Source organism: Ensifer sp., from assembly GCF_035999135.1.
Classification (GTDB): Bacteria; Pseudomonadota; Alphaproteobacteria; order Rhizobiales; family Rhizobiaceae; genus Ensifer.
Window position 1 is genome coordinate 1 of sequence record NZ_DASYGZ010000200.1, and the last position, 56,858, is coordinate 56,858.

At 63.7% G+C, this 56,858-nt stretch carries 52 protein-coding genes (1 of these 52 running past the window's edge); 20 read left to right on the forward strand and 32 right to left on the reverse strand.

All coding sequences use genetic code 11. From position 1 onward, the window contains the following. Positions 1-521 precede the first annotated feature (521 nt). Entirely contained in the window at positions 522-719 is a 198-nt protein-coding gene (locus VGO12_RS26005; RefSeq protein ID WP_327515608.1) for a heavy-metal-associated domain-containing protein, read from the forward strand. An 85-nt stretch (positions 720-804) separates the two neighbouring features. Here the strand turns inward: VGO12_RS26005 and VGO12_RS26010 are convergent, their stop codons facing one another. From VGO12_RS26010 to VGO12_RS26040, 7 genes are all read right to left on the reverse strand, one after another. Beyond that, positions 805-2,475 carry a dihydroxyacetone kinase subunit DhaK gene (locus VGO12_RS26010; protein WP_327515609.1) on the reverse strand — a complete coding sequence of 557 codons (1,671 nt, stop codon included), beginning with the start codon at positions 2,473-2,475 and terminating at the stop codon, positions 805-807. 10 nt (positions 2,476-2,485) lie between these two features. Then, the gene (locus tag VGO12_RS26015) at positions 2,486-3,481 is read right to left on the reverse strand and encodes an ABC transporter ATP-binding protein (protein WP_327515610.1); all 996 of its coding nucleotides are present in this window, start codon (positions 3,479-3,481) and stop codon (positions 2,486-2,488) included. Beyond that, on the reverse strand, positions 3,474-4,571 hold the full coding sequence (locus VGO12_RS26020; protein WP_327515611.1) for an ABC transporter ATP-binding protein: 1,098 nt from the start codon (positions 4,569-4,571) through the stop codon (positions 3,474-3,476). Before VGO12_RS26020 ends, VGO12_RS26015 begins: the two co-directional genes overlap by 8 nt. Before the next feature lie 3 nt (positions 4,572-4,574). Beyond that, entirely contained in the window at positions 4,575-4,763 is a 189-nt protein-coding gene (locus VGO12_RS26025; RefSeq protein ID WP_327515612.1) for a hypothetical protein, read from the reverse strand. Then, entirely contained in the window at positions 4,760-5,701 is a 942-nt protein-coding gene (locus VGO12_RS26030; RefSeq protein ID WP_327515613.1) for a carbohydrate ABC transporter permease, read from the reverse strand. The genes VGO12_RS26025 and VGO12_RS26030 overlap by 4 nt, the downstream gene beginning before the upstream one ends. After that, positions 5,698-6,645, reverse strand: a complete 948-nt coding sequence (locus tag VGO12_RS26035; protein WP_327515614.1) for a sugar ABC transporter permease — start codon at positions 6,643-6,645, stop codon at positions 5,698-5,700. Before VGO12_RS26035 ends, VGO12_RS26030 begins: the two co-directional genes overlap by 4 nt. Before the next feature lie 103 nt (positions 6,646-6,748). Then, positions 6,749-8,083, reverse strand: a complete 1,335-nt coding sequence (locus tag VGO12_RS26040) for an ABC transporter substrate-binding protein (RefSeq protein ID WP_327515708.1) — start codon at positions 8,081-8,083, stop codon at positions 6,749-6,751. Between the two features lie 256 nt (positions 8,084-8,339). Between VGO12_RS26040 and VGO12_RS26045 the strand changes: the two genes are divergently transcribed. Then, the gene (locus tag VGO12_RS26045) at positions 8,340-9,362 is read left to right on the forward strand and encodes a LacI family DNA-binding transcriptional regulator (RefSeq protein ID WP_327515615.1); all 1,023 of its coding nucleotides are present in this window, start codon (positions 8,340-8,342) and stop codon (positions 9,360-9,362) included. 6 nt (positions 9,363-9,368) lie between these two features. Here the strand turns inward: VGO12_RS26045 and VGO12_RS26050 are convergent, their stop codons facing one another. The 3 genes from VGO12_RS26050 to VGO12_RS26060 are packed head-to-tail and all read right to left on the reverse strand — an operon-like array spanning position 9,369 to position 13,999. Continuing rightward, entirely contained in the window at positions 9,369-10,385 is a 1,017-nt protein-coding gene (locus VGO12_RS26050; protein ID WP_327515616.1) for an XdhC family protein, read from the reverse strand. Between the two features lie 30 nt (positions 10,386-10,415). Further along, the gene (locus tag VGO12_RS26055; protein ID WP_327515617.1) at positions 10,416-13,181 is read right to left on the reverse strand and encodes a molybdopterin-dependent oxidoreductase; all 2,766 of its coding nucleotides are present in this window, start codon (positions 13,179-13,181) and stop codon (positions 10,416-10,418) included. Then, positions 13,178-13,999: an FAD binding domain-containing protein gene (locus VGO12_RS26060; RefSeq protein ID WP_327515618.1), complete on the reverse strand. Its 822-nt coding sequence runs from the start codon at positions 13,997-13,999 to the stop codon at positions 13,178-13,180. Before VGO12_RS26060 ends, VGO12_RS26055 begins: the two co-directional genes overlap by 4 nt. A 147-nt stretch (positions 14,000-14,146) precedes the next feature. On the opposite strand from VGO12_RS26060, the gene VGO12_RS26065 reads away from it, so the two are divergent. From VGO12_RS26065 to VGO12_RS26110, 9 genes are all read left to right on the forward strand, one after another. Further along, positions 14,147-15,151 carry a LysR family transcriptional regulator gene (locus VGO12_RS26065; protein WP_327515619.1) on the forward strand — a complete coding sequence of 335 codons (1,005 nt, stop codon included), beginning with the start codon at positions 14,147-14,149 and terminating at the stop codon, positions 15,149-15,151. 211 nt (positions 15,152-15,362) lie between these two features. Then, on the forward strand, positions 15,363-17,795 hold the full coding sequence (locus tag VGO12_RS26070; RefSeq protein WP_414650781.1) for a heavy metal translocating P-type ATPase: 2,433 nt from the start codon (positions 15,363-15,365) through the stop codon (positions 17,793-17,795). Between the two features lie 99 nt (positions 17,796-17,894). Further along, the gene (gene cueR / locus VGO12_RS26075; protein ID WP_327515621.1) at positions 17,895-18,365 is read left to right on the forward strand and encodes a Cu(I)-responsive transcriptional regulator; all 471 of its coding nucleotides are present in this window, start codon (positions 17,895-17,897) and stop codon (positions 18,363-18,365) included. Between the two features lie 95 nt (positions 18,366-18,460). Continuing rightward, positions 18,461-18,853, forward strand: coding sequence for a hypothetical protein (locus tag VGO12_RS26080; protein ID WP_327515622.1), 393 nt, complete (start codon positions 18,461-18,463; stop codon positions 18,851-18,853). 419 nt (positions 18,854-19,272) lie between these two features. Continuing rightward, positions 19,273-20,742: a TolC family protein gene (locus VGO12_RS26090; protein WP_327515624.1), complete on the forward strand. Its 1,470-nt coding sequence runs from the start codon at positions 19,273-19,275 to the stop codon at positions 20,740-20,742. Positions 20,743-20,755: 13 nt separating this feature from the next. Further along, positions 20,756-22,093 (forward strand): copper oxidase, encoded by a 1,338-nt coding sequence (locus VGO12_RS26095; RefSeq protein ID WP_327515625.1) that lies wholly within the window; start codon positions 20,756-20,758, stop codon positions 22,091-22,093. A 50-nt stretch (positions 22,094-22,143) separates the two neighbouring features. Further along, the gene (locus tag VGO12_RS26100; protein ID WP_327515626.1) at positions 22,144-22,629 is read left to right on the forward strand and encodes a cupredoxin domain-containing protein; all 486 of its coding nucleotides are present in this window, start codon (positions 22,144-22,146) and stop codon (positions 22,627-22,629) included. A 28-nt stretch (positions 22,630-22,657) separates the two neighbouring features. Further along, complete coding sequence (locus tag VGO12_RS26105; protein ID WP_327515627.1) at positions 22,658-22,951, forward strand: copper-binding protein; 294 nt, start codon at positions 22,658-22,660, stop codon at positions 22,949-22,951. Between the two features lie 180 nt (positions 22,952-23,131). Continuing rightward, complete coding sequence (locus VGO12_RS26110; RefSeq protein WP_327515628.1) at positions 23,132-23,593, forward strand: DUF411 domain-containing protein; 462 nt, start codon at positions 23,132-23,134, stop codon at positions 23,591-23,593. A gap of 115 nt (positions 23,594-23,708) precedes the next feature. Here VGO12_RS26110 and VGO12_RS26115 read toward each other — a convergent pair whose 3' ends face one another. Both VGO12_RS26115 and VGO12_RS26120 read right to left on the reverse strand, forming a co-directional pair. After that, a complete protein-coding gene (locus tag VGO12_RS26115) occupies positions 23,709-24,113 on the reverse strand; it encodes a VOC family protein (protein WP_327515629.1) in 405 nt (134 codons plus the stop codon). Positions 24,114-24,262: 149 nt separating this feature from the next. After that, entirely contained in the window at positions 24,263-24,943 is a 681-nt protein-coding gene (locus VGO12_RS26120) for a phosphoribosyltransferase (RefSeq protein ID WP_327515630.1), read from the reverse strand. Positions 24,944-25,135: 192 nt separating this feature from the next. Here VGO12_RS26120 and VGO12_RS26125 point away from each other — a divergent pair, with 192 nt between their 5' ends. Continuing rightward, entirely contained in the window at positions 25,136-26,317 is a 1,182-nt protein-coding gene (locus VGO12_RS26125) for a M20 aminoacylase family protein (RefSeq protein WP_327515631.1), read from the forward strand. 125 nt (positions 26,318-26,442) lie between these two features. Here VGO12_RS26125 and VGO12_RS26130 read toward each other — a convergent pair whose 3' ends face one another. The 7 genes from VGO12_RS26130 to VGO12_RS26160 form a co-directional block, all read right to left on the reverse strand. Further along, positions 26,443-28,200: an adenine deaminase gene (locus VGO12_RS26130; RefSeq protein ID WP_414650782.1), complete on the reverse strand. Its 1,758-nt coding sequence runs from the start codon at positions 28,198-28,200 to the stop codon at positions 26,443-26,445. A gap of 26 nt (positions 28,201-28,226) precedes the next feature. Continuing rightward, positions 28,227-29,147, reverse strand: coding sequence for a nucleoside hydrolase (locus VGO12_RS26135; RefSeq protein ID WP_327515633.1), 921 nt, complete (start codon positions 29,145-29,147; stop codon positions 28,227-28,229). 7 nt (positions 29,148-29,154) lie between these two features. Continuing rightward, complete coding sequence (locus VGO12_RS26140) at positions 29,155-30,183, reverse strand: ABC transporter ATP-binding protein (protein WP_327515634.1); 1,029 nt, start codon at positions 30,181-30,183, stop codon at positions 29,155-29,157. Further along, a complete protein-coding gene (locus VGO12_RS26145; protein WP_327515635.1) occupies positions 30,176-30,955 on the reverse strand; it encodes an ABC transporter permease in 780 nt (259 codons plus the stop codon). Before VGO12_RS26145 ends, VGO12_RS26140 begins: the two co-directional genes overlap by 8 nt. After that, positions 30,952-31,779, reverse strand: coding sequence for an ABC transporter permease (locus VGO12_RS26150; protein WP_327515636.1), 828 nt, complete (start codon positions 31,777-31,779; stop codon positions 30,952-30,954). The genes VGO12_RS26145 and VGO12_RS26150 overlap by 4 nt, the downstream gene beginning before the upstream one ends. 107 nt (positions 31,780-31,886) lie before the next feature. Continuing rightward, positions 31,887-32,909, reverse strand: a complete 1,023-nt coding sequence (locus tag VGO12_RS26155) for an ABC transporter substrate-binding protein (protein ID WP_327515637.1) — start codon at positions 32,907-32,909, stop codon at positions 31,887-31,889. Further along, positions 32,906-33,979: a LacI family DNA-binding transcriptional regulator gene (locus tag VGO12_RS26160; protein WP_327515638.1), complete on the reverse strand. Its 1,074-nt coding sequence runs from the start codon at positions 33,977-33,979 to the stop codon at positions 32,906-32,908. The genes VGO12_RS26155 and VGO12_RS26160 overlap by 4 nt, the downstream gene beginning before the upstream one ends. Positions 33,980-34,419: 440 nt before the next feature. Between VGO12_RS26160 and VGO12_RS26165 the strand changes: the two genes are divergently transcribed. The 6 genes from VGO12_RS26165 (at position 34,420) to VGO12_RS26190 (ending at position 40,426) form a co-directional block, all read left to right on the forward strand. Beyond that, on the forward strand, positions 34,420-35,949 hold the full coding sequence (locus tag VGO12_RS26165; protein ID WP_414650783.1) for an ABC transporter substrate-binding protein: 1,530 nt from the start codon (positions 34,420-34,422) through the stop codon (positions 35,947-35,949). Between the two features lie 215 nt (positions 35,950-36,164). Further along, on the forward strand, positions 36,165-37,130 hold the full coding sequence (locus tag VGO12_RS26170) for an ABC transporter permease (RefSeq protein ID WP_327515709.1): 966 nt from the start codon (positions 36,165-36,167) through the stop codon (positions 37,128-37,130). Further along, positions 37,127-37,978, forward strand: a complete 852-nt coding sequence (locus VGO12_RS26175) for an ABC transporter permease (protein ID WP_327515640.1) — start codon at positions 37,127-37,129, stop codon at positions 37,976-37,978. The genes VGO12_RS26170 and VGO12_RS26175 overlap by 4 nt, the downstream gene beginning before the upstream one ends. Then, a complete protein-coding gene (locus tag VGO12_RS26180; protein ID WP_327515641.1) occupies positions 37,975-38,787 on the forward strand; it encodes an ABC transporter ATP-binding protein in 813 nt (270 codons plus the stop codon). The genes VGO12_RS26175 and VGO12_RS26180 overlap by 4 nt, the downstream gene beginning before the upstream one ends. Then, on the forward strand, positions 38,781-39,527 hold the full coding sequence (locus VGO12_RS26185; protein ID WP_327515710.1) for an ABC transporter ATP-binding protein: 747 nt from the start codon (positions 38,781-38,783) through the stop codon (positions 39,525-39,527). The genes VGO12_RS26180 and VGO12_RS26185 overlap by 7 nt, the downstream gene beginning before the upstream one ends. Before the next feature lie 191 nt (positions 39,528-39,718). Then, positions 39,719-40,426: an OmpW family protein gene (locus VGO12_RS26190; RefSeq protein ID WP_327515642.1), complete on the forward strand. Its 708-nt coding sequence runs from the start codon at positions 39,719-39,721 to the stop codon at positions 40,424-40,426. Positions 40,427-40,489: 63 nt separating this feature from the next. On the opposite strand, the gene VGO12_RS26195 is transcribed toward VGO12_RS26190, so the two are convergent. The 11 genes from VGO12_RS26195 to VGO12_RS26245 form a co-directional block, all read right to left on the reverse strand. Beyond that, positions 40,490-40,909, reverse strand: coding sequence for a CBS domain-containing protein (locus VGO12_RS26195; protein WP_327515643.1), 420 nt, complete (start codon positions 40,907-40,909; stop codon positions 40,490-40,492). Between the two features lie 87 nt (positions 40,910-40,996). Beyond that, complete coding sequence (locus VGO12_RS26200; RefSeq protein ID WP_414650784.1) at positions 40,997-43,153, reverse strand: glycoside hydrolase; 2,157 nt, start codon at positions 43,151-43,153, stop codon at positions 40,997-40,999. Positions 43,154-43,161: 8 nt separating this feature from the next. After that, complete coding sequence (locus VGO12_RS26205) at positions 43,162-44,160, reverse strand: glycosyltransferase (RefSeq protein WP_327515645.1); 999 nt, start codon at positions 44,158-44,160, stop codon at positions 43,162-43,164. Between the two features lie 54 nt (positions 44,161-44,214). Beyond that, on the reverse strand, positions 44,215-44,604 hold the full coding sequence (locus VGO12_RS26210; protein ID WP_327515711.1) for a VanZ family protein: 390 nt from the start codon (positions 44,602-44,604) through the stop codon (positions 44,215-44,217). 126 nt (positions 44,605-44,730) lie between these two features. Next, entirely contained in the window at positions 44,731-45,831 is a 1,101-nt protein-coding gene (locus tag VGO12_RS26215; protein WP_327515712.1) for a glycosyltransferase family 4 protein, read from the reverse strand. Positions 45,832-46,173: 342 nt separating this feature from the next. Further along, a complete protein-coding gene (locus VGO12_RS26220; RefSeq protein WP_327515646.1) occupies positions 46,174-47,415 on the reverse strand; it encodes a glycosyltransferase family 4 protein in 1,242 nt (413 codons plus the stop codon). 8 nt (positions 47,416-47,423) lie between these two features. Next, entirely contained in the window at positions 47,424-48,185 is a 762-nt protein-coding gene (locus tag VGO12_RS26225; protein WP_327515647.1) for a polysaccharide deacetylase family protein, read from the reverse strand. Next, positions 48,178-49,506: an O-antigen ligase gene (locus VGO12_RS26230; RefSeq protein ID WP_327515648.1), complete on the reverse strand. Its 1,329-nt coding sequence runs from the start codon at positions 49,504-49,506 to the stop codon at positions 48,178-48,180. Before VGO12_RS26230 ends, VGO12_RS26225 begins: the two co-directional genes overlap by 8 nt. A 12-nt stretch (positions 49,507-49,518) precedes the next feature. After that, on the reverse strand, positions 49,519-51,126 hold the full coding sequence (locus VGO12_RS26235; protein ID WP_414650778.1) for a GumC family protein: 1,608 nt from the start codon (positions 51,124-51,126) through the stop codon (positions 49,519-49,521). 136 nt (positions 51,127-51,262) lie between these two features. Then, complete coding sequence (locus VGO12_RS26240; protein ID WP_327515714.1) at positions 51,263-52,360, reverse strand: GNAT family N-acetyltransferase; 1,098 nt, start codon at positions 52,358-52,360, stop codon at positions 51,263-51,265. A 40-nt stretch (positions 52,361-52,400) separates the two neighbouring features. Next, positions 52,401-53,720, reverse strand: a complete 1,320-nt coding sequence (locus tag VGO12_RS26245; protein ID WP_327515649.1) for a lipopolysaccharide biosynthesis protein — start codon at positions 53,718-53,720, stop codon at positions 52,401-52,403. A gap of 266 nt (positions 53,721-53,986) precedes the next feature. On the opposite strand from VGO12_RS26245, the gene VGO12_RS26250 reads away from it, so the two are divergent. Beyond that, positions 53,987-54,640, forward strand: coding sequence for a class I SAM-dependent methyltransferase (locus tag VGO12_RS26250; RefSeq protein WP_327515715.1), 654 nt, complete (start codon positions 53,987-53,989; stop codon positions 54,638-54,640). Beyond that, the gene (locus VGO12_RS26255) at positions 54,637-55,749 is read left to right on the forward strand and encodes a hypothetical protein (protein ID WP_327515650.1); all 1,113 of its coding nucleotides are present in this window, start codon (positions 54,637-54,639) and stop codon (positions 55,747-55,749) included. The genes VGO12_RS26250 and VGO12_RS26255 overlap by 4 nt, the downstream gene beginning before the upstream one ends. A gap of 23 nt (positions 55,750-55,772) precedes the next feature. Here the strand turns inward: VGO12_RS26255 and nadE are convergent, their stop codons facing one another. After that, positions 55,773-56,780, reverse strand: a complete 1,008-nt coding sequence (gene nadE, locus VGO12_RS26260) for an NAD(+) synthase (RefSeq protein WP_327515651.1) — start codon at positions 56,778-56,780, stop codon at positions 55,773-55,775. After that, positions 56,777-56,858, reverse strand: the end of a protein-coding gene (locus VGO12_RS26265) for a class I adenylate-forming enzyme family protein (protein WP_327515652.1). It continues 1,466 nt past the right edge of the window; the window shows 82 of its 1,548 coding nt (coding positions 1,467-1,548); its start codon lies beyond the right edge, outside the window; it ends in the stop codon at positions 56,777-56,779. The genes nadE and VGO12_RS26265 overlap by 4 nt, the downstream gene beginning before the upstream one ends.

Below are 56,858 nucleotides of genomic sequence, written 5' to 3' on the forward strand. Positions count from 1 at the left end.
ATGATGTAGGACATCGTCAGGAATGTCGTGATACCGGCGATCACCTCGGTGCGCGCCGTCGTCTGATGCTCTTTCAGCTTGAATAGTCGTTCAAACATCTTTCCTCCCTTGGCGGCGTCACCACGACGCAGCCGAACGACAATGGGCGGGAAACCGTCTCCTCCAGTTCCCGACCAGTGCATTACGAACGCCCGGAACTATCCTGAGCGATCACTTGGCTTAAGGCTTCGTGCCGGCTGGCGATCGTCCGCCCTCTTTCGGACGATGCGAGTGCCTTTTGCACAGCCTTGGGATTGTGCGACGTCCGGAGCCGGACCGCTAGCCGTCCATTCCCGGGATCGACGATGAAAGACTTTCAAATTTTTCGAAGAATATCCGCGGGCCGAAACGGCGCGCTTCGATCGTTTTCCACCGGGAGCGAGGCCATGCGAAGCCGCGATAAAATATGTTGAAATGGCCTATTGACCTTCCAACGGTGGGAAACGCCATGTTTCTCTCACAACCAAACGAAGGAGACAAGCATGCAGAACCTGAAGATCGACAACATGACCTGCGGACATTGCGCCGGCTCGGTGCAGAAGGCGATCCTGAGCGTCGACCCGCAGGCGACGATCAAGGTCGATCTCGGCAACCGCGAAGTCAGCGTCGAGTCCATGGCGGGCGTAGGTCCGATCGCCGATGCCCTCAAGGCTGCCGGCTACGAGAGCCGTCCGCTCTGACCCTCGCGCCACCATCCGCAAACACAACCCAAGCAAAACGCCCCGGCCTGACCGGGGCGTTTCGTTTCCGGTCGACAATCCCGCGTCATCCGGCTGTCGCGGCCCTCGGTTGAGGCGCATCAAGGGCTGGATGCCGTGCGAGATGCTCGAACAGACGCGCGACGGCTTCTGCCCCCGGATCGATATGCCCCTCAAGCTGCTTGGCGTTGATATAGGCCGCGCGGCCCGCCTTTGCCCGCACCAGCGTTGCCGTCAGATCTGCACCTGCGCGGGCGGCATCTGCCGCCGCAGCCATGCTTGTGTCGAGCGCATCCAGCGCCGGTGACAGTGCGTCAACCATGGTGCGATCGCCGATCCGGGCGCCGCCGATTTCCTGCATCCGCGCCAGTCCAGCCTTCAGGGCCTCCCCGATCGACAGCCCGCTGGAGGCGCCATCTCCCGCCGCGGCGAAAAAGATGGCGAGGAGGACCCCGGAGGATCCACCCATGGTCTGGCTCAACTCCTGCCCGATGGCACGGAAGAGCTGCGTGTGATCGGAAAGCGGCAATCGGTCCAGAGCGTCGATCAGCGCCCGCGCGGCGCCTGCAAGCGTCGAGCCGGTGTCCCCGTCCCCGGATTTGGCGTCGAGCGCGTTCAGGTCCTGCTCCGCACTGATCAACAGGTGGCAGCAGGCCAGAAGGAACTCTCGCGTCGGCTCGTGCCGCGACGGCAGCGGCGCGATCGGGGTCAAGCCGTCAGGCAAGGCGACGACCGATACCGGCTTGACCGCCGTGATCCCCGGCCAGGCCGGAAGGGAGACGGGCGCCGCCAGAAGCTCGAGTTCAACCTTGTCGGCCGGAAGCACCGATATCGAGAAGCCGCGCATGTCGAGCGACGTCATCATCGCGGCAGGCCCGACCACATGGGCGATCCTGTCGCCGATCGCGGAACCGACAAGCGCATGCGCTAGAACCGACATTTCCAGGATCGACGTGCCGCCCAGATTGTTGACGAGCGCGACATGCGGCCTGTCTTCCATGGCGGCCTGCAGCCGTCCGACCATGGCGGCAACCGCATGGTTCGCGTCGGAATATTCGATCTGCTCGACGCCGGCCTCACCGTGGATTCCAAGCCCGAGCTCGGCGTGACCTTCCGGGATGCGGTGCTCCTTTGGAGAACCGGGGACAGTGCAGGTGTCGAGCGACATGCCGATGGTGCTGGTGCGCGATATGACCTTGCGCGCAGCGGCGGCAATCGTTTCGAGATCGGCGCCCCTTTGGGCGAGCGCGCCGGCAATCTTGTGGACGAACAGGGTGCCGGCAACGCCACGCGGCTGCGGAAGCTCGGGCAACGCGATGTCGTCATCGACGATGACCATGCCGACGTTGAGGCCATAGGCGCGGGCGCGCTCGGCTGCCAGCCCAAAGTTCAGCCTGTCACCGGTATAGTTCTTGACGATCAACAGGCAGCCGGCCGGTCCGGTGACCGCGAGAATGCCGGCAAGGATCGCATCGACGCTGGGGGACGCGAACACGTCGCCGCACACTGCGGCCGTCAGCATGCCCTTGCCGACAAAGCCGATATGGGCGGGCTCGTGTCCCGATCCCCCGCCGGAGACCAGCGCAACCTTGCCCTCGGCCTTGTCCCAATCGGAGCGGATCACGACGCGAATGTGCGGATATCCATCGAGGCGACTGAGCGCGCCGCCGGATGCGGCAAGAACCCCATCGATGGCCTCGGTCACCGCATTTTCCTTGCGGTTGATGAACTGGTTCATGCTCGCCTCCCTAAACGATACGCATTCCGGCCGCATCGAAAAAGAGCGGCTTGTTTGGCTGGATCTTGATGGTCTCGCCGCCGCGGAACCGCGTTTGCGGGTCCGTGACCGTCACGAGATCGTGGTGCCTGAACGACAGGTGAAGACGGGTCTGGTCGCCCAGATGCTCGACCCGCGTGACAAGCGCGTCTTCGCCTTCGCCCTGGACGATGTGCTCGGGGCGAAGGCCGATCGATTTTGCCTTCTGCGGCGCGCCTGGAAAAAGGCTCGCAGGCAGGACATTGATCCGCGGCTGGCCGAGACGACTTGCGGCATAGACGCTGACGGGCTGCTCGTAGATTTCGCGCGGCGAGCCGAACTGCACGAGCCGCCCCTCCTCGAGCACGCCGATATGGGTCGCCATCGTCATTGCCTCGATCTGGTCGTGCGTGACATAGAGCAGCGTCGCGCCCGACTTTGCCTGGATGTTCTTCAGCTCGACGCGCAGATCCGCCCGCAGCTTGGCGTCGAGCGAACTCAAGGGTTCGTCCATCAGGTAGATCTGCGGGTTGCGCACGAGCGCCCGCCCGATCGACACGCGCTGCATCTCGCCGCCGGACAGGGCGGTCGCCTTGTTGTCGAGCTTGTGCGAGATCTGCAGCACTTCGGCGATCGCGTTGACCTTCTCGTCAATCGCCTTCTGCGGCGTCTTCAAAAGCGGGGACTTCAGCGGAAATTCCAGGTTCTGGCGAACCGACAGATGCGGATAGAGCGAGTATTGCTGGAACACCATCGCCACGTTGCGCTGCGCCGGTGTCAGTCCCTGCATGGACATGCCGCCGATATAGATCTCGCCGCTATCGGGGCGATCCAGGCCCGACACCATGCGCAACGTCGTCGTTTTGCCAGCCCCGGTCGGACCGAGAAGGACGACGAACGACCCGTTCGGTATCGTCATCGAGACATCGTCGAGGGCCGGGTGACCGGCAAATGTCTTGGTCACATTTCGCAAGATGACTTCAGCCACGGCGCAGCACTCCTTCATTGGCTTCGGAGAGGAGAGCGCGGCCCGTTTCGGCATTGAAGAGCGTCAGCGTCCGGGCATCGAAATCAAGGCCGATGAGCTCGTCGGTGCGGGCAGCCTGGCTCGACGGCGTGCGGGCTTTCAGTTCGCCGTTCGGCGTATCGAGCGTGACGATCTGCGTCGTTCCGAGATATTCGACCGCGATGACGCGGCCGCGATAGGTGGAATCGTCGTTGAAACGGACGTGTTCGGGCCTTACCCCGAGCGTCAGCGTGCCGGCCCGGCCCTCACGGGATGCCGGCACCTTCACCGTCTTTCCCGAGAGATCGATGCTGTCGCCGCCAATGCCGATCATGCCGTCGAACTCCAGGAAGTTCATCGGCGGCGAGCCGATGAATCTCGCGACGAACTTGGTCGCCGGCCAGTCATAGATCTGCTGCGGACGGCCGAATTGTTCCGTCACGCCATGGTTCATGACGACGATCTTGTCGCCCATCTGCATCGCTTCCAGCTGGTCGTGGGTGACGTAGACAGTGGTCGCGCCCATGCGGTCGTGCAGCGCGCGCAGCTCTCCGGCCATGTGTTCGCGGAACTCCGCATCAAGCGCCCCAAGCGGTTCGTCCATGAAGAAGGCCTTCGGGTTGCGGACGATCGCGCGGCCAAGCGCGACACGCTGCCGGTCGCCGCCGGAGAGCCCGCCGACCGGCTTGTCGAGAATGTTCTCGATCCTCAGGATCTTCGCGACCTCCGCAACGCGCGTGGCGACCTCCGCCTTCTTCATCCCCTGGCTGACCAGCGGATAGGAGATGTTCTTGCGCACGTTCATATGCGGATAGAGCGCAAACATCTGGAAGACGAAGGCAATGTCGCGCTCACGCGCCCGCTTCATCCCGACTTCCTCGCCGCCGATGTAGATCCGGCCGCTTGTGGGCAGTTCAAGCCCGGCCATCATGCGCAGCGTCGTGGTCTTGCCGCATCCGGATGGACCGAGCAGCATGAAGAACTCGCCGTCCTCGACCGTGAACGTCGAGGACTGGACGGCGGTGAACGCCCCGAACTCCTTGCGCACGTTCTCTATTCTGATCTGTGCCATCGGCTACTCCGGAAAATGGCTGACGATGATGAACATCACGGTTCCGGTCAGCGTCACGAGGAAGGAGAAGGAATAGAGCGTGAGCGATAGCGGCTGCATCAGCATGACCACGCCGAGCGCGATCAGGACCGATGCGACCATTTCCCAAGCGCCGCGGCGAAGGCGAAGCAACTGGCTGAGGAAAGCTGTCATTTTCGAACCGCTCCAAAGGTAATGCCGCGCAACAGGTGCTTGCGAAGGAGGATGGTGAACACCATGACCGGCACGAGGAAGAGGGTGGCCCCGGCTGCGACCGCCGGCCAGTCCTGGCCACCGACGCCGATGATCGTCGGGATGAATGGCGGCGCAGTCTGGGCGGTTCCGGATGTCAGGAGCACGGCGAAGGCGTATTCGTTCCACGCGAAGATCAGGCAGAAGATCGCGGTCGATGCGATGCCGGTCGCCGCCTGCGGCAGCACTACCTTGTAGAAGGCCTGGAACCGCGTGTAGCCGTCGATCAGCGCCGCTTCTTCATATTCGATCGGGATCTCGTCGATGAAGCCTTTGAGCAACCACACCGACAGCGACAGGTTCACCGCCGTGTAAAGCAGGATCATGCCGGCATGGGTGTCGTTGAGCCCGAGCGAGCGGAACATCAGGAAGATCGGGATCGCGACTGCGATCGGCGGCATCATCCGGGTGGAGAGGATGAAAAACAGGAGATCGTCCTTGAGCGGCACCTTGAAGCGCGAGAACGCGTAGGCTGCCGCCGTCCCGAGCACGATGCACAGAACAGTCGATCCGAAGCCGATGATGACGGAATTGTAGAAGCGCTCGGAGAAGCGCGACGGGCCGGCAATGATCAGCCCGTCCTTGCGCACCAGCCTGTCGTACCAGGTGGTCGGCTCGCCCATTTCCTTCAATTGCTCGTCGGTGACGCGCGTGCGGGTCGTGAACAGGTTCACATAGCCCTCGAGCGTCGGCTGGAAGAAGGTCTTCGGCGGGTAGGCGATCGCATCCGAGGGAGACTTGAAGCTCGTCCCGATGATCCAGAGAAGCGGCAGAATGGTAATGACGGCATAGAGCACGACCAGGGCGCCGGCGAACCACTTCTGCCGGGCGGATGGCTCCGTAACAGAAAAGCTGCTCATCTCTGTTTCACCTTGTTCAGGGCTTTGACATAGATCGACGCAAGGCCGAAGACGGTGACAAAGAGGATCACCGCATAGGCGGAAGCATAGCCGGTCCGCCATTTCTCGAAGGCTTCACGCTTCAGGTTGATCGAGGTCAGCTCGGTGATCGAGCCAGGCCCGCCACCCGTCAGCTGCACGACCAGGTCGAACATCTTGAAGTTCTCGATGCCGCGGAAAAGGATGGCCAGCATCAGGAACGGCAGCACCATTGGGATGGTGATCGTCCAGAACTGCCGCCAGCTGCTGGCGCGGTCGCATTCGGCCGCCTCATAGATGCTGCTCGGAATGGAGCGCAGGCCGGCCAGGCAGATCAGCATCACGAACGGAGTCCACATCCAGGTATCGACGATGATGATGGCCCAGGGCGCAAGCGACGTATCGCCGATCATCGAGAAGCTCGAAGGGTCGGCACCCGTCAGGAAGCCGACGGCATAATTGAAGAGACCGATCTGTGGCTGGTAGAGGAAGGTCCAGAAATTGCCGACGACGGCGGGGCTCAACATCATCGGCAGGACGATGATCGTCGTCCAGAGGTCGTTGCCGCGAAACTTCTTGTTGATCAGGTAGGCCAGCGAGAAGCCGATCAGGACCTGAAGGATGATCGTCCAGATCAGAAAATGGGCCGTCGCCTGCATCGTCTGCCAGATGTCTGCGTCGGTCAGGATGCTGATGTAGTTCTTCAGTCCGACGAACGAGACTTCGGCATTGGGGCGATTGACGCGAAAATTGGTGAAGCTCAGCCGGATCGTCCAGATCAGCGGGAAAATGTTGATGGCGAGCAGAAGCACGATGGAGGGAGCGACGAAAATCCAGGCGATTGCGCGGTCCGACAAGCCCTTGACCCGTTGCGCAACCGCCGGCGGCGTCGCGTGCGCAGCGCGATCGATCGATGAATGGAGCATGCTATTCCCCTTGGGCACTGAGACGATGGCGTGCAGGGCCGGAACCGGTTCGGGACCGGCCCTGCACGGACGCTGTCCGCCGGGAGGCGGCGGCGCTCAAGCGTCAGTACTTGCCTTCGTCCTCGAAGATGGCCTTCCAGTCCTCGGAGAGACCGTTAAGCGCATCCTGCGCCGTGCCCTGTTTAGCTACCACATAGTCGTGGAAGCGCTTCTGGGAAGCCTGGAGCAGCGACGCATAGGAAGGTTCCGCCCAAAAATCCTTCACGATCGCCATGGAATCGAGGAAGGTCTGTGCATAGGGCTGGCTCGTCGCAAAGCCCGGATCCTCGACGACCGAGCGCAATGCAGAATAACCGCCGAGCGACCACCACTTCTTCTGGATCTCGGGCTGCGCGAACCACTTGATGTAATCAAGCGCTTCCTTCTGCTTGTCCGACGCCGCAACGACCGAAATCCCCTGCCCGCCGAGCTGGGCGAACTGGATGCCGGTCGGACCGGCCGGGTTCGGGAAGTAGCCTGACTTGTCGCCGCCGACATTGGCGTCGACATGAATGCCGGGCCAGGTGAAGGCGAAGTTCATCTGCAGCGCGACCTGGCCGGACTTGTAGGCGTCGATGTCCTCCGACATGTAGGCGTCGGAATGGCCAGGAGGCGTGCAGCAGTCGTAGAGCGCCTTGTAGAATTCCAGCCCCTTGACCGCGTCCGGCGAGTTGACGAAACCGTCGAGCTCATAGGCCTTCTTCGGGTTTCCATACTCGAAACCGAACGAGTACAGCACGTCCATCACCCCCATGGTGATGCCTTCCGAGCCGCGCTCCGTATAGATCGCGGCGCCATAGACCGTCTTGCCGTCGATGTTGCGACCCTGGAAGAACTCGGCAATGTCCTTGAGTTCGGCAAAGGTCTTCGGCACGGCGAGATCACGGCCGTATTTCTGTTTGAACTCCGCCTGCAGCTCGGGGCGTGAGAACCAGTCCTTGCGATAGGTCCAGCCGACCACGTCGCCGAAGGCCGGCAGCGCCCAGTAGTTCGGCGTGTTCTTCGGCCACTCGGCATAGCCAACGACGGTCGCCGGGATGAAGTCGTCCATCTTGATTCCTTCCTTGTCGAAGAAATCATTGAGCTTGATGTACTGACCGTTTTCAGCGGCGCCGCCGATCCACTGGCTGTCGCCGATCATCAGATCGCACAGCTTGCCGCCGGAGTTCAGCTCGTTCAGCATCCGGTCGGCGAAGTTCGGCCACGGCACGAACTCGAACTTCATCGTGTTGCCGCTCTTGGCCTCGAAATCCTTGCTGAGCTCGACCAGCGCGTTGGCCGGATCCCAGGCGGCCCAGCAAAGGGTCAGTTCCGCGGCCTGAACATGGGTGGCGGCGGTAGCCGAAACGGCGAAATACGCTCCGATCACGGCTGCGGAGCTTAAAAGCATCTGCTTCATCATTGGGTTCTCCTCCCCTTGTACCTCCCGACCTCCATCGGAAGGAAAACGCCCGAGCCGGGCGGTTGGCGTACCTGAAATCCTCTTGGCACTAGCGGTGCGCACGACCTCATTCAGAGCCTGCGTCTTTCGCTGAATGATTCATAACTGAGGTGCGCACCTCAGTGCAAGCGATTTTTGAGGTGCGCACATCAATTCTTGATTTCCGAACGGTTTTGATGGAGTAGATTGTGGGTGATGACATCAGGAGTTCCGCATGCGGCCGACAGCCAAAGATCTTGCTGAGGCGGCGGGGTTAAGCCTCGCAACCGTCGACCGCGTCTTGAACGACCGTCCGAACGTGAGCGAGAAGGCCGTTCGGAAAGTCAACGAAACCATTGAAAAAATTGGGTTCATTCGAAATCCGGCTGCCGTCAGCCTTGCCCGCAACAAGAGCTACCGGTTCCGCTTCATTCTGCCCACGACCGGTGATCTTTACCTCGCGGAACTGATCCACCGGGTGGACGACGCGCGCGGGATCATGAAGGGCGACCTTGTGGATCTCGACGTCGTCCAGATCCCGATCGATGATCCGCACAGGGTTGCGAGATACCTGTCCGAGATAGATGAAAACGAGGTCGACGGCGTTGCCCTGATGGCCCCGGAATCACCGCAGGTGCGCGACGCGATCGGCCGACTGATCGAACGCGGCATCAAGTTCGTGCAATTTCTGTCCGGGCAGGAAAAGCTTCCGACGGCCGATTTCGTCGGCGTCGACAACTTCGCCGCCGGGGCGACAGCTGCAAAAATCATCGGCCGCTTTGTCGGACCGAGGGCCGGAAAGGTGCTGGTGGTGGCCGAGACGATGCAGTCGCTCGACAGCATCCAGCGCCGCTTCGGCTTCGACAACATCATCAATTCGCGCTTTCCCGATCTGCAGTGTCTTCCCTCGGTCGAGACCCATGGTGACGAGCGCAGGGCGGCTCAGATCCTCAGAAGAATCCTTGAGCGAAATCAGGATATTGTCTCGATCTACGTGTTGAGCTCGGAAGCCCGCATTCCGCTCGAGGGCGCGGCGGCCTTCACCGATCTGCGACCGCTCACGGTGGTGGTCCACGAACGCACGCCGTTCAGCGAAGGCGGCCTGCGCGACGAGCGTATCGATGCGGTCATTGCCCAGGACCCGGGACATGCGGTCAGGAGCGCGATCCGCATCATGCGCGCTCGCGCCGACGCGCGCGAGCCCCATTCCGGACAGGACAAGATCCGCATCGAGGTCCTGCTCAAGGAAAACCTCTAGAGCGTCTCAGACAAGACCGCTCTGAGGTATTCGCCACGGGCTCGTCCTCGAACCCTCGGCATCGGCGGCTCGCATCATTGGCACCGGGCGGTTTTCCAGAAAAAGCGCGTCGCCGCCATTGACCGCAGCATTGGTCTGCATGATCTCGGCCAGGACCGACAGCGCGATCGTCGATGCGCTTTTTCCGCTCTCAAACAGACCGGCCGGTCCGCGAATACGATCGCGATCGCCTTGCGTCACGCCCGCCCGCGCCAGCCTTTCAAGCCGTTGCGCATGGGTTTTCCGGCTTCCCATCGCGCCGATGTAGAACGCATCGGTTCCGACGATGCACGGCAGCAGGTTGGTTTCCCATTCGTGATCGTGAAACATCACCGCGATGGCCGTGTGCCGATCGGCGTGAACCTCGGGCAGGCTTTGCGGGCTCAGGATCGGAACGACCTCGATGCCGGCAAACTTCAGAACTTCCTCGCGCGTCTGCCGGTCCGGCGAAAAGAGGACGACTTCGAAGCCGGTGACGAAGCCGAGGCGACAGAGCTGTACGGCCGAAGGCCCGGTCCCGAGGACGACAAGGCGCGCCCGCGGCGCGTAGATCCGGGTCATCGCGGCATCGGCGGACGGGATGCGCATTGCCGCCGGCAGCCGGCGATGCAGCCTTGTATCGATCGCTTCGAGCGCGCGGCGCGAGATCTCCACGTCGAACACCAGCTCGATGGCACTGCCGCATGGCAACTGGATATCGAAGTATTTCGACCCGCGCCCATAGCGGATGCGACGGTTTTCGTGCCGCTCGATCGCAGCGACCGCCTCGGCGACGACGGCCCGCTCGACGCAGCCGCCGGACAGATAGCCGGTCCAGTCTCCTGTCTCCGAAACCGCCATCTGAGCGCCGAGCGGCCGTGGTGACGATCCCTCGATCTCGACGAGCGTCACGATCGCGACCTTTTCGCCGGAACGGCTCCGTTCAAGTGCGAAGTCCACGACATAATCGTCGAACTGTCCCCACGATGCCGTGGTCTTTGCCATCGCCGCTCTCCTCAAGACGCGTCGGTCCAATCACTCAGCGGGTTCATATGCGCGAACTGCAGGCCGCCCGGCGTCTTGCGCATTCTTGGCAACCAGCTTGTAAAGCCGGTCCGCCTTGAAGGGCGTTGCGTACAGGCGGACGCCGATCGCATCCCGGATGGCGTTGCCAAGGGCGGCGGCCACGGGGTTGTAGGGGCTTTCGCTCATCGATTTGGCGCCAAGCGGACCGATCCGGTCGTAGGTGTCGGCGAAATAGACCTCGGTGCGCGGAATGTCGGCAAATGCCGGAATGTGGTAGCCGCGAAACGTCGGGTTGGAAATCCTGCCCTCCCCGTCGATCATCAGATCTTCGTAGAGCGCCGCCCCGATCGCCTGGGCGACGCCGCCCTCGACCTGGCCACGGCACTGCATCGGGTTCATCACCGTGCCAGCGTCGGCCGCATGGATCGAGCGCAGGATACGGATCTCGCCGTAGCGGCGATGGATGGCGACCTCGAACGCCTGAACGTTGAAGGCCACCGAACGGGGCGTGCCGCCGCTTCGCCCCTGCCCCGACAGCTTGACGCCCGCTTCACGCGCAGACGCAGCCAGTTGCGACAAGGCGATCGGGCGCCCTTTCGCAACGACGATGCCTTCACCGAGCGCGCAATCGGATCGCCGGACCCCGGCGAGCGAAGCGGCGAAATCGAGAATGGCGCCGGCAAGGTCTTCCGCCGCCTCCCGCGTCGCCGATCCGGCAACGACCGTTCCGGTGCTGCCAAAGGCGCCGGTGTCGTGCGAGATGTGGTCGGTGTCCGATTGTTTGATGCGCACATGTTGGAGCGTCGTGCCGAGCAGTGAGGCAACGATCTGGCAATGCACCGTGGTCGTGCCGTTGCCGAATTCGGCGGTTCCCGTCTTCAGCTCGTAGGAGCCGTCGGAAAGAAGCGTCACCCGGCTCTCGGCCCGGTGCCCGCGCGGCGGGATCGTGTCGATCATTCCGGCCGCGACCCCACGCCCCACCAGCCAGTCGTCAGAGAGATCCGACGGCCCGCCATCGGCGAGGGCTGCCTCCACCCTGTCCAGGCACTGGTCGAGCCCGTAGCTGCCATATTCGACATCGTGCGGCCCCTCGTCGGCAGACGTCATGGCGTCGCCGGGAACGACGACGTTCAGCCGCCGGAACGCGATCGGGTCCATGCCGATCTGCCGCGCCAGTTCATCCAGCGCCGATTCCACCGCGAAATTGCTCTGGCTGAGGCCGTAGCCCCGGAAGGCGCCGCTCGGCATCTCGTTGGTATAGACGGCAAAGGAATCGACCTTCTTGTTCGGGCAGCGATAGAGCGCGATGCATTCGCCGGAGCCGTGATACATGACGCCCGGTCCGTGATTGCCGTAGGCGCCGGTGTTCGAGAGCAAACGCATCGCGATCGCCGTCAGCCGGCCTTCGCGCGTCGCCCCGACCTTCACCGAGATCGTCATCGGGTGCCGGCTGGTCGAGGCTGAAAACTGTTCGGTGCGGGTATATTCGAGTTTCACCGGGCGACCGCTCTTAAACACCGCCAGCGCCACGATGTCTTCGGTGATCATCTCCTGCTTGCCGCCGAAGCCGCCGCCCACCCGTTCGGCGAAGACGCGTACCTTGTCCTTCGGCAGATCGTAGAGTGTGCAGAGCGCATCGCGGGTGAGAAACGGCACCTGGGTGCTGGTGCGCATGTTGAGCCGGCCGTCGCCGTCGAGCCAGCCGATGGCGCCATGGGTTTCGAGATGCGCGTGCTGCACGCGCTGGATCCGATAGGTCCCTTCGTGGATCGCGTCCGCTTCGGCAAAACCGGCCTCAACATCGCCGATGTGCCCATGCAGTTCGGCGACGATGTTGGCTTGCGGATCGGCGATGCGGGACGACAGCGGCTTGTCGTGGACAACAGGTGCACCCGGCGCCATCGCCTGCTCAGGATCGTAGACCGCCGGCAAAAGCTGGTACTCGACGGCGATCAGCCTGCAACCGGCCTCGGCAACCGCCTCGCTTTCGGCCACCACCGCGGCCACGCGCTGGCCGATATGGCGAAGGGTCCGATCAAGCACCAGCGTGTCGTCGGGATCGTCGGTATACATCTCGTGGCGTGCGGTGGAAAAATAACGGTCGGGCGCATCCTCATGGGTCAGCACGGCGACGACGCCCGGCAAAGCGAGGGCTGCGCGCGTGTCGATCGAGAGGATGCGGGCGGAGGGATGCGGCGAGCGCAGGATCTTCATGTGCGTGAGGCCGGCAAGATCGCCGACCGACGCGACATCCATCGTGTAGCGCGCGCGGCCGGTGACGACGAACGGACCAGCCGGCGCCGGCAGATTGCGTCCGCATGCCTGGCCCGGCTCGACGCGCTCGATATGTTTTACGCCCTCGATCGCGTCGGCAATGGCGCGGTAGCCGGTGCAACGGCAGAGATTGCCTTTGAGCGCCGCCGGCAGGTCGCGGCGCTGCCCCTGGTCAAGGGCCGCCGTCGTCATGATCAGCCCCGCCGTGCAGAAGCCGCACTGGAACCCTTGCGCATCGAGAAAGGCCTGCTGCACCGGGTGCAGATGATCCGGCGACCCGAGCCCTTCAACCGTCGTGACCTCCAGCCCCTCGGCGCGAAACGCCGGCACGAGGCAACTGTGAACGGGACGACCGTCGAGATGCACGGTGCAGGCGCCACAGTCGCCGGCATCGCATCCCTTCTTGACGCCGAAGCAGCCGAGGTCGCGCAGGAAGGTGCGCAGGCATTGGCCTGGACGCGGTTCCGCGCCATGTTCCTTGCCGTTGACCAGATAGCTCATGGCCGTCCCCCAAGTTCCTGCCGGATCTCCTCGGCAAACAGTTGTGTCATGTGCCGACGCCAGTCGGGGCGACCGTGGAGATCGTCGTAGTAGAACGCGTCGGGAATGGATGTCTCAAGGCGCTGAGACAGGTCCGCGGCTGTCGGGCACCCCTTGAAAGCGAGTTGCACGGGACGGCGGGTCGAGGCCGTCACGGTGAGCGCGAATGCGCCGCTGGCGGCGAGGCTGCCGATCAGGAGCACGCCCGAGCGGCCAAGCGGCGTGAGGCTCGCCCGGCGAAATGCAGTCCGGCGCGTGAGCGCCTCCCAGGGAAGGTCGATGCGGCGCAGGATTTCACCGGGTCTGAGCGCATTGTCGAGCGGCCCTTTGACGAAGTCGACGACCGGCACGGTCCTCTCGGAGCCGTCGGCCGACCAGACGGTGCAGATGCCGTCCAGCGCTGCCGTCAGCGAAATCATCGGCCCTGCCGGAAGCGACATGCAGAGATTGCCGCCGACGGTCGCCATGTTCCAGATCTTGAAGGACGCGAGAAAGGCGCGGCAGCAACTGCCGATCAGGCGCGCGGCCGGCCAGGCGGGCGGCGGCTCGAAAGCATCCAGCGTCGCCACTCGGCAGGTCGCCGCAATCGAGAGCCCCTGATCGCTCACCGTCAGCGAAGGCCAGTCCAGTTTCGAAAGGTCGATCAGGCGGCCGAGTTTCGGCTGTGGCTCGGAAAACAGCCAGGTTCCGCCACCGAGCCAGGCGTCACCATCCTGAAACGGCCAGAGTTCGCCCCGCGTGCGTGGTCGCCTCACCGACGTGATCGTGTTGATATCCATTCGCCTGGCCCCGGTTCAAAGCGCGTCTCAGCCGGCTTGCGGCCCGTCGCTTCCAGCATCGAAACCAATGTCGCTTATCGACATCGATCTTGATATTTCCAATTCAAGATCGGATTGTTGCCGAGAAGGCATCAACGAGGAGGCCGCATGCCCAAGCCGAAACCCATGTCGCCGTTGACGTCCCAGCCACGCGAGCGGGCGCTCTCGCCGACCCTTCTCGCGCGCATGTTCCACCAGCCGGCCATGGTCTATTTCCAGTCCGTGGCCGAACTGCTCTCCATTCGGGAATGCGCCCGCAGGCTCAATGTCGCGTCATCGGCGGTGTCGCGGCAGATCGGGCAACTGGAGGATGCCCTGGGCATGGCGCTCTTCCTTAGGGAAGGCCGGCGCCTCAAGTTGACGGCGGCCGGAGAAATCCTCCTTCGGCATGTCCGGCGCGTCGCCTCGCCGCTGGAGGCTGCCGTGTCGGAGCTTGATATGCTGAGGGGCCTGAAGACCGGCTCCGTGCGCATCGCGACCGTCGAGAGTGTCGGGCTCTCCTTCCTGCCTTCGCTCGTCGTCGAATTCTCGCGGCGTTATCCGACGCTTCATCTCGATGTGTCGGTCACCTCGTCCTCGGACGTGGTCGAGCGTCTGCTGGATGAAACCGCCGATGTCGGCTTCGGCTTCCTCACGGCACCGTCGCGTCACATCGAAATGGCGGTCCGCCGCGATGTTCCGATCGGCGTGTTGATGCATCCCGCGCATCCGTTGACCAAGCCCGAGCATCTGACGCTCGATGACTGCTTCGCCCATCCGGTCGCGCTCGGGAAGCGCGACCTGTCGATCCGCGCGGCGATCCAGCCGCTGCTGGACGCGTCCGGTTCCCTGCCGCCGCCACTGCTGGAAGTCACGTCCATTCGCATGCTCGTGGAACTCGCCCAACTTGGACATCACGTCTCGATCATGACGCCGATCGGTGCCCAGAACGAGATTGCCGAGGGTTCACTGGTGTTTCGACCGCTCGCGGACCGGGGCCTCTCCACCAACCGTTTCGGTCTGATGGTTCGAACCGGAGCCGACCTGCATTTCGCGCCCGGGGTCTTTTACGACTACGCAAAGGACCATTTTCGCGCGCTCGATCTGCCCCATTCGATCGCGCAGCAACCATAGAACGGAGTGCTCGGCACGGGCACGCGAACCCGGCGGTCGCTGCCCGCAGAAAATTTTCGATCGCCCTTGACCTTCCCATCGTTGGAAGCCCCATCTTGCGATAAAAGAATGTAAAAGGAGCGCGATCATGGGATCGGTGACCCCCATCAAAACGAACAATCTCGAGGCGATTTCCGCCGCCGCACTGAGTGCAAGCATCCCTGTCGAGGGCATGACCTGCGCATCGTGCGTGTCCCGGGTGGAAAAGGCGATCCGGGCCGTTCCCGGCGTCACCTCGGCGTCGGTCAACCTTGCAACCGAACGGGCCGACGTGCGCTTCGACGCGACCACCAAATCGGCCGATATCGTCAAGGCGATCGAGAATGCCGGATATGGTGCAGCCGAGGACACGATCGACCTTGCCATCGAAGGCATGACCTGCGCCTCCTGCGTCGCCCGCATCGAAAAGGCACTGAGGGCCGTGCCCGGCGTATCCGACGCCAGCGTCAATCTTGCGACCGAACGCGCCGCCGTGCGGGTGACCAGAGGGATCGCAACGGCTGCAGCACTAGAAGAGGCGGTCCGCGCCGCCGGTTATGACGCCAAGCCGATCAACGGACATGAGAGCGCCGATCAGGCAGGCGAAAAGCGCGAGCAGGAAACCCGCCGCCTCGCCCGGTCGCTGCTGATCGCGGCCGTCCTCACCCTGCCGATCTTCGTGCTCGAAATGGGGTCGCACTTCATCCCGGCGGTGCATGACTTCGTCATGACCAACATCGGCATGCAGGAAAGCTGGTACTTGCAGTTCGTGCTGACGACGCTGGTGCTTTTCGGCCCGGGCTTGCGCTTCTACCAAAAAGGGATTCCGGCTCTCTTTCACCTGGCGCCCGACATGAATTCGCTGGTCGCGATCGGCACCGCCGCCGCCTGGGGCTATTCGGTCGTCGCAACCTTTGCGCCCGACCTACTGCCCGACGGCACCGCCAACGTCTACTTTGAGGCCGCCGCCGTCATCGTCGCTCTGATCCTGCTCGGCCGCTTCCTCGAGGCGCGCGCCAAGGGTCGGACATCGGAAGCAATCAAGCACCTGATGGGCTTGCAGGCCAAGACCGCGCGTGTCGTGCGCAATGGCGAGACGATCGAGGTTCCGCTCTCGGACGTCGTGACCGGCGACACCGTGCTGGTGCGCCCCGGCGACCGCGTCCCGGTCGACGGCAGCGTCATCGACGGCAACTCCTATGTCGACGAATCGATGATCACGGGCGAGCCGGTTCCGGTCGAAAAGGTCGCCGGCAGCGAGGTGGTCGGCGGCACCATCAACAAGACCGGATCCTTCACTTTCCGCGCCACCAAGGTCGGCGCCGACACGGTTCTGGCCCAGATCATCAAGATGGTCGAACAGGCTCAGGGCGCCAAGCTGCCGATCCAGTCGCTGGTCGACCGCGTCACCGCATGGTTCGTTCCGGCCGTCATCGCCATCGCGCTCATCACCTTCGGCATCTGGCTGGTCTTCGGCCCGGATCCGGCGCTGACCTTCGCGCTCGTGAACGGTGTCGCCGTGCTGATCATCGCCTGCCCCTGCGCCATGGGCCTTGCCACCCCGACCTCGATCATGGTCGGCACCGGCCGCGCCGCCGAGATGGGCGTGCTCTTTCGCAAGGGCGAAGCGCTGCAGACCCTGCGCAATGCTGCGGTCATCGCCGTCGACAAAACAGGCACGCTGACCAAGGGACGGCCGGAACTGACCGACCTCGAAACCGCCGAAGGCTTCGATCGCGACAGCGTTCTGGCGTTGGTGGCCGCCGTCGAAACCCGCTCCGAGCACCCGATCGCCGAGGCGATCGTCGAGGCGGCCAAGGCCAAGGGCCTGGCGATTGCCGAGCCGGCGAAGTTCGAGGCCATTCCCGGTTTCGGCGCCAGCGCCGAGGTTGCGGGCCGCAGCGTTCATGTCGGCGCCGACCGGCTGATGGCGCAGCTGAGGCTTGATGTCTCGGTCTTTTCCGAGCAGGCGGCGCGCCTCGGTTCGGAAGGCAAGAGCCCGCTCTATGCGGCGATCGACGGCAGGCTTGCCGCAATCATCGCCGTTGCCGACCCGATCAAGGAGACGACGCCGCAGGCAATCCGCATGCTGCATGATCTCGGCCTGAAGGTCGCGATGATCACCGGCGACAACCGCCGCACCGCAGAAGCGATCGCCGCCAAGCTCGGCATCGACGAGGTCATCGCCGAAGTCCTGCCCGACGGCAAGGTTGCAGCCTTGAAGAAGCTGAAGCAGGGCGGACGTGCGGTCGCCTTCGTCGGCGACGGGATCAACGATGCGCCGGCGCTGGCCGAAGCCGATGTCGGGCTGGCGATCGGCACCGGCACGGATGTCGCGATCGAGAGCGCCGACGTGGTGCTGATGTCGGGCGATCTCCTCGGCGTGCCGAACGCGATCGCGCTCTCCAAGGCGACGATCCGCAACATCAAGGAGAACCTGTTCTGGGCCTTCGCCTATAATGCGGTGCTGATCCCCGTTGCTGCCGGCGCGCTCTACCCGGCCTACGGCCTCCTGCTGTCGCCGATCTTTGCGGCGGGCGCCATGGCGCTTTCGAGCGTCTTCGTACTCGGCAACGCCCTTCGTCTCAGGGCGTTCCGCCCGGTTGCCGCAGCCTCGGCGACCTGACCAGTATGCTCTCCCCGGGCTGCGCCCGACATGGCGCCGCTCGGGGAAAACACCTATATCGTTGATGAAAAGACCAGTGCGTCCAAGGGATTGGAAATCATGAACATCGGTGAAGCCTCACGCGCCTCCGGCGTCTCGACCAAGATGATCCGCTACTACGAGACGATCGGACTGATCCCGCCTGCCGACCGCAGCGAAGCCGGCTACCGGAACTATGGCGACAACGACGTCCATACGCTGCGCTTTATCAGACGCTCGCGCGATCTCGGCTTCACCGTCGAGCAGATGACCGACCTCCTGGCGCTGTGGCGCGATCGCGCACGCGCCAGCGGCGAGGTCAAGAAGATCGCGCTCGAACATGTCGAGATCCTCGAACGCAAGGCAGAGGAGCTGAAGGCGATGAGCCGGACGCTGAAGCATCTCGCCGCCAATTGCCACGGCGACGGCCGGCCGGACTGTCCCATTCTCGATGACCTCGCCGACGCTGAGAACGTGCCGGCAAAGCTGACAGAACCCGCCCGCTTCGGTGCAGGCGGCATCGATCCAGTTCGAAACCGGCGTCACGGGTGACAGGCGCAACGCACAGGCCAGGCTCTCACGCATTCGTGACGCCCGGCAACGCAAGTGGCATTGACAGGAATCATCGGCGTTTCTACGGATCGATCATGGAAAAGGTGCGCACCACATATCTGCGTTTGCTGATTGTGCTGAAACTGGCGGTCATGGTGTCGCTGGCGCTACTGCCTCTTTCCACGGCATCAGGCATGACCCACGCCGCAGCGCACGGCGTCATGCAGATGGAACAAGCCGCCGGTGACGGCATGCAGGCCATGTCGGAACATTGTCTTGGTGCCGACAAGAGCAAGATGAAGCCCGCCCCCGACAGCGGCAAAGTCGACAAGAAGGACTGCTGCAAGGCCTTCTGCGCCGCGGTCGCGGTGCTGGCGGACGCTGACGGCGCACATCCCATCGTCCCGCGCTCGATCCGCAATTTCGGTCCGCAATCACAGCTCACGCCCGGTGAGCTCGCCGACATTCACCGTCCCCCAAAAGCCTGATTTCGTGACCCTCTGACCGGTCTCGCGGTCAACGGCAGCCGTGTTTCCCCGTGGCTGAGGCCACGTGTGCGACCTGCAACCGCTTGATCCGTCGCGACGTCTCGCGCGCCCTTACGGCGCACGGCGTTCCAGGCCCGCCCGGCCCAGTCCGGACGGCCGCCGATCTCCAGTCATCACATCTCAGGTTGAACCATGAAACGTTTGTTTTCCATGGCGCTGCTGCCCGTTCTTCTGGGCGGATGCGCTGCCACCTTGCCTGCCGAGGTCTCAGGCCTTGGCGATCCGGCCGACAGCACGGTCGGGGTCCGGAGCCTCCAATATCGAAGCCCAGTTATCGGCTACACCCACCGCGAGCCGACCGGCCCAAAGCCGTGGGTTCCCCTGAACGACGCCCAATCGCCCAAGAAGGGAGACGCGTCATGACGGTGAACCGCAAGATCAAGCTGGCAGCGCTCATCGGCTTGCCGCTGGTGCTCGCCGGCTGCGCGACCAACGCCGAATACTCGGCCAGGGACGCGGGCTTTACGACCGTGGATGCCAAGGTCGCCACAGCAGCAACGAAGAGAAGCGTCTGGGTCCAGAACCGCGAACAGGCCGAAAAGGTCAATGCCGAAGTCAAGACGCTGTTGAAGCGCAAGACCATCGATGCCGACACCGCCGTCCAGATCGCGCTCATCAACAACAAGGGGCTGCAGGCAGCCTATGCCGATCTCGGCGATGCTTCGGCGGATGCCTGGCAGGCGACGCTGTTCCCCAACCCCTCAGTCTCGATCGGCACCACCGGCATCGGCACGCCTGAGCTCCAGGCCTATCGGGCGATCGAGGGGCTGGTCACGACCAACATCCTGGCGCTGCTGACCCGCGACAAGACCATCGCCATCGCCGACGCGCGTTTCCGCCAGGCGCAGCTGGCAGCAGCCCTCAGCACGCTCACGCTTGCCGCCGAAACCCGGCGCGCCTGGATCGAAGCCGTTGCCTCATGGGAAACCGTGGCACAGCTCAGCCGGGCGCAGATTGCGGCCGACGCGTCCTCGGAACTCGCCTCCAAGCTTGGAGAAACGGGCGCCATCGGCAAGGGCACGCAGGCGCGTGAGCATGTGTTCAACGCGGAGCTCGCCGGACAGGCGGCCGAAGCCCGCCTTGCCGCGCGACTTGCCAAGGAAAACCTCACGCGGCTGATGGGCCTCTGGGGCGCAGACGTCGACTATCAGGTTCCGAACCGCCTGCCGGATCTGCCGAAGACGCTTGCCCGAAAGGAGAGCATCGAGGCCGAGGCGCTCAAGCGCCGTGTCGACCTGCAGATCGCGCGCCTCGATCTCGAAGCCGTGGCAAAATCCTACAAGCTCACTGAGGCGACCCGTCTCGTGACCGATCTCGGACTTGTCGCCGGCGCGGAAGCCGAACGGGAAAAGGAGGATCACGGGACAAAGGTCGAGACGACGGGCCAGTTCGAGCTCGATTTCGTCATCCCGATCTTTGACAGCGGCAATGCCCGCATGCGCAAGGCGGAGCTTGCCCACATGCGCTCGGCAAATCTCCTGGCGGAGAAGGCCGTCAACATCCGCTCCGAAGCGCGGTCCGCCTATGAGGCCTACCGCTCGCGCTACGAGATCGCCCGCCACTACCGCAACAGCGTCATGCCGCTGCGCACCAAGATCCAGGAGGAAGCGACGCTCAGCTACAACGGCATGATCACCAGCACCTTCGAACTTCTGGCCGACATCAGGGCAAAGGTCGATTCTTCCGTGCTCTCCGTCAATGCGAAGCGCGATTTCTGGCTTGCCGACGCAGATCTGGTGACGGCGATCAACGGTGGCGGCTCGGGCGGCGGATCGGGCGCAGCAGCAGCCGCACCCGCAGCGGCCGAAGCCGGCGGCGCCGGACATTAAGAAGGATCGGATCATGTTCAACAGAAGAAACTTCCTCGGCGCCGGTGCCGCTCTCGTCTCGACGGCGGCCTGGGCGCAAACCTCCAATTCCGGCCTGCCGGAAGCGGCAAGCATGGACAATGCCAAGACCCAGAAGCCGCTCGTGCCGACGAGCGGCCCCGACTACAACCCGGTCGTCACCTTGAACGGCTGGACGCTGCCGCACCGCATCAACAACGGCGTCAAGGAATTCCACCTTGTCGCCGAGCCGGTCGAACGCGAGATGGCCGATGGAATGACCGCCTATCTCTGGGGCTACAACGGCCAGTCGCCAGGCCCGACGATCGAGGCGGTCGAAGGCGATCGCGTCCGCATCTTCGTCACCAACAAGCTTCCGGAGCACACCACCATCCACTGGCACGGCATGATCCTGCCCTCGGGCATGGATGGCGTCGGCGGTCTGTCGCAGCCGCATATCCCAGTTGGCAAGACCTATGTCTACGAGTTCGACCTCGTGAAGTCGGGCACCTTCATGTACCATCCGCATGCCGACGAAATGGTGCAGATGGCCATGGGCATGATGGGCTTCTTCGTGGTGCACCCGAAGGATCCGGCCTTCATGCGGGTCGACCGCGACTTCGTGTTCCTGCTCAATGCGTACGACATCGAGCCCGGAACCTACGTCCCGCGCATCATGGAAATGACCGACTTCAACATGTGGTGCTGGAACAGCCGCATCTTCCCGGACATCGATCCGCTGGTGGTGTCGAAGAACGACCGGGTGCGGGTGCGCGTCGGCAACCTCACCATGACCAACCATCCGATCCACATGCACGGCTACGATTTCGAGGTGACCTGCACCGATGGCGGATGGGTGCGCCCGGAAGCACGCTGGCCGGAAGTCACGATCGACATTCCCGTCGGCGCCATGCGCGCCTACGAATTCGACGCCAAGTACGAGGGCGACTGGGCAATCCATTGCCACAAGTCGCATCATACGATGAACGCGATGGGCCACGATATCCCGACCTTCATCGGTGCCGACAAAAAGTCAGTCGCGCAAAAGATCCGCAAGGTCGCGCCCGACTACATGCCCATGGGCACGGCAGGCATGGCCGACATGGGCGAAATGGAAATGCCGCTCCCCGACAACACGATCCCGATGATGACCGGCTGGGGTCCGCACGGCGCGCTGGAGATGGGCGGCATGTTCTCGGTGGTGAAGGTGCGCGAAGGCATCTCCGCCGGCGATTACAGCGATCCCGGCTGGTACACCAACCCGCCGGGAACCCAGGCCTTCGAGTGGACCGGCGCCCTGCCGGAAGCGACGCGGGCAAACGATGCCAAGACCGTGATCACGAAGAAACCGTGAAAGGACGGCTGACTGCAATGACCTCTTTCAAATCCATCAGGAACCCTAAGATGAAGAAATCAGCATTCGCCCTGGCGCTCGTTGTCGCCTCCGCCCTCTCCTCCCAGGCGCTTGCGTCAGGCACCCACGAAGGTGGCCATGGCAAGGTGTCGGTCGGCGAAGCCGGCGACAAGGCCAAGGCGACCCAGACGATCCGCGTCACCATGAAGGAAACCGACGACGGCAAGATGATCTTCACGCCCTCGACGATCAAGGTGCGCCAGGGCCAGACGGTCCATTTCGCCATCAAGAACGCCGGCGAACTCGCGCATGAATTCGTGCTCGACGACAAGGCGACGATCCAGGAACACAAGGTCACCATGGAGAAGTTCCCGGACATGGAACACGACGATCCGAACGCCATCCGGCTCGAGCCCGGCAAGTCCGGCGACATCTACTGGACCTTCACCAATGACGGCACGTTCGAGTTCGCCTGCCTCGTGCCCGGCCATTACGACGCCGGCATGCACGGCCCGCTCGACGTCGTGAAGAAGTAACCCCGACCACACCCAAAGGATCAAATCCATGAACACCACTGGCAAACTCCTCGCAGCGCTCGCGCTCGCCGTTTCCACCGCCACCTTTGCCCTTCCTGCGCAGGCGGCCGAGTTCACAAAGGGCATCGTCAAGAAGATCGACACCAAGGCCAAGAAGGTGACCATCGACCACGAGGACCTGAAGAACCTCGACATGCCGGCCATGACCATGGTTTTCCGCATCGGCGATGACGCCGTTCAGGCGAAGCTCAAGGAAGGGGCCTCGATCGAGTTCGTCGCCGACCGGGTCAACGGCAAGCTGACGGTGACCGAGGTCAAGTAGGTTGCGCTACGACAGCGTCGCAACCGTGATCGGACGCGACGCTGTCGTAAGTCGTTTTGCCGCATATCTTCCTCCTCAAATCAACGCAGATTTGAGGAGACATGCGGTCGGCCCGGGTCGACTTCGCGCGGCCCGGGCGCCACAATCCAGACATCAAGGAAAAAACGAACGGAGTGTTCGATGAACGTATTTCGCAGGCATTTCTTTGCAGGCACGATCGCGGGCATCGCCCTCTTTGCGACAGGTGCCGCAGCGGCAACCGGCACCATGGCCGTCTACAAGGATCCGCAATGTGGCTGCTGCGAACAATGGGCGGACGCCATGGAAGCGGCCGGCTACAAAGTTGAGGTGCGCGACGAGGCCGACATGTCGGTGATCAAGACGCGTTTTGCGGTTCCCGCCGACATGGAAGGCTGCCATACGGCCGTGGTCGATGGCTATGTCATCGAAGGACATGTGCCGCTGGAGGCGGTCAAGAAGCTTCTGGCTGAGCGACCCGATATCGCCGGCATTGCCGTGCCAGGCATGCCCGCGGGCTCGCTCGGCATGGGCAACGATCCGAACGCGTCCTACGACGTCTTGACGATCGCCAAGGCCGGCGCCCAGCCGACGGTCTACTACCAGGTTCGGCCGGCGAACTGATTGCGGCGCGGGTTCGGGGCCGCCTCATGCGACAGCGCCTGAACGTTTTGCAGGCTGCGGCTCGGGCGCCATCCGCGATCGCGGCGGCGCCCGACTTGCGGTGGCATCGCACCATTCAGGCGAGCGGGGGCCCGTTTGACGGCGATCCCGGTTCCTGCGGCTCCCCGACCTCCACGGCGTGCCCGTCCGGATCATGGAAACGGAACACGCGCTGCCCCCATTCCTGTCGTTCGACTGGATGGATCAGGTCCACATGGAGCGCGATGCGCTCGAATGCTGCGTCGACGTCATCATGCTCGAAGTACAGGAGCAGGTTTGCCCGCCCATAGGGTTCCGCCGAGGCAAGCGCCTGCCGCCAGACGGTCCGCTCGAGCGAGCGTCCTTCATGGATAGCAAAACCGCCCTCAAACAGGACGAAGTTACCGAAGTCCTCGCGGACTGTGAGACCAAGCGTCTTCTCGTAGAATTCCCGCGACCGCGCGATGTCGCGGACGAAAGGGATTGGATTGACGAAACGCATGGGCTTTCCTTCGTGACGACGGCCGCACGGATCAGGGCATGACTGATATTCTCACGTTGCAAGATGGCAAAGAGAACTCCGTCCGCAAGTCCCTCAAGGACTTTACGGTCCCTGCCCTTGTCGCAGCGCTGCTGGCGACCGCTATGCGGTCAGACCGCACGCCATAGGCCATCGTCGCTGCGCGCAAGCATCGGGGTCTGGAAGACACCGACGACGCGTTTCGGCCACTGTGGGGCGAGCGCTGCCAGCGGCTGGCGCCATCGCTCGGTCTGCAGCATGGCGGCCCCGATCGCCACCGGCTCGATACCGCAGGCGCCCATCAGGGTGAGCCCCGCCACGATCGACGTGCCGCTGGAAATGACGTCGTCGATCAAGGCCACCCGTTTGCCCTCAAGCAGCGGCAGCATGCGCGGATCGACATAGAGCCGCTTCTTCTGGTCGGGCGTGGTGATCGAAGAGAGTGGCACGGAGAGGTCGTCCACATACCAGAATTTTCTGGATGTCCCGAGCGGCACGTAGCGGCTGTGGCCGAGCTTGCGGGCGACGGCAGATGCTAGCGTGAGGCCCAGCGTCGGAAGCCCTGCGATAACGTCTGGCTCGTAGGCGGCAAGCTTTGCCGCCAGCTCGGCGGCCAGCGCATCTTCGACTGTAAAGCTCGCCTGGTTGACGATCAGCGATGCGAGCGCATGCTTGCCGTCGGACAGCGGACGGATCGGCAACAGGATCTGGCTGTCGTCACCGAGCGTTGCTGGGAAGAAGTCGCGATAACCCGCCAGAGGATCGAAGCTTTTTGGCGGGTAAACCTCCTGCCAGAAGTCATGGGGCTGCATCGGTTCCATCCTCGTCTCGCGTCATTTCGCCGGCAATGAAGGCGATCAAAAAAGCCTGATCGGTGTTCTGATCCAGGTCGTTTTCGTCTATACCGTTTGCGACTTCGATCAAACCGAAAGGGCGCCGCCAGCCGGGAAGGCGCGCGGAATTCACAAGCCCTCCGCCAGATGACACCATGGGAATGCCTGAACATGCGCCTGCCAGACGGAATTGCTCAAGACCTCGCCTTTCTCACCGACTTTCGTCGCGATCTGCATGCGCATCCCGAACTCGGCTTCGAGGAGGTGCGCACCAGCGATCTCGTTGCCAAATGGCTTGAGGACGCGGGGCTAAACATCCACCGGGGCTTGGGAAAAACCGGCGTGGTCGGAACGCTGAAGGTGGGCAACGGCACGCGCACGATCGGTCTTCGCGCCGACATGGACGCGCTCGCCATGCCTGAAATCGCCGATCGCACCTACAAATCGCGCGAAGCCGGCAAGATGCATGCCTGCGGCCATGACGGCCACACCGCGCTGTTGCTCGGCGCCGCCCGCCATCTGGCAAAGACGCGCAACTTCTCCGGCACCGTGCACTTCATCTTCCAGCCGGCCGAGGAAGGCCGTGGTGGGGCGAGACGCATGGTCGAGGACGGTCTGTTCAAACTCTTTCCCTGCGACGCCGTTTATGGCCTGCACAACATGCCGGGCCTTGACCCGGACGAGATGGCCGTGGTCGCGGGGCCGCAACTGGCGTCCTCCGACAGCTGGCGCATCACCTTCCGCGGCGTCGGAACCCATGGCGCCAAGCCGCATCTCGGCCGCGATCCGGTGACGGCATCGGGCACCTTCCTCGCCTCGCTGCAATCGATCGTCGGCCGGGTCGTCGACCCGCTGCAGCCGGCCGTCGTCAGCGCCTGTTCCGTGCGCGCCGGTGATCCGAAGGCTCTCAACGTCATTCCCGACGTAGTCGAAATCGGCGGGACCGCCCGTGCCTACACACCTGAAGTGCGCGACCAGTTGGAAACAGAGATCGGCCGTCTCGCCCGCGGCACCGCAGAGATGTACGGGATTGCCGTCGACTACGAGTTCGAACGCCGCATTCCCCCCGTCGTCAACGACGCCGATGCGACCGCGCGGGCGCTGAAGGCGGCTGAAGCCGTCTTCGGCCAAAAGACCCGCACGGCCTTTCCCCCGTCGACGGCGGGCGACGACTTCGCCTTCTTCGGGCTTGAAGCGCCCGGCTGCTATGTCTGGCTCGGCAACGGGCCTGCGGTCGATGGCGCGCTCCACCACAACACCGCCTACGACTTCAATGACGCGGCGATCGGTCCGGGCGTCGCCTTCTGGTCGACGCTGGTCGAGCAGGAACTGGCGCGCGAGGAGCAGCGCTAGCGCTCCCGCGGCGCTGCACATCCACCGGCAATTTCAGAGGTTTGGGGAGCTTCCCTGAACCGACGCGTCATCAGCGAGAAAACCCGCCGCGCCGCAGCGGCCGCCACGAATGGCGGCCGGGATGTTCATGCCTCAAGCACGTCCAGAATGGGACTTTGCATCAGCGTGCCTGTGGCCACGTCGGCGATGCCCCGGTCGGTCTGGTGGGGTCCCGCGTTGCAGGCAAGGGTCGCGCCGAAGCAGGCCTTGAAGACCAGGTAGGGCGGCTGCCAATCGACGATGCGCCCGACCGCTTCCCTCAGTTCGGCAAAGACCGAGGCGACCTTGGCCAGCGGCTCTTCCGACACCAGCCCGGCGAGTGGCAAAGGCAGGAGCGCATCGACCTTGCCGCCGGACGCAACCGCCATGCCGCCGCCTGCGGCAATCACCGCATTGGCGGCGACCGCCGCGTCCTCCGCATTGCCGGCGAAGACGGTGAGGTTGTGGCTGTCGTGGGAGACCGTGGTGGCAAAGGCGCCGCGCCATGTACCCCAGCCCGACAGGAGGCCGACGCGCGGGCGGCTGTCGGCACGCCCGTGGCGATGCGCGACCGCGATCAGGGCCGTGCCCTCAGGCGGAACGACGAACCCGCCCCGCACCTCGGCAATCGCCTCACCCCATTGCGTGAAGCGTGGGCGGTCGATCGTCGCAATCCGAACCTTCGCACCATCTGCGGGGATGCGGAAATCATTGTGCGAGAGCGCCGCGATCTTCATCGTGCCGTGGAGCGTCTCGGTGGCGATACCACGGAGCGGCTCGATCATCCGGCCGGCTTCGGCAATCGCCTTGCCGCCGACGATCACCGTGCGTGCGCGAAACGCGACGAGGTCCTCAAAGACGACGATATCCGCGCGGCGACCCGGCGCCACGAGGCCGAGGTCATGCCGGCCGAGGCGCACCGCACCGTTCAGCGTGGCCGCCCGAAGCGTCCATTCGACCGGCAGACCGTTACGGACCAGCCGCCTGACGACGTCGTCAAGACCGCCGGCATGCGCGAGGTCGTCCGGGAAAACGTCGTCCGTGCAGAGTGTGATGGTCTGAGGAAGATGCCCCAGGGCATTGATCGCCTTGACGAAATCCGGCAGCAGATGATCGTGCGAGCCGCGCAATTCGATCGACAGCCCCGCCCTCAGCTTTGCCATCAGATCGTCGCCCGAAACAAGCTCATGGTCCGAACTCACCCCAGCGGCGACAAAGGCCTGCAGATCGGCGCCGGAAAGCCCGCGCGCGTGACCGTTGACCGGTTTTCCGGCAGCAAGCCCCGCCTGAACGATGGCGCTGATGCGGGCCTCGCCACCGATGACGCCGCGCATGTTCATCATCTCGGCGATGCCGCCGATTTCCGGCCAGCGCAGAATATCGGCAATCACGCTGGCGTCGAAGTCCGCGCCGGCCAGTTCCAGCCCGGGCGCCGAGGGCACGCTGGAGGGAGCAAGCAGAACAGTGCGCAACGGCGAACCTGAAATCGCGTCCGCCGCCCAGCGGACACCGCCGACACCGCTGACGTTGCCGAACTCGTGCGGATCCCAGACGATGGTCGTGACGCCACGCGGCAGCACCGCATTGGCATAGGCCGCCGGCGTTACCATCGAGCTTTCGACATGCATGTGGGTGTCGATCAGGCCGGGTGAAATGAAGGCGCCGGTGGCATCCACGAGGGATGCGGCATCGGCGCGCGCGCCGGGTTCGTGGACGCTGGCGATCAGCGGCCCGACGAGACCGATATCGGCAGGGCGAAGCTCAGCGGTCACCACGTCGACCAGCGTGCCGCCGGATATCAGCACGTCGAACGGCGCATCACCGCGCGCGGCGGCAACCGCACGGGTGCGGAGCGCCGCATCCATCAGGTCCCGGGGCTCGATTGCGGCGCTCACGTCTGTGCTTCCCGCATCAGCGCGCCAAGGATCTGGGCCCGCGTCGTCTCGACATGGGCGTCAACGGCGTATTCGGCATTGAAGGTCGCGTGGCTCGCGCGGGTTTCGACGACGGTGCGCCCACGGGTCAAGGATCCGCCAAGCTCGACATCGATGCGCGCGCTCTTGAAGGCAATCGCACCGGGATTGACGAAGGCGACAGCTGCACACGGGTCATAGATCGCCATGCCCGGCCGGCCGCGGCTGGTGCCGATCGAGATGTAGCCCGCGAGCAGATCGGCGATCAGCGCCGCTTTGACGCCGCCGGCCGAGCGGATCGGCGCGACGTCGTCCGGGTAGGCAAAGACCTTGCGGCAGAGATCGAGATCGACCATGCGCAGCGGCAGGCCGTGCGCGAGCACGATCGCAACCGCTTCCGGGTCGGCGAAGGCGTTGAACTCCGCGGATGCCGTGTGGTTGCCGCTGGTGACGCCGCCACCCATCCAGGTGAGATCGGTGATGCGCGCGGCCAGATCAGGGCGGGCTAGGCAAAGCGCGGCAATGTTGGTGAGCGGCCCGAGAGCGAGAATGCGCTTCGGTCCCTCCAGCTCCAGCCAGGCCGAGAGCGCCGTAAAGGCGTCACTCGGCGGCAGTGCATCGGCTTGCGGCAGGGTCAGGCCAGCGGTCGGCATGCCGGCCTCGCCGAGAATGCGCTCGGCGGTCTCGAGTTTACCCAGCACCGGCAGGGCGCGGCCCTCGTGGATCGGGAAATCCCAGCCGAACGCACATTTCGCACTGGCTGCGTTGCGCTTCACCTGTTCGATCGGCGTGTTGCCGAAGACGAGCGATACCCCGTCGATCCTTTCACCGGCATGAAGCACGACGAGCACCGCTGCGATGTCGTCGAAACCCATGTCCGTATCGATCCAGACACCCATCTTCAGGTTACCCGAACTTCTTCAGGCGCGCCGCCTTTTCGACCGGAAGGTCGAAGGCAATCGTCGAGCCGGTTTCGCGCGACGGCAGCGCCGCGTCTTCCTCCGCCTTGATGGCGCCGAGTGGCGTATCGAGCAGATACTCGCGGGTGCTGCCGGAGAAAGAGGCTCCGCGCACGGTGCCTTGGAAAGGACCATAACCAAGGGTCACCATGCGCGGACGCCACGCAAGCCCTGCCGTGTCAGGCGGCAGGGATCCGGAGAGGTCGATCGGGCCGTTGTCCGCCCTAAGCTTGCCGCCCTCGACGGCAAAAATGTTCTCGAAGCCGACAAAGTCGGCAACGAAGCGCGAGATCGGACGGTTGTAGATGTCCTCGGGCGTACCGATCTGCTCGATCGCGCCGTTGAGCATGACGACGATGCGGTCGGCGAGCGACAGGGCTTCGCCCTGATCGTGGGTAACGAAGATCATCGTCACCCCGGTTTCCTTCTGCACCCGCTGCAGCTCCGTGCGCATTTCGAGACGCAGGCGGGCGTCGAGGTTCGACAGCGGCTCGTCGAGTAGAAGCACCTTCGGTTCCATCACCATCGAGCGGGCGAGTGCCACGCGCTGCTGCTGGCCGCCGGAGAGTTCACCGGGCTTGCGGGCAGCAAACTTCGAAAGCCCGACCGACTTCAGGCCGGCCGTCACCTTGCTCTCGATCTCGGACGCCGGCAGCTTCTTCAGCCGCAGGCCGAAGGCGACATTCTCGAACACGGTCAGGTGCGGGAACAGCGCATAGGACTGGAAGACGAGGCCGACCGAGCGCTTGTTGGCGGACACACGGGTGATGTCGGCGCCGTCGAGCCTGATGGCGCCGGAAGCGGGCGTCAGCAACCCGGCGATCGAGCGCATCGTCGTGGTCTTGCCGCAACCGGACGGTCCGAGGAACGCCACCAGTTCGCCCTTGCGGATCGACAGGTCGAGGTCCTTCACCGCGACGGTGTCGCCATAGGCGAGCGTCAGTTTTTCAAGGCTGAGGAAGGCGGCGTCAGACATAGCGAGAAAATCCCAGGAAACGTTCGGCAAGGAAGACGATGCCGATGGACATGAAGGCGAGCAGTGCGGAGAGCGCCGCGACCGACGGATCGTAGGTGATCTCCATGTAGGAGAGCATGTCGATCGGCAGCGTGCGCACGCCGGGGCCGGACAGGAAGAGCGACACCGGCACCTGGTTGAAGCTCGTCACGAAGCCGAGGATGAAGGCGGCGAGAATGCCGCTGCGGATGTTCGGCATGACCACCCGGAAAAAGGCGCCGGCGCGCGAGGAACCGAGCAGCACCGCGGCTTCCTCGATATCGGAGCGCAGGTTGTTGAGGCTCGCCGAGACGACCCGCACCGCATAGGGCAGCACCAGCGCCGTATGGGCAAGGAACAGCGTCAAGGTGATGTTGAGCCCGAAAGGCACGACGATGTAGCGCAACAGCGCCAGGCCGACGATGATGCCGGGTACGATGATCGGCAGCGACACGATCGTCCGGATGGTCTCGCCAAACGGCAGTTTGCAGCGCGAAAGGGCGTAGGAGGCGGGAACCCCGAGCACGAGGGCAGCCGCCGTGCCGCCGATCGCAAGCAGCATTGATATCGCGAAGCTCTCCTGGAAGCTTTCGACCGTGAACACCTTGGCGACCCACTTGAGCGAGAAGCCCTGCGGCGGGAAGGCCAGCGTCTCGCCGCCCGAGAGCGAGGCGGCGACGATGATGAAGAACGGCCCGATCAGGAAGCCGATCACCAGGAAAAGGACGAGAGGGGTAAAGACGCGCGGGGTCATCGCTTGTTCCTCGCGGTGGCAAGCCGTTTCAGGAGAAGATTGGCGGCGAAGCTCATGACGATCAGGATGAAGGCGATGACGCTCGCCGCGACGAAGTCGTTGGCGACGGTGACGCGCTGGTAGAGCAGCGTTTCGAGCATCAGCACCTTCGAGCCGCCGAGAATTGCCGGCGTGATGTAGGCAGTGAGCGAGCCGGTGAAGACCAGCGTTCCGCCGATCACGAGACCTTCCTTGGTCAAGGGCAGGATCACCTTGAAGAACACCTGGAACCAGTTGGCGCCGAGAACACGGGCCGCGGGGATCGCATCCTTCGGCATGTTTTCGAGCGCGCTGATCAGCGACAGGATCATCAGCGGCAGGAACAGCTGCAACAGACCGATGAACACGGCCGTTTCGGTGAAGAGAAACCGGATCGGTTCGTCCGAAAGGCCGACGAGCTGCAGCGCCTGGTTGACGATGCCGGTGCGGCCGAGGATGACGATCCAGGCGTAGGTGCGGGCGACCGACGAGATCATCAGCGGCAGCACGACGAGGCCGATCATCTGCCCCTTGGTGCGCGGCGTCAGGTTGACGATGGCAAAGGCCGCGGCATAGCCGATGACCGCCGAGACGGCGGTCACCATCAGGCCGAGTCGGAAGGTGCGCAGGAAGACGGTGCGGTTCAGCGGATCGGAGAAGAAATTGGTATAGGCCGACAACGACCAGCTGTCGGCGCTGCGAAAGCCTTCCGCCAGCAGGATCACCACCGGCGCCAGAAAGACGATCGCCGCAAAGACCGCTGCGGGCAGAGCGAGCGCCAGGGCTTCGGCGCGGTTCTGGAACATCCTTCTTCCTTTCAAGGCATTTCGCTGGCGCGATCACGTCGCGGCCCATCGCATCAGGCCTCCACCGACGGTCCGAGCCCGCCGGTGGAGGTATCAGTTGGCCAGGCTTACTGGCCGACCTGGGCGTTCCACTCCGACAGCCACGCTTCGCGGTTGTCGAGGGCGACGGCTGACGGGATCAGCTTCAGGTTCTTCACGGTCTCTTCGCCGTAGGTGAGGTTCTCGGCGATCTCGGGCGAGACCTTCACGTCCTTGTTGGCCGGGCTGTCGACCAGCTTTTCGGCCAGAGCCGTCTGGATTTCGGTCGAGAGCCAGAAGTCCATGAACTGGAGCGCCAGATCCTGGTTCTTGCCGCCCTTGGTCAAGACCATGACGTTCATGCCGCCGGTCTGGCCTTCCTTGGGCGTTGCCCACTTGATCGGCAGGCCGAGCTTGGTGAAGCCTTCCCAGGAGAAGCGACCGATCGGGGCGGCCCAGATTTCTTCCTGCTGCATGAGCTGCACCAGTTGCGAGGACTTGACGTAGAAGGTGACGATCTCGTCCTTCTTGGCGCCAACGGCGGCGATCGCTTCCTTCAGGTCCGGCGTGTTCTTGCCGATCGCTTCGCCGACCATGTAGAGCGCCGGCGGGCCCTGGTTGGTGGTGACGTTCGGGAAGGCCACGTGGCTGGCGTTCTTGTCGCTCAGAAGGTCAGCCCAGGAGTTCACTTCCATCTTGTCCGAGCGGTAGACGATCGAGGTTGCGTAGAAGGTGTAGCCGACGCTCATGCCGTCGCCGTTCGGGTCCTTGGCGAGGTCGTAAAGCTTGTTGAAGTTGGAAAGCTTCGAGGTGTCGATCTTCTCGATGAGATCGGCGCGGGTGGCAGAAAGCGCGTCGGCCATCGAGACGACGGCCATGTCGACGACCGGGCTTGCCTTGTTGGCTTCCATCTTCGCCAGTCGCTCGACGCTGTTGCCGGTCTCGACGACGAGCTTGCAGCCGCATTTCTGCTCGAACGGCGTGTAGACCAGTTCCTTAAAGGCGTCCTGGGCAAAGCCGTAGACGGAAATGGTGAGCGTCTTTTCCTGGGCAGACGCGGCGGGGGCGGCGACGAGCACGAGCGCGCTCGAGGCAAGCAGGAACTTCTTCATGGCTGGTGTCCTCCTTCGGTGACGGATGTGACTGCGGTGATCTGAGCGGGTTGAAAGTCGGGTGGTGCTGCGGCCGATTGCCTGACGACCAGATGCATCGGCACCCTGGATGTCTCGGCGGACACTGGCGCTCCGATCAATGGATCGGACGGGTCGCGTTCGCTGATCGCCTTGACAAGGGCGGCGACCGCAATCGCGGCGATTTCGGTCATGTCCATGCGCGCGGTCGTCAAGGCCGGCGTGATGACCGGCGCCCAGATCAGGTCGTCGAAACCGGTGACGCTCGCCTTTTCAGGCACGTTGACGCCGGCGCGCTGCAATTCGGTGAGGGCCCGCAGCGCATGCAGATCGGAGATGCAGGCAAAGGCGGTGTAGCCTTCCGCCACCTTCTCGGCGAGACCGAGCGGACAGCCTTTACCGGAAACGCGCTCCAACGGCTCAATCCAGAGCGTATCGGCGTGGCACCCTTCGACAAACACCGAGCGAATGCCGCCGGCGCGGTCGTTCTGAACGTTGGACGCGGGATTGTTGCCGATGATCAGCACCCGGCGATGTCCGAGCGCCCTCAGGTGCTCGCCGATCTGACGGCCGCCGCCCCAGTGGTCAGCGGCAACCGTGTTGCCAGGTGTCGAGGGGGTGTCGATGACCGCGACGGGACAGCCGACATCGGCGATGCGGGTGCCGCGCCTGGGCACGATCACCAGACCATCGACGTCCCGGTCGATCAACCGCTCGATCGCCTTGGTCTGGGTGGAGACGTCGCCGCGCGAGTCGGCGATCAGCACGCCGTAGCCGCAGGACGATGCGGCAAGCTCGATCGCCTGGGCGATCTGCGGGAAGAGCGGATTGGCGATATCGGGAAGGACGAGACCGAGCACGCCGGTGCGGCCGGTGCGAAGCGCCCTGCCCGCCTGGCTCGGCACGTAGCCGAGTTCGGCAGCCGTCGCGCGGATCTTTTCGACCATCTCGGCGGAGACGCGGCCCTTGCCCGAGAGCGCGTTGGACACCGTCGCCGCGGAGACGCCCAGCGTTCTGGCAATCCTCGTCAGTTTTGGTCCGGAACGCGCCAAGTCAGTGGTTTCCGCTATCGCGTGATTAAACGATTAATCAGGCGATATATCAGAATCCCCTGACTGTCGAATCCTTTTGTCGACGTGTTGCATTTTGCAATTTTCGAGGGAAGTTCAGATGGGAAACAATCGGCAGCGACGCCTTTGACGTACTTGGAAGACCGCGCGAAACGTCCGCTGACAAGCATTCGGTCCGAGTCGGCCGCCTGTGATATATCTTCGTGGGGCGACAGATTGCGGAATGCGAAACGCCCGTCTGCCGATCGGCCCAAGTCGGGGTTACAAATTTCAACTTCGACGGACAAAAGGAACCAAATTTCCCACTAAATTACTAGGGAATAAGTATGATGCATGGCAATCGCCCGACCGATAAGGTCGGGTGGCGGATGCGATCCGCGAGACAGGCATAAGCAGGAGTTTGGGAAATGACGGACACTATCATCGGCCTTGGCAACATCACGAAGCGCAGCCTGGGGGCGCCGCGCCCAATCCTCGCTGCCGCCACACTGGCGCTCGCGCTGTCGACCAGCACGACCGTCTTTGCCGAAGACGCCAAGTTCGACCCCAACGCCTCGATCACCATCGGCTCGCTCTATGAGCCGCAGAACCTCGACAACACCGCCGGCGCCGGCCAGGGCATCAACGAGGCCTTCAACGGCAATGTCTATGAGGCGCTCTTCACACTGACCGATGCAGGCGACGTCCAGCCGGGCCTCGTGGCCGAACAGAGCGTCAGCGAGGACGGCCTCACCTACACCTTCAAGCTTCATCCCGGCGTGACCTTCCACTCCGGCGATCCGCTGACGGCAACCGACGTCAAGTACAGCATCGAGCGCGTGACTTCAGAGCAATCCAAGAGTTCGCGCAAGAAGAGCCTCGCGACCATCAGTGCGATTGAGACCCCCGATGACCAGACCGTCGTCGTCAAGCTGTCGGCGCGCTCCATCTCGCTGCCCTACAATCTAAGCTATGTCTGGGTCGTCAACGATGCGGCCAAGGACCTCAACGCCGGCGAAGACGGCACCGGCCCCTACCGCCTCGACGAATGGCGTCGCGGCTCGTCGCTGGCGCTGGTCCGCAACGACAAATATTGGGGCACCGCCCCCACCAACGGCGAAGTCGTCTTCCAGTATTTCACCGACGCCACCGCGCTCAACAATGCGCTGCTGACCGGCGCCGTCGACATCATCACCAGCGTCCAGAGCCCGGACTCGATCGCCCAGTTCAAGGACAATCCCGACTTCACCGTCACCGCCGGCCAGTCCACCACCAAGGAACTGCTCGCCTTCAACGATCGCGTCGCTCCCTTCGACAACGTCAAGGTCCGCAAGGCGATCGCACGCGCCATCGACGACAAGAAGCTCCTGACCTCGATCTGGGGCGAATACGGCACCCTGATCGGCTCCTTCGTTCCGTCGACCGATCCCTGGTACGTGGACCTCACCGCCGTCGATGCCTATGACGTCGAAAGCGCCAAGGCACTTCTGAAGGAAGCGGGCTTTGCCGACGGCTTCACCTTCAAGCTCGACACCCCGAACTACGATCCGCATCCGATCGTCGCCCAGTTCATCCAGAGCGAGCTTGCCAAGGTCAACATCAAGGTCGAGATCAACGTGATCACCGCCAACGAGTGGTACACGAAGGTCTACAAGGCGCATGATTTCCAGGCGACGCTGCAGGAACACGTCAACCATCGCGATATCGTCTTTTACGGCAACCCGGACTTCTACTGGGGCTACAACAACCCCAAGGTCGTCGACCTGATCAAGGCATCGGAAGCTGCCGCCAATACGGATGAGCAGACCGCCAAACTCAAGGAAGCCAACACGATCATCGCCGAGGACGCTGCCAGCAACTGGCTCTACCTCTATCCGCAGATCGTCGTTTCGAGCTCGGCCGTATCGGGTTATCCGGTCAACGGCTTGAACTCGCAGTTCTTCGCCTACGGCATCAAGAAGAGCGAGCAGTAACCGGAACTGGTCTGCCATACATGGCAGCAGGAGCCCCTGGACCCGATCCGGGGGCTCTTTCCGTTTTCGCGCTCGGGCCGCCCCTCCGGGGACCGGTCAAGCCGTCCCATATATGTTGTTCCAAAATAGCGCCTGCGCTCTAGCCTCCCCCTCTGTTTTGATGCAAAAGCCAGCTCTCTGATCACGGGACTCTGTGAGAAGAAAGGAATGCCGCCATTCTCACCTATCTCGTCCGCCGTTTCGCCATCCTCATCCTGTCGCTGCTGATCGCTGCGGTGGTGCTGTTCGTGCTTCTGCGCCTGCTTCCCGGCGACCCCGCCAATGCGCTTCTCTCTGTCGGCGCCGATGCCGCACAGATCGAGAAGGCCCGCGAGCAGGTCGGCTCGAACCTGCCGCTCTGGCAGCAATTCCTGCGTTTTGCCGGCAGCCTTGCAAGCTTCGATCTCGGCACCTCCTTTGTCAGCGGCAAGCCGGTGATCGAGGAAATCGGCGCACGATTGACCGTGACGGTACCGCTGGCGCTGATGGGTTTCGTGCTAGCCATCCTGATCGCGGTGCCGCTCGGCATTCTCTCCGCCGTGAAAGCCGACCGCTGGTATGGCGGACTGATCTCGACCGTGTCGCAGCTCGGCATCGCTATCCCCGTCTTCTGGGTCGGCATCCTGCTCGTCACCGTCTTTGCCGTGACCTTTCGGCTGTTTCCCTCTGGCGGCTTTCCCCGCCGCGGCTGGCAGAACGAAGGACAAGTGCTCTATGCACTCGCGCTACCCGTGATCACGATCGGCATCGTCATGGGCGCATCGCTGCTGCGCTATGTCCGCTCGGCCACGCAGGACGTTCTCGGCAGCGACTACCTGCGCACAGCCCGTGCGCTTGGCGCAAGTTTCCCCGAAGCACTCATTCGTCACGGCATCCGCAACGGCGCGGTGCCGATTGTCGCCATTCTCGGCATCGAGCTTGCATCGACGCTGCTCGGGGCAGTCGTCGTCGAGCGCGTCTTTGCCCTGCCCGGCCTCGGATCCATGCTGCTCCTTGCGATCGAGCAGCGCGACTATCCGAATGTCCAGGGCGTGCTGTTCATCTCAACGCTTTTGGTCCTGCTGATCGGCTTTGCCGCCGATCTCACCCAACGTCTGATCGATCCGCGCCTGCGGGAACGCGCCGTCGGAGGCAACGCATGAACCCGATCGACACTTCGGTTTCCGCGCCAAAACGCCGGCAGTCGCTTGCCCTCACCGTTGGCCTCGTCCTTGTCGTCATCAATGTGCTCGTGGCGTTGCTGACCTTGTTCTGGACCCCCTATGACCCGCTGAACGCTTCCGGCGGCCGGCTGGAAGCGCCGTCGCTTCTGCACTGGCTTGGCACCGACCGGCTGGGACGAGACCTCCTGACCCAACTGATGATCGGCGCGCGCACCGCGCTGCTGGTTGGAACCGGTGCGGTCGCGATCGGGGCTGCGATCGGCGTCAGCCTCGGTGTCATCGCCGCCTTCGCCACCCGGCTTGCCGACGATGTGATGGCCGCGACGCTCGATATCCTGATCGCCTTCCCGACCCTGCTTCTGGCGATGCTGGTGGTGGCGGCAAGCGACAGCGCCAGCCTCTGGACGGCAATCCTCGCCCTCGGGCTTGCGATCTCCGCCATCGTCGCGCGGCTGACCCGCATCCTTGCCAAGCGCGTGCTTCGGCAGGACTACATCGTCGCCTCGCGCACCTCGGGCACGTCCTGGGTCGGCGTCGTCTTCCGACATGTGCTGCCCAACATCTGGCCGACCCTGTCGGTCAATTTCGCGCTACAGTTCGGGCTTGCCGTCATTGCCGAGGCGTCGCTCTCCTATCTCGGCCTTGGCGCGCCGCCGCCGAACGCCTCCTGGGGGCGCCTGCTGCAGGAGGCCCAGGGCACGGTCTATACGGCGCCGATCGGCGCGATCGCCCCGGGCCTTGCGCTCGTCGCCCTCGTCATCGGCATGAACCTGCTTGCCGACGGCCTGCGCGACATTGCCGATCCGACGCGCGGGAGATCGCGATGACAGCACTTCTTGACATCCAGAGGCTTGATATCCGCGCCGGCGAAAAGGCGTTGGTCGCCGACCTGTCCTTAACAATCCGGCCCGGCGAACGGATCGGGCTCATCGGCGAGTCAGGCTCGGGAAAATCGATGACGGCCATGGCCGCGACCGGCCTCCTGCCGCCATCGATCAGGGTCTCGGGCTCGATCGAACTCGATGGCCAGCAGGTCGTCGGTGCGACCGACAAGGTGATGAACCGCCTGCGTGGGGTTGCGGCCGCGGTCGTCTTCCAGGAGCCGCTGACCGCGCTTGACCCGCTGATGAAGATCGGCCGACAGATCGCCGAACCGGTTCGCCGTCGGATGGAGCGTGAGCACGGCAGGGCGTCGAAGGATGCCGTCAGCCGCGAGGTCCGCGATCTCATCGACAAGGTGGCCCTCCCCCAGCCCGACCGCATCATCAATTCCTATCCGCACGAAGTGTCCGGTGGCCAGCGCCAGCGCGTCGCCATCGCCATGGCCCTTGCCTGCCGCCCGAAACTGCTCATCGCCGACGAGCCGACGACGGCACTCGACGTCACGACGCAGGCGGAAATCCTCAAGCTGCTCGACCGGCTGGTGCGCGAAACGGGAATGGCGCTGTTGTTCATCAGCCATGACCTGCCTGTTGTCGCGCAGGTGGTGGAGCGCGTGATCGTGCTGAAAAACGGCATCGCCGTCGAACAGGGACCGGTCGGGTCGGTGTTCGGCAAGCCGGAGCATGACTATACCAAAACCCTGGTCGAGGCTGCCCGGCTGTTCGACGAAGCGCTGGGGGCAACCGGATCATGATGCTCGATCTTCAGAATGTCAGCTTCGGCTATTCGCGCCAGCAGACCACGCTCAGCGACGTCTCGCTCACTGTTCGGCCAGGCGTCAGCGTCGGCCTCGTCGGCGAATCGGGCTCCGGCAAGACCACCCTTCTGCGGCTGATGCTCGGGCTCATTCGCCCCACCTCCGGTACCATCCGGTTTGGCGACGAGATGCTCGACACCGGCAACGGCGCCTTCATGCAGCGGTATCGCCGCGCCGTGCAGCCGGTCTTCCAGGATCCCTACTCGTCCCTCGATCCACGCCAGCGGGTCATCGACATCATTGCCGAGCCGCTGAGGTCGCTGCATATCCCTGGCGATCGAACGCAGGCGGTCGCCGAAGCGCTGGAGGCGGTCGGCCTTTCGCGTGACGCCATGGAGCGCTATCCGCACGCCTTTTCCGGCGGCCAACGCCAGCGCATCGCCATTGCTCGCGCGATCGTCGCCGGGCCTCAGATCGTGCTCGCGGACGAGGCGGTCAGTGCCCTCGACCTTTCGACCCGCATCCGCATCGTCGAACTCTTCAAGGCCCTCTCGGAAAAGCTCACACTGGTCTTCGTTTCCCACGACCTCGGCGTGGTCGCGGCGCTCTGCGAGGAGATGGTCATTCTCGAGCGCGGCAGGATCGTCGAGAGCGGCAAGACCCGCGACATTTTGGCCGCTCCGAAGCACCCCTACACCCAGCGTCTGCTTGCCAGCAGTCCGCGAATGCCGGCTTGATCGGGTTTTCGGCCGCGATCGTCGGCACGAGCGAATCTGCTTTCGTCCACAAAGGCTTGGCAATTCGTAGTCGCATTGATCCAGAACAACCCTGAAGCGCCCCGACTTGAGCATGGTGCCGCCGGCTACGGAATCCCGCGGCCGCACGCCCGACGGGCGTTGCTCAATGCCTTCTGGGGGTCCGGAAAATCATGCCTACGCGCACCACACTGACTTTCGCCATCATCCTTGCCGCACTCGCAGCGCCGCTAACGGTCGCGCAGGCGGCGGATCTTTCCGAACCGGTCGCCGTGGCCGCACCTGAAATGCCGCTTGCCAGCGAGCCCGGCCCGTGGATGATCCGGGCCCGGGCGCTCGCCGTCCTGCCCGATGACAAGGGCTCGCTCTACTTGAACGGCACGGCGCTCGACGGCGAAAAGGTTGGCGTCAGCAATTCGGTCGTTCCCGAACTCGACATCACCTATTTCTTCACCGACAACATCGCGGCCGAACTGATCCTCGGCACGACGCCGCACACCGCGCGCGGCAGCGGCTCGATCGCCGGCCTCGGCGAGATCGGCAAGGCCTGGCTGCTGCCGCCGACGCTGACCCTGCAGTACCATTTCAATGTCACCGACACGATCAAGCCCTATGTCGGCGCCGGCGTGAACTACACGGTGTTCTACAACGAGAGGCCACGCGGCGATTTCTCGAGCTTCAACATGAAAAACACGTTTGGCGTCGCGCTGCAGGCCGGCGTCGACATCAAGCTCGACGAGCATTGGGGCCTGAACTTCGACGTGAAGAAGCTGTTCCTGGAGCCCGAAGTCAACGCGACGCTTCCCGGTGCGGGCGCCGTCAGCGGCAAGGTCAAGCTCGACCCGTGGCTGATCGGCACCGGCATCAGCTACCGCTTCTGAAGAGCAGCGCGATTGCAAGATCCTGCGGCGCCGGTTCGCGCGCCGCAGGGTCCAGGCGGCAGCTCACGCGTGGTGCGCCGTCACGGCCTTTGCGAGTTCGCCCGACAGCTCACGGCTGCTTGCGTGCGACACGTCGCCAAGCGACAGCATGCCGACCATGCGCTTGGCGTCGTCAATCACCGGCAAGCGTCGAACCTGCTTTGCTTCCATCAGATGCGCGGCGTGCTCGATCGTCTCGTCCGTACGGCAGTAGACGATATCCCGCGTCATCACGTCCCGCGCCGTCATCGAAGCGGGATCGCGCCCGTTGGCAAAGGCGCGCAGGGCGAGATCACGGTCGGTGACCATGCCGATCAGGCGGTCGTTTTCGCCGACCGGCAATGCGCCGATGTCCTCATCCCTCATGATGCGCGCGATCGTCTTGAGGTCGGTATCCGGCGATATCCAACGTGCGCCGGGGTGCATGGCTTCCGAAATTCTCATCGCATCCTCCCTTGAATGGAGAGACGAGAATAGGCCGCGATCGTGGCCATTCATTGATCCGCGTTGGCCGAGGCGCGCGGACCCTGTTCAGTCGAGTTCGAGAAGGAAATAGGTTGTCGGCCCCGAAGGGGCGTCGTTGCCGAGGCGGAAACGCGCAGGCCCCTTGCCCTTGGCGACGGGCGCTTCCACGGCGCCATCAAGGCCGATCGGCGACAGTTGCCACGAGGCCGCGTCTCGCGCGAACGAAAGGTCGACATAGCCCTTGCGGATCCGGACCGGCAACTGCCCGAAATCCTCGATCACCTTTTCCTCGCTGTCGCGAAAGGTCATGTTGGTGTTCTGTGCATCGGTTGCGAAGATCAGAAGCAGGCGCTTGCTGCGCGCCAGCGAGGCGTGCGCACCGAGCGCCGAAAGCGCGACAAGCCCGTCGCCATCGGCGCTTTCGACGCGCATGACGCCGAGATCGACAGGCTCTCGCAGCGACGAAAAGGCGGCCGCCTCGGTCGCCGCCGTCGAGACGCGCAACTGCCCGGAAAAGCGGTTCAGCAGGATCTCACCGGTGCTGCTCTCATAGATCCCGGCGTCGAGATCTGAACGGTTGCCGGCCGCAAGCGCGCCGCGCCCGCGCAGCTGTTCGAGCACCTCGCCTGTATCCTGCTGTCGCGGCTGGGTCACCGTAACCGTTGCACTTGGCCGGTTCGCGTCTTCAAGGCCGATCCGCCCGACGAGCCCGAGGTCGGTCAGATGCTCGGGCTCGCGCGCCTGCATGTCGTCCGACAGGTCCTGTTCGCCGCGCACGGCAAAGGGAATGGTCACATCGGCGGTCGCGACGTCGCCGCGTCGATAAAGCAAGGCTGCGAGCGTCTCGCCGGCGCGGGCGACCGGATCGAGTGCGATGGCATAGGGGAACATTGCCCGCTTGTGCGCAAAGGGTTCGCCATAGGCAAGCACGATCGGCCCATGCCCGTGGCGGCACAGCGCATCCCATCCCTGCAGTGCGGCGTAAGCCGGCATCGCCAGCCCCGCCTCGTAGCGGTAGCGGTTCCAGAACAGATGATCATATTCGCTGACCACGAACGGCTTGCCGAGCCAGCGGGCGGCAGCGATCATTCGAATGTAGTTCTCGGCATCCGCGATCGAGCTTGTCTGGGTGGTGGTGCTTCCCGGCGCATAGCCGCTGACCCAGTCGTGATAGGTGTTCATGGTCACCGCTTCCAGGTCGCGGCGGCTCAGCGCCGTCTGGATCGTCGGCCAGTTGTTGTAGGTGCTGATCAGCCCGCGATATCCAAGCCGACGCAGCACGTCGCTCATCTGCACGGCGCTGGCGCGTTCCGTCTCGACGAAAAACGCCTGCAGGTCGCGCAGCCGCGCGCTGTCGGCGTAGCGGTCTGAGGGGAGCGCGATCGATCTTGCCTCGACCGATTCTTCCGTGCCGAGATCGGGCCAGAGCTTCGCCAGGGCTTCGGTCGAGCCATAGCGCTTCGCTAGCCAGTCGTTGAAGGGCTTGGCCAACGCCGGATCATAGGGCGCCTTGCCCGGCCGATCGTGCACGACGCCGTCGAATTCGATGCCGTTCTCGTTGGCGAGGATGACGAGCGCCAGAGCATCGTCGCGGATCGGCGCCACTCCGGTGTAGGGGTTCACGCGGCCGAGGATCGTTTCCTGCATGCGCGTCCAATGGCGGAACGCTTCGTCGTCGAGGTAGAGCGCGAGCTTCAGGTTGCCACCGGCATCCCAGCGATCCTCAAAGCCGCCATAGGCTCCGCGCGGCGACGACAGGCCATCGATGATCCAGTAGATGCCGTTGCGCTTCAGAGCGGCGAGCAGATAGTGCACGCGGTCGAGCGTCTCCGGGTCGTAGTCGAAATCCTTCTCGCGGGAAAACATCAGGCTCGCATCGACGAAGTGCAGCCTTGCCATGTTGTAGCCGTGCGTCGCCAGTTGCAGGGCATAACGGTCGGCTGTCCGGTGATCCGGGAAGCCGCCGGAGGCCGGGCTCCAGGCCAGCGAGGCGCACAGCATCCGCTCTGGTTTTTCCGGTGTCGCCGCAAAGGCGAGGCGCCCATTGGCGCCAGCGACGAGGCGGCGATCGGACGTGATATCCGCGTTCGGCAGAAACGCGGAAAAATCGAGCGGGCTGCCGGCCTGAAGCTCAAGCGAGGTCTCGCGCACGGGCAGCCACTGATCTGCCGCCCTTGCGGCGGGAACGGCGGCGAGAAGCGCCGACAGCGCCGCGATCAGCATCCGCCAGATCATGCACCGGCTCCAACAAGCCTGCTTTCAATGGGCTTCTCGGGTGCGCGACGTGCCCGGAAGAACCCTACGGGCAGCGCGGCGGCGTGGAAAAACCAGGCGACGACGGTATAGAGGCCCATGCTGAAGCCACCCTTGCGCAGGGTCATCAGCGCGACTACGGCAGCAAAGACCGCAACGACGATACCGAGGGCAAGGCCCTTGTCGGGCATCACCAGCAGCAGGCCGAGCGACACCGCCCACCACAGATAGACGAGCGCCCAAAGCTTCAGCTCCGGCAATTCCCGAACGAGTTGCATGAAATACGGCCGGCCGAGCGAGGCGCGCAAGAGCTCGCCGATACCGAAGAGATACTTGCTTTTCCAGCGGCGGACGAGCAGTCGGTAGGAATTGTCCGTGTGGCCGAAATGCTGGACGAACCGCCGGTCGAGGCGATGCAGCGTCCAGCCGGCGCTCCTCAGCCGGATGCCGAGATCGAATTCCTCATAGCCGTGAAGGTTGCGATCGGAGAGATAGCCGACCGCCTCGATCGCCGCACGGCGATAAAGGCCGCCGCCGTTCATGCGGTCGATAGTTCCGACCCGGTTTTCAGGCGAATTGCGGGAAACGCGGCGGGAAAACTCAAGGTTGGAGGTGAGCATTTCCTGGACATGGCCAGTGACGCCGGCGACGTCGGGATTGTCGGAGAGGAACGCCGACGCCACCTCCAGGAAATCGCCGTCGAGCAGCATGTCGCCATCGAGCAGGCAGATGTGATCGTGTCGGGAATACTGAAAACCGAGCTGGGGCCCGATACCGCAACTGGGCAAGGCCGGCGGGCTGATCTGGGCGATGACGACAGGGTAGCGCGAGGCGATCTCGATCGTCCGGTCCCTGGAGCCGCTGTCGGCAACGATCACTTCTCCACCGACCGCTTTCAGCGCGGCCAATGCGCTCTCGATGGTCGCCGCTATGCGTCTCTCTTCGTTGAGCGTCTTGATGATGACGGATACTGCCACGCGATCCCCCAATATCAGCAGAGCCTATTCGAACCTGCCCCACTGAAACCAAAGCTAGCTGCGAAGTTTTTCGTTTTGGTTTACTCGCCCCAGCAATGCCAGGAGCTTTGCTCGGTAGCGCGCGATGATCCAGCCGGAAAAGACCCCGCAGGCGCCTCCGAAAAGCTTGACCGCGACATCCGTCACCCGCGCGTGGCGGTCTGCCGAAATCATCTGCAACAGCTCAAAACCGATCGCCGTTGCCAGCACGAGCAGCAGCACGCGCCCGAGCCGCTTCGGGTAGGCGAGCGCGAACAGCAGGCCCATCAGGCCGAACGCCCCAAAACGTTCCAGGTGAACGAGATGCCCGATGCGCGGCCGCAGATCGAGAGGAGACATGGTCGAATAGGCGATCACCGCAAACAGGATCCATGCAAGAAGGCCGGCGGCGCGTTTCAGTGTCATGTTAAGCTGGTCTTTCAGAAAGCGTGCGAAGCACGTCGAACGATCCGCGGCGACGCCTGCACCCTGTCCGCGCGACAAGGGGCGCTGCCGCAATTACAAGACGAGGCGACCGACGCACGCGCCTGCCTACTTCGCCAGCAAAGCGCTATACACTGCCGCGGTCCTTTGCGCCACGTTTGTCCAACTGTAAGTGGCCTCCGCGTGCGCCGCGCGCTCGCGCACCTCTTCGTCGTTCAAGGGAGCGGCGAGCTTCTCGGTGATGCCCGCCGCCAGGGCATCGATGTCGCCCAGCTTGAAATAGTCGTCGGGGGAGAGGTCCAGTTCCTGGTTGGCCACGATGTCGCTTGCCAGCACCGGGAGACCGTAGGCCATTGCCTCAAGCAGCGCGATCGGCATGCCCTCATGGCTCGATGGCAGCACGAAAAGGGCAGCGTTGGCGAACAGTTCGGCCAGTCTGTCGCCGGATTGGAAGCCCGTGAGCACGACCCCGGGGACCTCCTGGGCCAGCGCCCTTACCTCCTTGACATAGACGGTCTCGAATTCCGCTCCGCCGGCAAGGACGAGCCGGATATTCTTGAGGCCGCACCTTGAAAAGGCGCGGATGAGATCGAGCTGCCGCTTCTCCGGCACAAGCCGGGCCGCAAGCAGGATGTAGCGCCGCGGCGTCAGGCCGAACTCCGCGAGCGCGCCGGCGCCGCCGGTCGGCTGGGTGATCGCGACGCCGTTCGGCACAAGCGTCATGCCAACATGGTGCCGGGCCCGCATCGTTTGGGCGATGTCCTTGGAGATGGCGACGCGCCCGTTGGAAAACCGCATGCCGAAGAACTCGCCGAGCTTCAGCGTCCGCCTGGCAAATCCGCCCCATTTTTGCCGGTCGTAGTCGTAGCCGTGATGGGTGACAACCACCTTGAGCCCGAAGAGCCGCGCCAGCGGCGTCATCAACGCCGGGCCGATGGCGTGAATATGCAAAACGTCCGGACGCCGCCACGCGGCAAGACACACACCAAGGAACGTATGCACGATCGCTTCCAGCGCCATCCGGCGCGGCGCCCAGAGAGGCAGGACGTCGACGCCGTTCCAGACATAGATCCGACGGTCTTCGAGATAACGGCTGCGCCCGACGACCTCGACGTCCCAGCCATAGCCCAGAAGCTTGCTTGCGAGCATTTCGACGTGTTTCTCGACGCCGCCCTGAACGTTTGGAATGCCCCGCAAACCCAGCATCATCACGCGACGGCGCTCGCCGCGCGCTGCAAGAGCGCCACTCTGAGCAGACGGGCCTTGCTGCCTGCCGGAAAAGACCGAGCCGCGACCCGGCGCTCTAACGCGACCGTCGGAAAGTCCGGCTTGGGCCAGATCCTGCGCAATCACCGGCTGCTGCTGGTGACGACTGCTCGAAACATCAGACTTCCTGCTCATGAGTTGCCTCGAAGCTTGTCCGTATCGAATTTACGGAGAAATACTTACCGACTGCCCAGATATTTCATTTACCTCTTATATAAACGACCCATAACCATAGGGCGAGCCCACGTTACTACAAATTGTATCGTAACGTTAATGGCGGCGTGTTCAGGCGGCGCCGAGCGCGGCATAAAGATCAAGCGTTCGTTGGCGATAGGCCTCGGCCGAGAACTCCCGGGCAATCCACGCCCGTCCCGAGCGGCCCATGGACGCGCGCCCTTCAGCCGACAATGTGGCCATCTTCGTAAGTGTGTCTGCAAGGTCGTCGACATTACCGGACCTGGCAGTCAGGCCCGTCTCGTTATCGACGATCATTTCCGGAATGCCGCCGATCGAAGCGCCGATGACCGGCCTTCCCAGAGCATAGGCTTCGAGCACGCTGATCGGCGCGTTCTCGTACCACTCGGATGGCAACACCAGGGCATAGGCCTCGCCGACCAGTCGATGCAGCGCATGGCCGGAAAGATATCCGGCAAAAGTGACATCGGCACCTGTCTCTTCGGCAAGCCGGCGCAAGGCGGCTTCCTCCGGGCCGGTCCCGGCGATCACGAGGCGCTGCCTTGCCAAGGCGATCGCCCTGATCAGGGTCGCCAGGCCCTTCTCCGGCGCCAGCCTTCCGGCAAAGACGAAGTAGCCGCCTTCGGTCCAACGGTCCGAATAGTCGCCGACATCGACGAAGTTCGGGATGTGGACCATCTGCTGACGGGGCCAGCCCCATTCGACCAGCTTGTCGACATAGAACTTGCTGGGCACGACGATGCGATCGACCCTGTTGCGGTAGAGGCCGAGCGTGCGGTGCACCACGGTCTCCGCAAGCACCACGGCGCTCAGCGCCAGTTCGCCCTTGATGCATCGGTGGCGAAGCACGTTGTAGACGTGGCCGCCGCGACAGTCCTCGCAGACGGCGCCATCGCGCAGCATCTTGTAGGAGGGGCAGGCAAGCTTCAGGTCATGCGCGGTCATCACCACCGGGATACCGGCCGATTTCAGGGTCGAGAAGATGGCCGGCGAGAGGTGATGGTAGACGTTGTGCGCATGGGCGACCGAGGGGCGCACACGCTCGATCAGACGGTTGATGCTGCGCTGCGCTTCACGCGAATAGATGACGCTTGCAGCCTGCACGACCTTGCGCAAGGGGCTCGTGCGCCGGCCATATTCGATTTCCGAGACGAAGTAGTCGGACCACGGCGAGGGCTGATTGTCCTCGTGCTGCATGGCGAAGGGCACGACGTCCCAGCCGATGTCGCCGAACATCTTCATATGATCGAAGAACACCGCCTCGGCGCCGCCACGTCGATAGAAGTAGTTGTTGATCGCGAGCAGCCTATTGTTGCGCTCCTGCTGCGACATGTCGCCTCCTACCAGCCGAGCCTGTCGAGCGCCTGCTCGACTGGCAGAACCACGCACCCCCTGGCGACCGCATGAGCGACCAGGTCTTCGAACGTCCCGGGCGTGCACCCGTAGGGTGTCGGTCGGGCCGCGATGTCATGGGTGAAAAACACGAGCCAGCCCGGCCGATCGGCAACGTCGTCAATCCACCCGGTCAGTGCCTGCGCATCCGCCTCGGGCTGCCGGATCTCCACCGCCTTCAACATCAGCGGATCGACGGACAGGCGATTGACGCTTTCACCGGCGGCGCGGCAGCTGCGATAGCGCCGCCCGAGCTCCCGGCGCGCCGATGGCCAGGCGGCATTGTACGGAAACGCGAAATTCGTTGCCGCCAGAGCAACGCCGCTGCGCCGCAGATAGTCGGCGTTGCGGTCGAGGTCATGGGCAAGCCCATGTCCGCCCAGCCGGCGGATCTTGTCGTGGGAATAGGTGTGGCAGCCGACCTCGTGACCGCGGCGGGAAAGGTCTGCGCAGCCCTCAGCCGAAATCAGCGTGCGATCGGCTTCAACGCGACCGGCAAGACCGCCGGCGATGTAGAACGTGCCCCGAACGCCGTGGCGCTCGAGAATTTCAGCGCCGTTGTGAAGCGCCGAGTCAGGGACATCGTCGAAGGTGAAGGAAACGATCGGCACATCGGTCGCCACGTCGCGGGGCTTTGTCGCAAACCGCCAGATCAGCCGGTTGGCGACGCGATCCACCAGGCCGTCGATGGTTTGCATGAGATCAGGCATAGGCGGCTCCGGATCTGATCTGCTGCGGCGCGACCGAAAGCACGGCGCGCGACTGAAGGTGCAGCCCGTAAAGCGAGAACAGGAAGGTGAACCAGAGAAGGTTTCCACCCTCGAAGAAGAGGCTCTCGAGGCCGGCATTGAAGATGGTGTAGAGCCAGACGCGGATATAGAGCCGCGTCAGATGCGAGTGCTCCTCGGCCGGCGCCAGGCGCGCAATGTTGCGCAGCGGCAGCACCAGCAACCAGATCACCGTCAGGAACAGGCCTGGGAAACCGGTCATCAGGGCGATATCAAGATAGGAATTGTGACCGTTGGCGGCCGCCACTGCCCAGGTTTCGATCGACCCGCCGCTGTTGACCAGTTCCGACGTCTGCCAGAAGGCTTTGAAACCGTAGCCGGTGATCGGCTGTTCGGCGAGCGCGCTGAACGCGAAGCGCCAGATATCGGCACGGTTGGTGAAGGTGGCGTCAATGCCGAGATCTGTGATGAACTCGCTGAGCGGCGTGAACACCGCCGAGCCGACGGCAAACAGGTTGAACAGGCCGACGCCGCCAATGACGATCGGGATGCGCAGGAACCGGAATCGCTCGAAGATCCAGGCAAGCAGCACAATCGCCGGCAGCATCGCCGTCGATGTTTTGCCGCCGGTATGCAGCAGGAAGTTGAAGGCCAGAAGCACGATCGCGATGCCGGCAAGCCGCGACCAGACGTTCATCACGTAGAGGCCGAAGAAGGCGGCGATCACCATCGCCGCCGCGGCGCTGTTCTTGTGCGGGAAGTGACCGCGCCACAGGCCGGCGTTCATCGGCTCGCGCAGTTCGGACGCTTGATGGATTGCGAGCGTCGGTTTGAAGAGGATGCCGTAATAGGCGACGGCAAGCATGAACAGCGTCCCGACGCCGAGCATCGCGGCGAAGTGTCTCTCCGACTTCGGCAAGAGCAGGTAGACGCTGGCGTTGATCGTCACCATCACCGCAAGCACCGTGCCCTTGATGCCGAGCATCGGATAGGCCGAGATCGCCGAGACGAACAGGAACCAGACGTAGAGCACGGCAAGCAGGGGACGCGGCTGCAGGATGATATTGCGCATCGGATGCGCAAGGCCGTAGGCAAACATGCCGGCAAAGAGAAGCAGCGACACGATCTGGTTCAGTCGGTTGGAATTGCCGGCGGACGGGTCGAGCACCGCCTCGCCCGTGAGATCGACGAAGGGTGTGGTCGAGATCCAGAAGAACAGGAACGTCGCCATGAAAAGCACGGTGCCGATGCGCTGGCGCAGCACATCCGCAGAGGTTTGCTCATGGTAGACGGCGCTGGTCATGCCGCCCCTCTTTCAAACCGCTGCCGGCCCGCGTCCGCGCAGGAAACGCCAGAGGCCGAGCGTCACAGCGAGGCCGATACCAAGCGCAAGGCCGAGGATCGCGCCGCCGGCCAGAAGCACGATCGTGCGCGGCGGCCAGCTGCGCGAATTCGGCGGCAGCGCGCGGGAGATGACGCGGACATTGGTCGTATCGATCTGCTGGCGCTCAGTGATCTGTTGCGCGCGCGCCAGATGGGTTTCGTAGATGGCCGCCTTGGCGCGCGCATCCCGCTCGAGATCACGAAGCTGGACCTGTGCCTCGTTGTCGGAAAACACATTCGACTTCTCGTCGCTCGCCTTGGCGCGCAACGCCGCAAATGCCTGTTGCTCGCGATCCATGTCTGCCTTCGCCCGGTCGAGGATGCGGCGCGCCTCGTCGGCCATGGCGGCTTCGAGCGTCGCGCGCTCAGAGCGGGCATTGACGAGCCGCGGATGCCGCTCGCCATAGGTACGCTGCATCGAGGCGATCTGCTGCTGCAGGACGTTATACTGCTCGCGCAGGTTGGTCATGTTCACCGACTCGAACTCGGAAGCGCTGGCTGTCCGCCCCTGCACGATGGCGTCGTTCATCTGCCGATAGCGTGTCTCGGCCTGGATCGCGCGCTGTTGCGCGTCGAGAACCTGGGTGTTCAGTTCGTTCGAAAGCTGATTGCTGACAAGCTGCCCGTCATTGGTCGATTGCAGCCCGTTCCTGCGGCGGAAGTCTTCAACCGCCCGCTCCGCCTCGGTCACGTTATGACGCAGCTCGTCGAGACGCGCGTTGAGGTTCTGAGCCACGCGACCGGCGCTTTCGGCCGCCGATTGAAACAGTTCCTGCTCGAAGGCCGAGACGATGGCATCCGACAGCGTCACCGCCTTGCCGGCCTCCTCGCTCCAGACCTTCATCACCACGACGAAGGATCGCTCTTCCCGCCGCGCTTCGACGCGCTCGGAAAGGGCCCGCATGGCAGCGAGCTCGTCCCCGGCTTTTTGTTCCGTCTTGGTCGAAAACAGGTTCTTCAGCGATCCCAGGGCCGACGGCTTGACGAACTCCGGATCTTCCGTGAGGCGCAGCCGCGTGATTACGCGCGACAAGACGTTGCGCGAGGTCAGAATGCGAAGCTTGCTTTCGACCTCGAGAAGTTGCGCGTCGCGCTGCGGGTTGCTGGTGAAGACGTCGTCGCTGACGACGTTGAGATTGGACGGGTCGACGACAATGTCGGTGTAGACGGTGTAGCGGGGCGTCGCCGTCAGCGCATAGGCAAGGGCGGCGGCCACACAAAGGAAAACGGCGAGTGCGATCCAGAACAGCCCGCCGCGTAACCAGCCGATGAGATCATCGATGCCGATCCTGCCAAGGTCGTTCATTCCTGGAAAATAGCTGCCGCGCGGCACGGCCGCCGCCGGCAAAGGCGCAACCGCCTCGACGCGCTGCACGCCAGGAGTACCGCTCGATCGCTCGGCGGCGCGCTCGTCCGCCTTCGCGGGCTCGTCGAGATCGGGCGAAAGCAGATCGAGCAAAGAGCCTCGCTCCGCCGGCGCACGCTGCTCGCGCGCCGGTTGACTGGGCTTCTGTTTTCCGGCCTCGTCCGGCCTGTACATCAGCATCCCTCACACACGCCCATAACGACGCGAAGATCGAGACCTCGCGAGTTGCCTCTAACGCAAAATTAAGGTTGTACAGTGAATTTTCCGTTAAACGGCAGGATAGCAGCTTAACACGTTAGCGGCTCATAATTCAGAAGTCCGTGAGCAGGCGGCTCCAGGTCTCGGACGCCAGTCCACCCACATATATGTCGTTGCGCAGCGCCGCCTCCTTCAGGTCGGCATGACGCGTCACCAGACAGAAATAACCCCGATGGTGAAACGACAGCCATCTCTGGCGCGAGACCGCATTCATCAGGAATGGCTGTGCGCTGCCGACCGCGAATGCATACCCTTCGGCATCGAGCGCGTGAAACATTTGCGCGGTCACGTCGAACTCGCGGCCATTTTCGCAGACCATATTGAGAACGGTCGCCTGCTCGCCCGCCTTGCCGAAATAGAGGTAGGCGCCTATGACCCGGCCGCCGTCGCCGACCACCTCGCGGCACAGAAGTTCGCCAAGGCTCGCATTCGCGGCTGCGACCGCCACCAGCCACTCGAACGCATGCTGCGACCAGATGGGTCGGATGGCGAAGCGCTCGAGCATCGGCTCGGCGATGGCGGCGAACGCCGCCGGTTCGATTGCACGCGTCGAGCAACCGGCGGCCGGGGCCGGCTTCGCCTTCGCACGCCTCTTGCGCAAAATCCGGTCGGCAAGGGCGAGCGGCGCGCTCAGCAACGATGAGCGGGCCAGGCGAAAATGTCGGCCGATCGTCAGCGCCCACGCCTTGAAAGGTCGGAACGACCGACGCCACTCCAGGCTCTGGATTGGAAGGACATGGCCGCCGCCGGCAACCCAATGGTCGGCGCTGACAGGAGAGGCATTGTCCGAGAAGCAGAAGTCCTGGCGGCTGGCGCGCATCGTGCGCGCAAGGCACGCCGCTCCCGTCGCCCCCGCCTTTCCATCGGCCATGAAGGCGCAAAGCAGGCGACCGACGATGGGCCGTCCGTTGACGGCAAACTCCATCGGGACCGAGAGGATGGTGCTGCAAATCTCTCCTGCGCCGTCCTCGTAGACAACGCTTCCCTTGTCGGCGGAGTAATGCGGGCTGTCGAAGAAGATCGTTTGCAGATAGCGGCGAAGGTCGTCGCCTGCCTCGCCATCCCGCTTGCGGAAGATCTTGTTGAACAGCCGCCCGACCGCCGGCACGTCGCGCGGCTCCATGGGGCGCGCCCCTCCTGCGTGGGGCATGTCGCGGCCAAGCGACCTTGCGGCCTTCAGGTTTCCGACCTCAACCTTCATGGGCGATCCCCGCGGGCAACGGCGCATTTCCCGCTTGCTCGCGATCGCGTCGAACGAAGCGCAGAAACACCGCCCAGGAAACGACGACCATGGCGATCTCGATGACGTAGAAGGAGATGAAGGTCCCGATCGGCGGCGCATACCAGGTGGCCCAGGCCGTGACGGCGGCGCCGAGCACGCTTCCGAGACCCATCACCGAGGCGCGCGCCGGATGATGACCGGATGCGCCGAGCGCCTCCATCGCCACCGACCACATGGCAAGCGGCACCACGACCCAGCACAGGATCCGCACGAACGAAACGAGCGAGACGTAGTCCTTGCCGAAGAGATAGGGCAGCACCGGCGCCAGCACGAAGACGGCGACGGCCGCAGCAATGCTGATCGACGTGGCGGCCAGGAGCACCTTGCGCACACGTTCGAAGGCGTGATGCAGCCCGGCTGCCGTCGCCTTTGCCGAACCCGGATAGATCAGCCGGTTCAGCGCTTCGACCGAGAGGTAGCTGCTCTCCAGCATCCTGCGGGCAACCGAATAGCTCGACATCACCTCGGCGGTCGCAACCAGGCTCAGGACCAGCAGGTCGGCATTTTGTCTGACAGCGCGCAGGATGAACGGTACGCTGAAATACAGCCCCAGCGGCAATTCTTCCTTGACGATCCCGTAGCTCGGCCGCCCCAGCACCTTGACGGCGCGCCAGCACCCGGCCGCCACCAGCACATGGCAGACGAACTGCCACACCGCAAAGGATGCGACCGTCGCGACGCCAAAGACGATACAGGCGAGTGCTGCGGCAATGGTGCGCGCCACGGCAAAGCCGACGACGACCTTGTTTGCCGAAGCGAAATTGGAATGGGCGAGAAAGATCTGCTCGGCCAGAACGATGATGCGAACGAAGATCACATTGGTGACCAGCATCAGGGTTATGACCGCGATATTGGTCGCAGGATCCGGCGACAGCGTGAAGAAGAACGGCAGCACCGCTGCACCCAGCAGAACCAGGACGACGCCGCTGATCGCAGTGAGGATGATGTTGTGGCCGAGCATGCGCGCATACATGCTGCGATCGCGCGCCACACGGCGCACCAGACATTCCATCGCGCCGAGGCCGCACAGATGCACGGCAATATTGGCAACGGCGGTGATCGCCACGAAGACGCTGAACTCGTGCACGCCGAGAAAGCGCGCCAGAATGGCAAACGTCAGGAGCTGCGCGGCGGAACCGATGACGAGGCTGCCGCCGGATGCAGCATAGGAGAGGATCATCGCCAGGAACGGTCTGTGCGCGCGTTCCTTCACACTTTCCGAGGCCATTCCGATCTGCCTTTGACACCAGCCCGCCAATCGACGCGTAAACCACACGCAATGATAGCAGGCGCACGCCTTTGATCGCTGCGCAGAGTAGCAGGCAGAAATGATTGCGCGGTTAACGTACCCGTCGCAATTGTATTTCAGCTTCCGTTTACCCGATTACAGTAGTGTCCTGTACTTGTGCGTCTACAGGTTTTTCCAGCAAGACTCGATCAGGACATGAGGGAGTGGCCGTGCCGAACGACAATCATGTGCGCTTGCACCGGTTCATGGGGGTCGACCTCGAACTTGCACCCGACGTCCTTGTTCCACGGGAAGAGACCGAACTCCTCGGCAGAAAGGCGGTAGCACTCCTTGAAGCCGGATCGCCGGATGTCCGGATCATCGACATGTGCTGCGGCTCCGGCAACCTCGCGCTCGGCATCGCCAACGACAGGCCGTCCGCCCGCGTCTGGGGCGCAGACCTGACCGACAGCACCGTGGCGCTTGCGCGCCGCAACGTCGATCGGCTCGGTCTGGCCGGACGGGTCCTGATCCACCAGGGCGACCTTTTTGGCGCATTCGAGGGCGAGGGCCTCGAGGGCACGATCGACATGATCGTCTGCAACCCGCCCTATATTTCCACCGGCCGGCTGGAGGGCGAGAGCGCCCATCTGCTCGAAAACGAGCCACGCGAAGCCTTCGATGGCGGGCCTTACGGCATCTCCATCCATCAGCGCCTGATCCGGGACGCCACGACATTTCTGAAACCCGGCGGCTATCTGCTGTTCGAATTCGGCGAAGGCCAGGAACGGCAGGCCGCAGCGCTGCTGGCGAGGGCGAAGGTCTATGAACCGGTAAACTTCGCGACCGACGAAGCCGGAAAACCAAGAGTCGCCATCGTCCGCAAGGTCTCGGATCCGACCGGAGATGGGGCGAGATGAGCGAAATCCGTTCGCTTGAAAACACCGACATTGCAGCGGTCGCGGCGATGTTCCAGCGGGTGTTTCGCGACGAGACCGTCGCATCGCCGGCATTGGCCGCCTATATGCGGCAACTGTACCTCGATGCGCCTGGCAGCGACCCGCAGATCCGCCCGCTCGTGCACGTGAACGACCAGGGCCGCATCACCGGCTTCGTCGGCGTCAACGCCCTGCAGATGACGCTCGATGGCCAGCCGTTGCGCGCCGCCATCTGCGGGTCGCTGATGGTGGAAGATCGCGAAAGCGATCCGCTGGCCGGCGCCCGCATCCTGAAAGCGTTTCTCGCCGGCCCGCAGGATCTTTCATTCAGCGAAACTGCAAGCGAAGTGTCGACCCAAATGTGGACGCGGCTTCGCGGCGTGGTCCTGCCGCAATACAGTCTCGACTGGGTGCGCGTCATTCGCCCCATGGGCTTCAGCCTGAGCGTTGCCGCAAACCGCATCAAGCCTGCACGGCTTGCCGCACCCTTCGCGCGCGCCCTCGACAGTTTCTATCGCAAGCGCATGGACCAGGGTGAGCAGCGCTGGTCCGCCCTGCCCGAGGCCGGCTCAGCACCTGCCGGCTTCACGGTCAAGGAGACGGACCGCGCCGGCTTTGCAGCCGTTGTCGATCAGTTCACCGCGCAATTTGCGCTTCGCCCGCGTTGGGGCGAAGGCCAGCTCGACCACATACTGTCGGATGCGGAGCAAAAGCCCGACCAGGGCGCGCTTGTCTATGCGCTTGTCGCCGCGCGCACCGGCGCGCTTGTCGGCGCATTCGCCTATTATGCCAAGGCCGGGGAAATCGGCCGGGTGTTGCAGATCCTGGCGCTGCCGGGACAGGCCGGGCCGGTCATCGACTGTCTGGTCGACGCAGCCTCGAAACGCGGCCTTGCCGGTTTGCGCGGACGCACGCAGCCGGCGCTGATGGAGGCCATGCTTGGTCGGCGCATAGCCTTCGTGCATGTCGCCTCCACGGTCGTCCACGCGCGCGATCCGGCGGTCGTTCAGGCCTGCCGGGACGGAAAGGGCTTTTTCAACGGCCTCGCCGGCGAACACTGGAGCCGGCTGATCGGCGGCCGCTTCGACTGAAAGGCGGCTTCCGCCGCCTTGTCTCATCCCGCGACTTCGTCCACCGGACGCACGAGCTGCGGCCCGAGATGCAGGTATCGCGTCGCCTTGCGTTTGGCCGTGATATCCGCCCATACACGCTCGACCTGGACAGCCGTCAAACCGGCTGCCTTTGCCACCGCATCGATCTCGATGCCGTGATTGAGGCCGTAGAGGCAGAGATCCATGCGGTCGTAAGGCAGGGAGAAGTAGAATTCCTCCTGCGTCTGCTCCAGTGAATAGGTATCGGTCGTCGGCGGCCGGCGGCAGATCTCCGCCGGCACGCCGAGATGGGCGGCCAGCGCATAGACCTGCGACTTGTAGAGATGGGCAATCGGCTTGACGTCGGCGGCACCATCCCCGTTCTTGACGAAGAAGCCCTGGTCGTATTCGAGCCGGTTCGGCGTGCCGAGGACGGCAAAATTCAGCCGGTCGGCATGGTAGTATTCAACCTGCTTGCGGGTCCGCTGCTTCATGTTCGTGGCGGCGACGATGCCGAGATAGACGGACGGCGGCATGCGGTGTTTCGACTGCACGCCCTCAGGGCTCTGAACCACGAGCGACGAAATATTGTACCCCTCGCCCTCCAGCGCGTTGGCGATCACGATCTTCGACGCCCATCCATCGCCGTATTCCGGCACCAGTTCACGGATGAAGGCATCGCGACGCTCGTAGCAGCCCATGGCTTTCAGCGCCGGGCCGATATCCTCGACCACCGCCGCGACACCGAAAGTCTCGGCGACGAGCCGCCCGAAACGCAAGCTGTCCGGATCGGAATCGTTTTCCGGCATGAACAGGCAGAACACGTTCTTGGCGCCGACGGCCCGCACCGCAAGCGCCACGGAGACGCTTGAGTCGATGCCGCCGGACAGTCCAAGCACCAGGCCGCGCTTCTTCATGCTCCGCAGGTGCTCGCGCAGGGCGGCAACGATCCGGTCTGTCTCGGCGGCATGATCGATCGTCAGGGTTTCCGCGGAAAACGGGGCTGCGCTGTCGGTCGTACGGATGTTCATTGTGCAGGCTCCATCGTCTCGGCCGCAAGCCGGCGGCTGACCTTACCCGTGTCTGTCTTTGGAAGTTCGCTGCGAAAC

What these genes read in the sequence shown, in the direction of transcription:
- VGO12_RS26035 (WP_327515614.1), bottom strand. Translation starts at nt 6,645, where the DNA reads ATGCTCCATTCATCGATCGATCGCGCTGCGCACGCGACGCCGCCGGCG.
- VGO12_RS26030 (WP_327515613.1), bottom strand. Translation starts at nt 5,701, where the DNA reads ATGAGCAGCTTTTCTGTTACGGAGCCATCCGCCCGGCAGAAGTGGTTC.
- VGO12_RS26010 (WP_327515609.1), bottom strand. Translation starts at nt 2,475, where the DNA reads ATGAACCAGTTCATCAACCGCAAGGAAAATGCGGTGACCGAGGCCATC.
- VGO12_RS26120 (WP_327515630.1), bottom strand. Translation starts at nt 24,943, where the DNA reads ATGCAGCCCCATGACTTCTGGCAGGAGGTTTACCCGCCAAAAAGCTTC.
- VGO12_RS26065 (WP_327515619.1), top strand. Translation starts at nt 14,147, where the DNA reads ATGCCCAAGCCGAAACCCATGTCGCCGTTGACGTCCCAGCCACGCGAG.
- VGO12_RS26235 (WP_414650778.1), bottom strand. Translation starts at nt 51,126, where the DNA reads ATGTACAGGCCGGACGAGGCCGGAAAACAGAAGCCCAGTCAACCGGCG.
- VGO12_RS26055 (WP_327515617.1), bottom strand. Translation starts at nt 13,181, where the DNA reads ATGAGCTATCTGGTCAACGGCAAGGAACATGGCGCGGAACCGCGTCCA.
- VGO12_RS26140 (WP_327515634.1), bottom strand. Translation starts at nt 30,183, where the DNA reads ATGTCTGACGCCGCCTTCCTCAGCCTTGAAAAACTGACGCTCGCCTAT.
- VGO12_RS26245 (WP_327515649.1), bottom strand. Translation starts at nt 53,720, where the DNA reads ATGGCCTCGGAAAGTGTGAAGGAACGCGCGCACAGACCGTTCCTGGCG.
- VGO12_RS26125 (WP_327515631.1), top strand. Translation starts at nt 25,136, where the DNA reads ATGCGCCTGCCAGACGGAATTGCTCAAGACCTCGCCTTTCTCACCGAC.
- VGO12_RS26060 (WP_327515618.1), bottom strand. Translation starts at nt 13,999, where the DNA reads ATGGATATCAACACGATCACGTCGGTGAGGCGACCACGCACGCGGGGC.
- VGO12_RS26080 (WP_327515622.1), top strand. Translation starts at nt 18,461, where the DNA reads ATGGAAAAGGTGCGCACCACATATCTGCGTTTGCTGATTGTGCTGAAA.
- VGO12_RS26180 (WP_327515641.1), top strand. Translation starts at nt 37,975, where the DNA reads ATGACAGCACTTCTTGACATCCAGAGGCTTGATATCCGCGCCGGCGAA.
- VGO12_RS26040 (WP_327515708.1), bottom strand. Translation starts at nt 8,083, where the DNA reads ATGAAGCAGATGCTTTTAAGCTCCGCAGCCGTGATCGGAGCGTATTTC.
- VGO12_RS26230 (WP_327515648.1), bottom strand. Translation starts at nt 49,506, where the DNA reads ATGACCAGCGCCGTCTACCATGAGCAAACCTCTGCGGATGTGCTGCGC.
- VGO12_RS26020 (WP_327515611.1), bottom strand. Translation starts at nt 4,571, where the DNA reads ATGGCACAGATCAGAATAGAGAACGTGCGCAAGGAGTTCGGGGCGTTC.
- VGO12_RS26250 (WP_327515715.1), top strand. Translation starts at nt 53,987, where the DNA reads ATGGGGGTCGACCTCGAACTTGCACCCGACGTCCTTGTTCCACGGGAA.
- VGO12_RS26225 (WP_327515647.1), bottom strand. Translation starts at nt 48,185, where the DNA reads ATGCCTGATCTCATGCAAACCATCGACGGCCTGGTGGATCGCGTCGCC.
- VGO12_RS26155 (WP_327515637.1), bottom strand. Translation starts at nt 32,909, where the DNA reads ATGAAGAAGTTCCTGCTTGCCTCGAGCGCGCTCGTGCTCGTCGCCGCC.
- VGO12_RS26145 (WP_327515635.1), bottom strand. Translation starts at nt 30,955, where the DNA reads ATGACCCCGCGCGTCTTTACCCCTCTCGTCCTTTTCCTGGTGATCGGC.
- VGO12_RS26130 (WP_414650782.1), bottom strand. Translation starts at nt 28,200, where the DNA reads ATGGATGCGGCGCTCCGCACCCGTGCGGTTGCCGCCGCGCGCGGTGAT.
- VGO12_RS26100 (WP_327515626.1), top strand. Translation starts at nt 22,144, where the DNA reads ATGAAGAAATCAGCATTCGCCCTGGCGCTCGTTGTCGCCTCCGCCCTC.
- nadE (WP_327515651.1), bottom strand. Translation starts at nt 56,780, where the DNA reads ATGAACATCCGTACGACCGACAGCGCAGCCCCGTTTTCCGCGGAAACC.
- VGO12_RS26255 (WP_327515650.1), top strand. Translation starts at nt 54,637, where the DNA reads ATGAGCGAAATCCGTTCGCTTGAAAACACCGACATTGCAGCGGTCGCG.
- VGO12_RS26215 (WP_327515712.1), bottom strand. Translation starts at nt 45,831, where the DNA reads ATGATGCTGGGTTTGCGGGGCATTCCAAACGTTCAGGGCGGCGTCGAG.
- VGO12_RS26090 (WP_327515624.1), top strand. Translation starts at nt 19,273, where the DNA reads ATGACGGTGAACCGCAAGATCAAGCTGGCAGCGCTCATCGGCTTGCCG.
- cueR (WP_327515621.1), top strand. Translation starts at nt 17,895, where the DNA reads ATGAACATCGGTGAAGCCTCACGCGCCTCCGGCGTCTCGACCAAGATG.
- VGO12_RS26135 (WP_327515633.1), bottom strand. Translation starts at nt 29,147, where the DNA reads ATGGGTGTCTGGATCGATACGGACATGGGTTTCGACGACATCGCAGCG.
- VGO12_RS26240 (WP_327515714.1), bottom strand. Translation starts at nt 52,360, where the DNA reads ATGCCCCACGCAGGAGGGGCGCGCCCCATGGAGCCGCGCGACGTGCCG.
- VGO12_RS26195 (WP_327515643.1), bottom strand. Translation starts at nt 40,909, where the DNA reads ATGAGAATTTCGGAAGCCATGCACCCCGGCGCACGTTGGATATCGCCG.
- VGO12_RS26200 (WP_414650784.1), bottom strand. Translation starts at nt 43,153, where the DNA reads ATGCTGATCGCGGCGCTGTCGGCGCTTCTCGCCGCCGTTCCCGCCGCA.
- VGO12_RS26115 (WP_327515629.1), bottom strand. Translation starts at nt 24,113, where the DNA reads ATGCGTTTCGTCAATCCAATCCCTTTCGTCCGCGACATCGCGCGGTCG.
- VGO12_RS26190 (WP_327515642.1), top strand. Translation starts at nt 39,719, where the DNA reads ATGCCTACGCGCACCACACTGACTTTCGCCATCATCCTTGCCGCACTC.
- VGO12_RS26045 (WP_327515615.1), top strand. Translation starts at nt 8,340, where the DNA reads ATGCGGCCGACAGCCAAAGATCTTGCTGAGGCGGCGGGGTTAAGCCTC.
- VGO12_RS26110 (WP_327515628.1), top strand. Translation starts at nt 23,132, where the DNA reads ATGAACGTATTTCGCAGGCATTTCTTTGCAGGCACGATCGCGGGCATC.
- VGO12_RS26175 (WP_327515640.1), top strand. Translation starts at nt 37,127, where the DNA reads ATGAACCCGATCGACACTTCGGTTTCCGCGCCAAAACGCCGGCAGTCG.
- VGO12_RS26050 (WP_327515616.1), bottom strand. Translation starts at nt 10,385, where the DNA reads ATGGCAAAGACCACGGCATCGTGGGGACAGTTCGACGATTATGTCGTG.
- VGO12_RS26105 (WP_327515627.1), top strand. Translation starts at nt 22,658, where the DNA reads ATGAACACCACTGGCAAACTCCTCGCAGCGCTCGCGCTCGCCGTTTCC.
- VGO12_RS26070 (WP_414650781.1), top strand. Translation starts at nt 15,363, where the DNA reads ATGACCTGCGCATCGTGCGTGTCCCGGGTGGAAAAGGCGATCCGGGCC.
- VGO12_RS26220 (WP_327515646.1), bottom strand. Translation starts at nt 47,415, where the DNA reads ATGTCGCAGCAGGAGCGCAACAATAGGCTGCTCGCGATCAACAACTAC.
- VGO12_RS26005 (WP_327515608.1), top strand. Translation starts at nt 522, where the DNA reads ATGCAGAACCTGAAGATCGACAACATGACCTGCGGACATTGCGCCGGC.
- VGO12_RS26150 (WP_327515636.1), bottom strand. Translation starts at nt 31,779, where the DNA reads ATGTTCCAGAACCGCGCCGAAGCCCTGGCGCTCGCTCTGCCCGCAGCG.
- VGO12_RS26210 (WP_327515711.1), bottom strand. Translation starts at nt 44,604, where the DNA reads ATGACACTGAAACGCGCCGCCGGCCTTCTTGCATGGATCCTGTTTGCG.
- VGO12_RS26095 (WP_327515625.1), top strand. Translation starts at nt 20,756, where the DNA reads ATGTTCAACAGAAGAAACTTCCTCGGCGCCGGTGCCGCTCTCGTCTCG.
- VGO12_RS26025 (WP_327515612.1), bottom strand. Translation starts at nt 4,763, where the DNA reads ATGACAGCTTTCCTCAGCCAGTTGCTTCGCCTTCGCCGCGGCGCTTGG.